Annotated in this window: 54 protein-coding genes (2 of these 54 cut by a window edge); 28 read left to right on the forward strand and 26 right to left on the reverse strand. The window is 71.6% G+C overall.

The window, feature by feature from the left end; genetic code table 11:
* On the reverse strand, window positions 1-810 hold the 5' portion of the coding sequence (locus tag ACFYL6_RS13580; protein ID WP_387170931.1) for a patatin-like phospholipase family protein. Its footprint begins 66 nt before the window's first position; only the first 810 of its 876 coding nucleotides appear in the window; the start codon lies at window positions 808-810; its stop codon lies beyond the left edge, outside the window.
* 84 nt (window positions 811-894) lie between these two features.
* Window positions 895-1,539 carry a class I SAM-dependent DNA methyltransferase gene (locus tag ACFYL6_RS13585; RefSeq protein WP_387170933.1) on the reverse strand — a complete coding sequence of 215 codons (645 nt, stop codon included), beginning with the start codon at window positions 1,537-1,539 and terminating at the stop codon, window positions 895-897.
* 89 nt (window positions 1,540-1,628) lie between these two features.
* Between ACFYL6_RS13585 and ACFYL6_RS13590 the strand changes: the two genes are divergently transcribed.
* Entirely contained in the window at window positions 1,629-2,180 is a 552-nt protein-coding gene (locus ACFYL6_RS13590; protein ID WP_387170935.1) for a DUF4240 domain-containing protein, read from the forward strand.
* A 30-nt stretch (window positions 2,181-2,210) separates the two neighbouring features.
* Here the strand turns inward: ACFYL6_RS13590 and ACFYL6_RS13595 are convergent, their stop codons facing one another.
* Entirely contained in the window at window positions 2,211-2,828 is a 618-nt protein-coding gene (locus ACFYL6_RS13595; RefSeq protein ID WP_387170937.1) for a pyridoxamine 5'-phosphate oxidase family protein, read from the reverse strand.
* Between the two features lie 166 nt (window positions 2,829-2,994).
* On the opposite strand from ACFYL6_RS13595, the gene ACFYL6_RS13600 reads away from it, so the two are divergent.
* Genes ACFYL6_RS13600 through ACFYL6_RS13610 form a run of 3 tightly spaced genes read left to right on the forward strand, consistent with a single transcriptional unit; the run spans window position 2,995 to window position 5,163 of the window.
* Window positions 2,995-3,498, forward strand: coding sequence for a DUF2231 domain-containing protein (locus ACFYL6_RS13600; RefSeq protein ID WP_387170939.1), 504 nt, complete (start codon window positions 2,995-2,997; stop codon window positions 3,496-3,498).
* Complete coding sequence (locus ACFYL6_RS13605; protein ID WP_387170941.1) at window positions 3,498-4,049, forward strand: Hsp20/alpha crystallin family protein; 552 nt, start codon at window positions 3,498-3,500, stop codon at window positions 4,047-4,049. Before ACFYL6_RS13600 ends, ACFYL6_RS13605 begins: the two co-directional genes overlap by 1 nt.
* 7 nt (window positions 4,050-4,056) lie before the next feature.
* Window positions 4,057-5,163, forward strand: a complete 1,107-nt coding sequence (locus tag ACFYL6_RS13610; RefSeq protein WP_387170943.1) for a glycosyltransferase family 9 protein — start codon at window positions 4,057-4,059, stop codon at window positions 5,161-5,163.
* A gap of 1 nt (window position 5,164) precedes the next feature.
* Here the strand turns inward: ACFYL6_RS13610 and ACFYL6_RS13615 are convergent, their stop codons facing one another.
* Together ACFYL6_RS13615 and rfaE2 are read right to left on the reverse strand one after the other, a co-directional pair.
* On the reverse strand, window positions 5,165-6,043 hold the full coding sequence (locus ACFYL6_RS13615; RefSeq protein ID WP_387170945.1) for a glycosyltransferase family 2 protein: 879 nt from the start codon (window positions 6,041-6,043) through the stop codon (window positions 5,165-5,167).
* Window positions 6,040-7,875: a D-glycero-beta-D-manno-heptose 1-phosphate adenylyltransferase gene (gene rfaE2 / locus ACFYL6_RS13620; RefSeq protein ID WP_387170947.1), complete on the reverse strand. Its 1,836-nt coding sequence runs from the start codon at window positions 7,873-7,875 to the stop codon at window positions 6,040-6,042. Before rfaE2 ends, ACFYL6_RS13615 begins: the two co-directional genes overlap by 4 nt.
* A gap of 180 nt (window positions 7,876-8,055) precedes the next feature.
* On the opposite strand from rfaE2, the gene ACFYL6_RS13625 reads away from it, so the two are divergent.
* Together ACFYL6_RS13625 and ACFYL6_RS13630 are read left to right on the forward strand one after the other, a co-directional pair.
* Entirely contained in the window at window positions 8,056-8,595 is a 540-nt protein-coding gene (locus ACFYL6_RS13625; RefSeq protein ID WP_387170949.1) for a type 1 glutamine amidotransferase domain-containing protein, read from the forward strand.
* Between the two features lie 173 nt (window positions 8,596-8,768).
* A complete protein-coding gene (locus ACFYL6_RS13630; protein WP_387170951.1) occupies window positions 8,769-10,445 on the forward strand; it encodes an MDR family MFS transporter in 1,677 nt (558 codons plus the stop codon).
* Window positions 10,446-10,491: 46 nt separating this feature from the next.
* On the opposite strand, the gene ACFYL6_RS13635 is transcribed toward ACFYL6_RS13630, so the two are convergent.
* A complete protein-coding gene (locus ACFYL6_RS13635) occupies window positions 10,492-11,124 on the reverse strand; it encodes a TetR/AcrR family transcriptional regulator (RefSeq protein ID WP_387170953.1) in 633 nt (210 codons plus the stop codon).
* Window positions 11,125-11,249: 125 nt separating this feature from the next.
* On the opposite strand from ACFYL6_RS13635, the gene ACFYL6_RS13640 reads away from it, so the two are divergent.
* Window positions 11,250-12,284: an aldo/keto reductase gene (locus ACFYL6_RS13640; protein WP_387170955.1), complete on the forward strand. Its 1,035-nt coding sequence runs from the start codon at window positions 11,250-11,252 to the stop codon at window positions 12,282-12,284.
* Between the two features lie 35 nt (window positions 12,285-12,319).
* On the opposite strand, the gene ACFYL6_RS13645 is transcribed toward ACFYL6_RS13640, so the two are convergent.
* Window positions 12,320-12,811 (reverse strand): NUDIX domain-containing protein, encoded by a 492-nt coding sequence (locus tag ACFYL6_RS13645; protein ID WP_030334282.1) that lies wholly within the window; start codon window positions 12,809-12,811, stop codon window positions 12,320-12,322.
* Window positions 12,812-12,882: 71 nt separating this feature from the next.
* Between ACFYL6_RS13645 and ACFYL6_RS13650 the strand changes: the two genes are divergently transcribed.
* Window positions 12,883-14,517: a fatty acid--CoA ligase gene (locus ACFYL6_RS13650; protein ID WP_387171187.1), complete on the forward strand. Its 1,635-nt coding sequence runs from the start codon at window positions 12,883-12,885 to the stop codon at window positions 14,515-14,517.
* Between the two features lie 188 nt (window positions 14,518-14,705).
* Here the strand turns inward: ACFYL6_RS13650 and ACFYL6_RS13655 are convergent, their stop codons facing one another.
* The 6 genes from ACFYL6_RS13655 to ACFYL6_RS13680 form a co-directional block, all read right to left on the reverse strand.
* The gene (locus tag ACFYL6_RS13655; protein WP_387170957.1) at window positions 14,706-15,716 is read right to left on the reverse strand and encodes an NADPH:quinone reductase; all 1,011 of its coding nucleotides are present in this window, start codon (window positions 15,714-15,716) and stop codon (window positions 14,706-14,708) included.
* A gap of 28 nt (window positions 15,717-15,744) precedes the next feature.
* Window positions 15,745-16,398 (reverse strand): HAD family hydrolase, encoded by a 654-nt coding sequence (locus ACFYL6_RS13660; RefSeq protein WP_387170959.1) that lies wholly within the window; start codon window positions 16,396-16,398, stop codon window positions 15,745-15,747.
* 32 nt (window positions 16,399-16,430) lie between these two features.
* Window positions 16,431-17,258, reverse strand: a complete 828-nt coding sequence (locus ACFYL6_RS13665; RefSeq protein WP_387171188.1) for a hypothetical protein — start codon at window positions 17,256-17,258, stop codon at window positions 16,431-16,433.
* Window positions 17,259-17,447: 189 nt separating this feature from the next.
* Window positions 17,448-18,119: an FKBP-type peptidyl-prolyl cis-trans isomerase gene (locus ACFYL6_RS13670; protein WP_387170961.1), complete on the reverse strand. Its 672-nt coding sequence runs from the start codon at window positions 18,117-18,119 to the stop codon at window positions 17,448-17,450.
* 146 nt (window positions 18,120-18,265) lie between these two features.
* Window positions 18,266-18,904 carry a DUF4241 domain-containing protein gene (locus tag ACFYL6_RS13675; protein ID WP_387170963.1) on the reverse strand — a complete coding sequence of 213 codons (639 nt, stop codon included), beginning with the start codon at window positions 18,902-18,904 and terminating at the stop codon, window positions 18,266-18,268.
* Between the two features lie 73 nt (window positions 18,905-18,977).
* A complete protein-coding gene (locus ACFYL6_RS13680; RefSeq protein WP_387170965.1) occupies window positions 18,978-20,006 on the reverse strand; it encodes a Ku protein in 1,029 nt (342 codons plus the stop codon).
* An 85-nt stretch (window positions 20,007-20,091) separates the two neighbouring features.
* Between ACFYL6_RS13680 and ligD (ACFYL6_RS13685) the strand changes: the two genes are divergently transcribed.
* On the forward strand, window positions 20,092-21,033 hold the full coding sequence (gene ligD, locus ACFYL6_RS13685; protein ID WP_387170967.1) for a non-homologous end-joining DNA ligase: 942 nt from the start codon (window positions 20,092-20,094) through the stop codon (window positions 21,031-21,033).
* A complete protein-coding gene (gene ligD, locus ACFYL6_RS13690) occupies window positions 21,023-21,937 on the forward strand; it encodes a non-homologous end-joining DNA ligase (protein WP_387170969.1) in 915 nt (304 codons plus the stop codon). Before ligD (ACFYL6_RS13685) ends, ligD (ACFYL6_RS13690) begins: the two co-directional genes overlap by 11 nt.
* An 84-nt stretch (window positions 21,938-22,021) precedes the next feature.
* Here the strand turns inward: ligD (ACFYL6_RS13690) and ACFYL6_RS13695 are convergent, their stop codons facing one another.
* Entirely contained in the window at window positions 22,022-24,319 is a 2,298-nt protein-coding gene (locus ACFYL6_RS13695; RefSeq protein WP_387170971.1) for an esterase-like activity of phytase family protein, read from the reverse strand.
* 54 nt (window positions 24,320-24,373) lie between these two features.
* Window positions 24,374-25,426, reverse strand: a complete 1,053-nt coding sequence (locus ACFYL6_RS13700; protein ID WP_387170973.1) for a hypothetical protein — start codon at window positions 25,424-25,426, stop codon at window positions 24,374-24,376.
* 141 nt (window positions 25,427-25,567) lie between these two features.
* On the opposite strand from ACFYL6_RS13700, the gene ACFYL6_RS13705 reads away from it, so the two are divergent.
* The 4 genes from ACFYL6_RS13705 to ACFYL6_RS13720 all read left to right on the forward strand — a co-directional run bounded on the left by ACFYL6_RS13705 (window position 25,568) and on the right by ACFYL6_RS13720 (window position 33,624).
* Window positions 25,568-26,320: a TIGR03089 family protein gene (locus ACFYL6_RS13705; RefSeq protein ID WP_387170975.1), complete on the forward strand. Its 753-nt coding sequence runs from the start codon at window positions 25,568-25,570 to the stop codon at window positions 26,318-26,320.
* Window positions 26,321-26,479: 159 nt separating this feature from the next.
* Entirely contained in the window at window positions 26,480-27,442 is a 963-nt protein-coding gene (locus tag ACFYL6_RS13710; RefSeq protein ID WP_387170977.1) for a zinc metalloprotease, read from the forward strand.
* A gap of 296 nt (window positions 27,443-27,738) precedes the next feature.
* Window positions 27,739-32,724, forward strand: a complete 4,986-nt coding sequence (locus ACFYL6_RS13715; RefSeq protein WP_387170978.1) for a carbohydrate-binding protein — start codon at window positions 27,739-27,741, stop codon at window positions 32,722-32,724.
* Between the two features lie 177 nt (window positions 32,725-32,901).
* Window positions 32,902-33,624 (forward strand): hypothetical protein, encoded by a 723-nt coding sequence (locus ACFYL6_RS13720; protein WP_387170980.1) that lies wholly within the window; start codon window positions 32,902-32,904, stop codon window positions 33,622-33,624.
* A gap of 97 nt (window positions 33,625-33,721) precedes the next feature.
* On the opposite strand, the gene ACFYL6_RS13725 is transcribed toward ACFYL6_RS13720, so the two are convergent.
* Window positions 33,722-34,093, reverse strand: coding sequence for a DUF4267 domain-containing protein (locus ACFYL6_RS13725; protein ID WP_387170982.1), 372 nt, complete (start codon window positions 34,091-34,093; stop codon window positions 33,722-33,724).
* Window positions 34,094-34,181: 88 nt separating this feature from the next.
* On the opposite strand from ACFYL6_RS13725, the gene ACFYL6_RS13730 reads away from it, so the two are divergent.
* A complete protein-coding gene (locus tag ACFYL6_RS13730; protein WP_387170983.1) occupies window positions 34,182-34,754 on the forward strand; it encodes a TetR/AcrR family transcriptional regulator in 573 nt (190 codons plus the stop codon).
* Between the two features lie 19 nt (window positions 34,755-34,773).
* Here the strand turns inward: ACFYL6_RS13730 and ACFYL6_RS13735 are convergent, their stop codons facing one another.
* Together ACFYL6_RS13735 and ACFYL6_RS13740 are read right to left on the reverse strand one after the other, a co-directional pair.
* Complete coding sequence (locus tag ACFYL6_RS13735; RefSeq protein WP_387170985.1) at window positions 34,774-35,040, reverse strand: hypothetical protein; 267 nt, start codon at window positions 35,038-35,040, stop codon at window positions 34,774-34,776.
* A 447-nt stretch (window positions 35,041-35,487) separates the two neighbouring features.
* A complete protein-coding gene (locus tag ACFYL6_RS13740; protein WP_387170986.1) occupies window positions 35,488-37,167 on the reverse strand; it encodes a DNA repair helicase XPB in 1,680 nt (559 codons plus the stop codon).
* 172 nt (window positions 37,168-37,339) lie between these two features.
* Here ACFYL6_RS13740 and ACFYL6_RS13745 point away from each other — a divergent pair, with 172 nt between their 5' ends.
* Both ACFYL6_RS13745 and ACFYL6_RS13750 read left to right on the forward strand, forming a co-directional pair.
* Window positions 37,340-38,221 (forward strand): L,D-transpeptidase family protein, encoded by an 882-nt coding sequence (locus ACFYL6_RS13745; protein WP_387170988.1) that lies wholly within the window; start codon window positions 37,340-37,342, stop codon window positions 38,219-38,221.
* 98 nt (window positions 38,222-38,319) lie between these two features.
* Entirely contained in the window at window positions 38,320-38,556 is a 237-nt protein-coding gene (locus ACFYL6_RS13750; RefSeq protein ID WP_387170990.1) for a hypothetical protein, read from the forward strand.
* Between the two features lie 30 nt (window positions 38,557-38,586).
* Here ACFYL6_RS13750 and ACFYL6_RS13755 read toward each other — a convergent pair whose 3' ends face one another.
* Window positions 38,587-41,070: a helicase-associated domain-containing protein gene (locus ACFYL6_RS13755; protein ID WP_387170992.1), complete on the reverse strand. Its 2,484-nt coding sequence runs from the start codon at window positions 41,068-41,070 to the stop codon at window positions 38,587-38,589.
* 83 nt (window positions 41,071-41,153) lie between these two features.
* On the opposite strand from ACFYL6_RS13755, the gene ACFYL6_RS13760 reads away from it, so the two are divergent.
* Window positions 41,154-41,777, forward strand: a complete 624-nt coding sequence (locus tag ACFYL6_RS13760) for an HAD family hydrolase (protein ID WP_387170994.1) — start codon at window positions 41,154-41,156, stop codon at window positions 41,775-41,777.
* A gap of 27 nt (window positions 41,778-41,804) precedes the next feature.
* Complete coding sequence (locus ACFYL6_RS13765) at window positions 41,805-42,191, forward strand: cold-shock protein (protein ID WP_074316242.1); 387 nt, start codon at window positions 41,805-41,807, stop codon at window positions 42,189-42,191.
* On the opposite strand, the gene ACFYL6_RS13770 is transcribed toward ACFYL6_RS13765, so the two are convergent.
* A complete protein-coding gene (locus tag ACFYL6_RS13770) occupies window positions 42,152-43,000 on the reverse strand; it encodes a 1,4-dihydroxy-6-naphthoate synthase (protein WP_112677681.1) in 849 nt (282 codons plus the stop codon). The genes ACFYL6_RS13765 and ACFYL6_RS13770 overlap by 40 nt on opposite strands.
* A 437-nt stretch (window positions 43,001-43,437) precedes the next feature.
* Between ACFYL6_RS13770 and ACFYL6_RS13775 the strand changes: the two genes are divergently transcribed.
* Complete coding sequence (locus ACFYL6_RS13775; RefSeq protein ID WP_387170996.1) at window positions 43,438-44,280, forward strand: helix-turn-helix domain-containing protein; 843 nt, start codon at window positions 43,438-43,440, stop codon at window positions 44,278-44,280.
* Here ACFYL6_RS13775 and ACFYL6_RS13780 read toward each other — a convergent pair whose 3' ends face one another.
* Both ACFYL6_RS13780 and ACFYL6_RS13785 read right to left on the reverse strand, forming a co-directional pair.
* Window positions 44,281-44,931 carry a futalosine hydrolase gene (locus ACFYL6_RS13780; RefSeq protein ID WP_387170998.1) on the reverse strand — a complete coding sequence of 217 codons (651 nt, stop codon included), beginning with the start codon at window positions 44,929-44,931 and terminating at the stop codon, window positions 44,281-44,283. It abuts the gene before it with no gap.
* Window positions 44,928-46,529 carry an MFS transporter gene (locus ACFYL6_RS13785; RefSeq protein WP_387171000.1) on the reverse strand — a complete coding sequence of 534 codons (1,602 nt, stop codon included), beginning with the start codon at window positions 46,527-46,529 and terminating at the stop codon, window positions 44,928-44,930. Before ACFYL6_RS13785 ends, ACFYL6_RS13780 begins: the two co-directional genes overlap by 4 nt.
* Between ACFYL6_RS13785 and ACFYL6_RS13790 the strand changes: the two genes are divergently transcribed.
* Window positions 46,528-47,457: a DUF3027 domain-containing protein gene (locus ACFYL6_RS13790; protein WP_387171002.1), complete on the forward strand. Its 930-nt coding sequence runs from the start codon at window positions 46,528-46,530 to the stop codon at window positions 47,455-47,457. The genes ACFYL6_RS13785 and ACFYL6_RS13790 overlap by 2 nt on opposite strands.
* A gap of 36 nt (window positions 47,458-47,493) precedes the next feature.
* On the opposite strand, the gene ACFYL6_RS13795 is transcribed toward ACFYL6_RS13790, so the two are convergent.
* Window positions 47,494-47,739, reverse strand: coding sequence for a DUF2530 domain-containing protein (locus tag ACFYL6_RS13795; RefSeq protein WP_387171003.1), 246 nt, complete (start codon window positions 47,737-47,739; stop codon window positions 47,494-47,496).
* 88 nt (window positions 47,740-47,827) lie between these two features.
* Here ACFYL6_RS13795 and ACFYL6_RS13800 point away from each other — a divergent pair, with 88 nt between their 5' ends.
* From ACFYL6_RS13800 to thpR, 5 genes are all read left to right on the forward strand, one after another.
* Window positions 47,828-49,306, forward strand: coding sequence for an NCS2 family permease (locus tag ACFYL6_RS13800; protein WP_387171005.1), 1,479 nt, complete (start codon window positions 47,828-47,830; stop codon window positions 49,304-49,306).
* Window positions 49,307-49,422: 116 nt separating this feature from the next.
* Window positions 49,423-49,872, forward strand: a complete 450-nt coding sequence (locus ACFYL6_RS13805) for a MarR family winged helix-turn-helix transcriptional regulator (protein ID WP_030486369.1) — start codon at window positions 49,423-49,425, stop codon at window positions 49,870-49,872.
* 72 nt (window positions 49,873-49,944) lie between these two features.
* Complete coding sequence (locus ACFYL6_RS13810; protein WP_387171007.1) at window positions 49,945-51,225, forward strand: MFS transporter; 1,281 nt, start codon at window positions 49,945-49,947, stop codon at window positions 51,223-51,225.
* Between the two features lie 99 nt (window positions 51,226-51,324).
* Window positions 51,325-51,834 carry a hypothetical protein gene (locus tag ACFYL6_RS13815; RefSeq protein WP_238659641.1) on the forward strand — a complete coding sequence of 170 codons (510 nt, stop codon included), beginning with the start codon at window positions 51,325-51,327 and terminating at the stop codon, window positions 51,832-51,834.
* Between the two features lie 13 nt (window positions 51,835-51,847).
* Window positions 51,848-52,426, forward strand: coding sequence for an RNA 2',3'-cyclic phosphodiesterase (thpR, locus tag ACFYL6_RS13820; RefSeq protein ID WP_387171009.1), 579 nt, complete (start codon window positions 51,848-51,850; stop codon window positions 52,424-52,426).
* On the opposite strand, the gene ACFYL6_RS13825 is transcribed toward thpR, so the two are convergent.
* Window positions 52,396-53,163, reverse strand: a complete 768-nt coding sequence (locus tag ACFYL6_RS13825) for a helix-turn-helix domain-containing protein (RefSeq protein WP_387171011.1) — start codon at window positions 53,161-53,163, stop codon at window positions 52,396-52,398. The genes thpR and ACFYL6_RS13825 overlap by 31 nt on opposite strands.
* Window positions 53,164-53,401: 238 nt before the next feature.
* Between ACFYL6_RS13825 and ACFYL6_RS13830 the strand changes: the two genes are divergently transcribed.
* Entirely contained in the window at window positions 53,402-54,067 is a 666-nt protein-coding gene (locus tag ACFYL6_RS13830) for a DUF4097 family beta strand repeat-containing protein (RefSeq protein ID WP_387171013.1), read from the forward strand.
* A gap of 15 nt (window positions 54,068-54,082) precedes the next feature.
* Complete coding sequence (locus tag ACFYL6_RS13835; RefSeq protein ID WP_387171015.1) at window positions 54,083-54,913, forward strand: alpha/beta fold hydrolase; 831 nt, start codon at window positions 54,083-54,085, stop codon at window positions 54,911-54,913.
* A 55-nt stretch (window positions 54,914-54,968) separates the two neighbouring features.
* Here the strand turns inward: ACFYL6_RS13835 and sepH are convergent, their stop codons facing one another.
* Window positions 54,969-56,048: a septation protein SepH gene (sepH, locus tag ACFYL6_RS13840; RefSeq protein WP_387171017.1), complete on the reverse strand. Its 1,080-nt coding sequence runs from the start codon at window positions 56,046-56,048 to the stop codon at window positions 54,969-54,971.
* Between the two features lie 185 nt (window positions 56,049-56,233).
* A protein-coding gene (gene serC, locus ACFYL6_RS13845) for a phosphoserine transaminase (protein ID WP_387171019.1) crosses the window boundary here: on the reverse strand, window positions 56,234-56,244 show its final stretch. It continues 1,117 nt past the right edge of the window; only the last 11 of its 1,128 coding nucleotides appear in the window; its start codon lies beyond the right edge, outside the window — the gene reads right to left on this strand; the stop codon is at window positions 56,234-56,236.

Here is a 56,244-nt window from a genome sequence, read left to right on the forward strand (position 1 = left end):
TCGGCCCTGGTCGCGGGCCGCGGCCACGAGCGCGGGCACGACGGACTGGTCCATCACGCTGGTCCCCTGCGCTCGCTTGGAGGCCGCGTCCCGGAGCAGCAGCTCCACCCGGCGACCCGTTCCCAGCGCTGCTCGCTGCTTGTCGATGCGCGCCCACGGTCCGATCGCGGCAGTGCTCGGCGCGAGGGCGATGACCGGGCCGTTTCCGGGGGCGAGGTCGAGGTTGAGGGTCGAGCGCATGCCGCCATCCATGTAGTGGCGGCCGTCGATGGCGACCGGGGCGGCGGAGATCGGCATGGCGCAGCTCGCGGCGACGGCGTCCACCAGCGGGACGCCGTCGTGCCGGGTGATGGTGCGACTGGCGCCCGTCCCGGTGTCGACGACCACGATGCGCAGGTCGACATCGTCCTGCCAAACGTGGTTGGGCAGTCGTGCCTCGGCTATCCGGCGCTGCCGGGACGGGTCGTCGATGCGTGCGGAGAGGGCGAGTCGACCGAGGCGGCGAGCGGCCTGCTCGGGGCTGCGCGCGAACAGTTGTGCCCGGGCGAGCCGAAGCAGATCGAGAAGGCCCAGTGCGGGTGAGGTCTCGTGGGCGACGCCGCCGCGCTGGCGCTCGAAGAGTTCCGGCAGTGGGGTGCCACTGGCGAGCTGGGCTCCCACGACGGCACCGGCGCTGGTGCCGATGAGGACGGCCTCCGGGGTCACGGTCACGCCCTCGTCCGCAAGCCCGGCCAGGATGCCGACCTCCCAGGCGATGCCCGCCACTCCGCCGCCACCGAGCACCCAGACGGGCCGCGCGTCGTCCGTCATCAGTCGCCTCATTCGGGGTGGAATACTGCTAACGCTGTACGCAGTTAAGGCTAACAGCGGTGCCGGAGGATTGACAACGGGTGATCAGGGCTCGCGTCGTCCGACGATGATCCCGCCGAGCCGGCTCTCCGCCGAGGTGACGGTGGTCTGCGATTCGACTGTGAACCCGTTCTGACGCAGCCAGGCTGCCATCTGGGCTGGCTGCCGACGATGGACGTGCACGTTCATCGGATGGCCGCCGTAGCCCTCCGTCTTGAGGGTCGTCTCGTCGCCCACGTGAAAGCCGAGCAGCAGAGGGCCACCGGGGCGCACCACCCGCCGGAAGTGCGCGAACACCGCGCCGATCTGGTCGTCCGGGATGTGGATGAGGGAGTACCAGGCGACCAGGCCGGCGACCGAGCCGTCCGCCAGATCGAGGTCGGTCATCGAGCCGACCTCGAACCTCAGCTCGGGGTGATCACGGCGGGCCACGTCGATCATTCCGGGCGAGAGGTCGATCCCGAAGGCGTCGACGCCGAGCGTGTGCAGGTGGGCGGTGATGCGCCCCGTCCCGCAGCCGACGTCCGCCACCGGCCCGTCGCCGGCGCCCCGCAGGCGCTCGGCGAACGATGCCAGAGCGGCTCGTTCGTGCGGCGCCTCCGCCAGGAGGTCACGTACCAGGCGCGCGTAGCTGACCGCGACCGTGTCGTAGGAGGTGCGGGTCGCTGCCAGCCAGTCGTCATCGTCCACGTGGCAACGCTAGAACAGCGCCCCGGCGACCGGCCGATGTGGAGAGAGGGGGCGGTGGGAGTGTCGGTGCTGGTCGATATGGTCCGGCGGTGACCGTGACCACCGATGCCCCCGGGACGTTGCCCACCCCCGCCGACGAGGCCCGGCTGTGGGCACTCATCGAGGCGGCCTGGGCCGAGTTGGGCGCCGAGCCCCTGGCGCTGCGGCAGGCCCTCATCGAGCGCGACCCCGCCGATGACGGCGGCGACGATGACGGCCCGTCCTATGCGATCGACGCCTGGCTTGACGCCTTCCTGGGCCAGCTCGGGCAGTTGACCGCCGAGTTGACCGGGCAGGAGTTGACCGATCTCGACCGGGTGGTGGAGCGCAAGCTGCACGACATCGATCGGGAGGACATCCACGAGGTGACCGACGGCTCGGACGACGGCTTCCTCTACGCCCGAGGTTTCATCGTCGCCCTCGGCCGGGAGTACTACGAGGCGGTCCGCGCCGACCCTGCGATGGCGCTGCTGGACGCCGACTGCGAAGGCATGTGCTACCTCTTCGCGCACCTGCACAACGACCGGTTCGGTTCGTGGCCGGAGACCGGCTCGGGGATCTCCCGGGAGTCGTTCGGCAACCCGGCCGGCTGGTCGGCCTGACCGGCAGGGGCCGCGCGGCGAGGATCGGGATCAGACGTAGATCTTCGTGGCGTACTCCGGGCCGTAGTGCCGTTCCAGGTCTTCGAGGCTCTCCGTCGGCGCCTCGACCTCCTTGATCAGGCGTGCCCGGGACGGCAGTGCCTCGGGCTGCCAGGTCTCCGGCCGCCACAGCGCGGACCGCAGAAACGCCTTCGCGCAGTGGTAGAAGATCTGCTCGATCTCCACCACCACGGCGAGCACCGGCCGGTGCCCCTTGACCACCATGTCGTCGAACCAGGGCGCGTCGCTGACCAGGCGGGCCCGTCCGTTGATCCGTAGCGTGTCGGTCCGCCCGGGGATCAGGAAGAGCAGCCCGATGTGCGGGTTGTCGAGGATGTTGCGGTAGCCGTCGGCGCGCCTGTTGCCGGGCCGCTCGGGCAGCGCGATGGTCGTGTCGTCCAGCACCAGGGCGAACCCGGCCGGGTCGCCCTTGGGTGAGACATCGCAGCTGCCGTCCGCGCCGGCCGTGGCCATCAGGCAGAACGGCGAGGCGCCGAGCCACTCGCGGTCCCGCTCGTGCAGGCGGGTGCGTTCCTTGTTGGCGGCCCGCGCGTTCGGTACGCCAAGCAACTCGCGCAACTCCTCGTGCGAGGTGATCTCCACCGTCACGTTGATCCTCCCTCAGGCGTTGAGCCGGTGGCGGGCACCACCGTCGTCAGCCTAGGCCGCCGTGACCAGCGCGAGGTTTGTGCCTGGTTGCCGGGGGTACGGCCTCACCCGACGCGCTCGCCGCACGAGACCGTTCCGCAGGACGCCGACCAGTGGAGGCCGGAAGATGGAGAGCCGACTCAAGGTGCTGGGTCATCCAGTCCATCCGATGCTGGTCATGTTCCCGGTCGCGCTGCTGGCCACGGCGGTGCTGTTCGACGTGGTGGACACCGTGGGTGGTCCCGACTTCCTCGGCGAGGTCGCGTACTGGAACATCACCGTCGGTCTGATCGGTGGCCTGCTCGCCGCGGCGGCCGGCTCGTTCGACCTGCTGGCGATCCCGACCGGCACCCGCGCCAAGCGGGTGGGTCTGCTGCACGCGGGCGCCAACGTCGCGGTGATCCTGCTCTTCGCCGCCGTGTGGGCCGTGCGGCTCAACGCGGATTCCCGGGCCGCCGGCGGGGCGCTGGTCGCCATCGAGGTGGTCGCGCTGGCGATTCTCGGCATCAGCGCCTGGCTCGGTGGTGAGCTGGTCGACCGGCTCGGTGTGGGCGTCGACCGCGATGCCGGCCTGGACGCGCCCAGCTCACTACGGCCGCCGGCGGCCACCCAGCGGATCGGAGAGGTGTGATGAGCGAGCAGCAGTTTGGCGGCTTCGGCCGGGGCTGGCGGGGCGGCCGACAGCAGGGCTGGGACCCGATGGGGGAGTTGCAGTCGCTGCGCGCCGAGCTGAGCCGCCTGGTCGGCGGTCGCGCCGGGGCGTCGGACGTCGAGTTGACCGAGACCTCGGACGGCTGGGAGGTCGTCGTCCGGCTGCCCGGGGTGGCGCCGGAGGAGGTGGCGGTCGAGCTGGACGACCGCGAGTTGTGCGTGCGGGCCCGCTCGGAGGCGGAGGTCAACGCCGACCAGGGCATCCCTGGCGGCTTCGAGACGCGCGGCTTCGAGTACCGCGTCAACCTGCCGTCGCGGGTCGACCCGGACGCCATCGACGCGGTGATGGACCACGGCCTGCTCCGGGTCCGCCTGCCTCGGGCGACCCGGCCCACGCCGCGCACCATCACCGTGGGCCGCACCGGGCCGCGCTCCGGCGACCTCGCCGCGGGTACGCCGATGCCTGCCGATCCCGCCGCGGACCGGGAGCTGCACCGCCCGGACACCGTCGGCGAGATCGACCGGCCGTAGCGGCCGGGTGGTCACCCCGTCCCTGCTCGGCCCGACCGCCGAGCGCCTTTCCGACGTACGGCGCATCGCCGTGCTGCGCGCCAACGCGCTCGGCGATTTCATCTTTGCCCTGCCGGCGCTGGACGCGCTGCGTAGCGCGTACCCCTCGGCGGAGATCGTGTTGCTCGGTGCGCCGTGGCACGCGAAGCTCTGGCGCGACCGGCCCGGCCCGGTGGACCGGGTGCTGGTGGTGCCGCCGGCACCCGGCATCCGTAAGCCGGACCCGGGCGAGGCGGAGTCGTCGATGGACGACTTCGTGGCCGCTGCCGCCGGTGCCAAACTCGACCTGGCGGTGCAGATCCACGGTGGGGGTGCCAACTCCAACCCGCTGATCAGTCGGCTCGGTGCCCGGTTGACCGTCGGCCTGCGCACCGAGGACGCGCCGCCGCTGGACCGGTGGCTCCGCTACGTCTACTACCAGCACGAGGTGATCCGCTACCTGGAGGTGGTGGCGCTGGCGGGAGCGCCAGCCACCACCATCACGCCGACGCTCATGGTGACCGACGCCGACCGGGCCGAGGCCGCCCGGGTGCTCGGCCCGGCCGACCGGCCCCGGGTGGCGCTGCATCCGGGCGCCACGGACACCCGCCGCCGCTGGTCCGCCGAACACTTCGCCGAGGTGGCCCGAGCGCTGCACGAGGACGGCTACGAGGTGCTGGTCACCGGCACGCCCTCCGAGCAGGAGGTGGTGGACCGGGTCGTCGCCGCCGCGCAGGTGCCGGTGCGACCACAGGTGGGCACGCTCAGCCTGGGCGGGCTGGTGGGCTGCTACGCCGACTGCGCGTTGGTCGTCTCGAACGACACCGGTCCGCTGCACCTGGCCGCCGCCGTGGGTGCGCCCACGGTGGGGATCTTCTGGGTCGGCAACCTGATCAACGGGGCCAGCCCGCTGCGCGGCCGACACCGGCCGATCGCCTCCTGGACTGTGCACTGCCCGGTCTGCGGGGTGGACTGCACACCGGGCATCTATCCGCACCGGCCCGGCGACGGTGAGTGCCCGCACCGGGATTCCTTCGTCGACGACGTTCCGGTGATCGAGGTGCTGGAAGCCGCCCGGGAGTTGCTCACCCCGTAGGTCAGGCCGGCTGCGGGGTGTCCTCCTCGGCGAGGACGACCTCCCAGGCCTCCACGTCCCGTTCGGTGACAGTGGTGGGGGACTCCAGGTGGTACGCGCCGCTGGGCAGGACTCCCGCGCCGCCGTGGCGGGACATCACGGCGAGCTGCGCGGCCACGTCCTCGCCCTGGTGCTTCTCCTGCACCCGACGCCAGAAGTCGAAGCCACCGGCGTCGACGAGCTTGGCCCGGTCGTAGAGCACGCACCCGCCGATCCAGGAGACCTTGTACGCCCGCCACGCGCCCGGCGGCAGCGCCAGCTGCTCGGTGATGTGCAGCAGGTTCGCGGCGGAGTGGATCCGGGCCCGGTTCCACTCCGGGGTGTCGGGTCGGATCCGCTCCGGTGTGGGCGGGCCGACCCACTCCTCGTAGTGGCCGTGCGACTCCGGCCGCACGTCTTCGGTGTACGAGAGCCCGTGCACGCCGTTGCCGACGAACCCGCAGCCCAGCTCCCCGATCGCGGTGACCAGTCGGTGCAGGGCACCCGGTTCCAGCCAGATGTCGTCGTCGAGGCTGAGGACGTACCGGGCGGCCGAGGCGGCGAGCAGGTACGCCCGGTGTTCGGCCAACCCCCGCCGGGGCAGCCGGCGGGTCAGCAGCACCGGGTGACCCCTGTGACGCAGCGCCCGGACCATGGTGGCCGCGGCGGGATGCGTGTACGCCGGATCCCCGTCGGACTGATCGCTGACGACCACACCGAAGCCGGGTACGCCGTCCTGGGCGGCGAGCCCGCCCAGGGTGACGGCCAGCTCGGCGGGCCGGTTCCGGGTTGGAATCAGCACGTCGACCAGCCGGTCGGCGCGGAACTCCTCCGGGGATCCGGGGTCGAGGGGGCGGTTCACGACGCCTGGGTACGGGAGCTGAGCGACGGGTCGGGCTCCCGGTCGTTGGTGTGTGGCGACGGGTCCTGGCTGTGCGACCGGATCCGCTCGATGATCGCGGAAGTGGACCGGTCCGGCACGTACCCCAGGGTGCGCACCTGGCCGCCCAGCCGGCGCACCAGCGGCGCCTCCGGCACCAGCTCCGGCGGATAGTCGCCGCCCTTGACGTACACGTCCGGTCGGACCGCCTCGATCAGCGCCGCGGGTGAGTCCTCCTCGAAGACCACCACGTGGTCCACGCAGGCCAGCGCGGCCAACAGAGCGCCCCGGTCCTCGACCGGGTTGACCGGCCGGTCCGGGCCCTTCAGCCGTCGTACGCTGCCGTCCGAGTTGACCGCCACGATGAGCAGGTCGCCCAACGCGCGGGCCTGCTCCAGGTAGCGCACGTGCCCGCGGTGCAGCACGTCGAAGCAGCCGTTGGTGAAGACCACCGACCGTCCCGCCTCGCGGTACTCGGCGACGATCGCGTCCAACTCGTCGCCGTCGACAAGCGCGGGGTGGCTCGTGGTGTCGGTCGGCTGGTCCAGCGCGGCGAGCAGGTCGTCCCGTCGGCACACGCAGGTGCCGGTGTCCGAGACGGTGATGGTGGCCGCCAGTTGGGCGAGCTGGGCCGCGGTGGGCAGGGGCGCGTCGGCGGCCAGGGCCAACGTCATCGCCGCCAGGTACGCGTCGCCGGCACCCACGGCGTGGCTCGCCGGCACCGGGGTGCTGTGGCTGCGTCGTGGCTCCCCGTCGGCGCCGCCGACCACCGCGCCCTCGGTGTCCAGGGTCACCGCGACCACATCGGCTCCGGTGTGCGCGCGCAGTTCGGCCAGGCGCGACTCGGCCAGGACGGCCCGGTCGACGCCCTCTCCGGCCCGGGTGTTCACGGTGACGCCGGTGCCGGTGACGCTGAGCCCGTCACCGGTGAGGGCCACCCGTCCCTCCCCCGGGGTGGGCTCGCCGACCGGTCCCGGGCGGTCGGCCCGGGTCAACTCGGCGGCCGTGTCGTCGGCGTGTGCCCCGCCCGGGGCCGCGCCCACGGTCATCTCGGAGGGCCCGTCGGCCGGGTTGCCGTCCGGGTGTTCCAGGTGCAGTTCGGTCCCACCGGTCGGTCGGGTCGTACCGCCCGCGCGGGCCAACAGTCGGGTCGCCTCGGCGAAGCTGGGCGTGACCACTGTCGGCGCGAGGCCCCGCCAGTCGGCCAGGTCGTGGGCGTCCAGCGCGACAGTGGCGTACCGCTGGCGGTTCTCCACCAGCCACGCGCGGACCGGCGCGGACAGCGCGCCCAGGCCGTAGTCGCACACCACCAGGGTCGGCGCCTCCCCACCGGCGGCGGCGCGCAACTCCTCGGTGGCGCAGCTCAGGGCGGTGAGCAACCGGGCCACACCATCGTGGTCCAGGGCGTCCTCCGGGTCGCCGGAGTCCTCCCGCAGCAGGATCTGGTTGCCGGCCAACATCCGCCGCTTCACCGGGGTGGGCCGCCCGGGCTGGTTGACCGTGCGGTCCCAGACGCTCGCGCGGTCCAGGCAGTCGTGCAGTTCGTCCCCGGCGACGTCGGCGCCGACCGGTGCCACCAGCACCGCCCGGCCGCCGAGGGCGGCGACGTTGACGGCGGTGTTCGCGGCCCCACCGGCGGCGGAGATCCGCCGGCGCAGGGTGAGGACCGGGGCGGGCGCCTCCCGGCAGAGCCGGTCCGAGTCGGCGAACCGCCATTCGTCCAACATGGCGTCGCCGACGATCAGGACGGGGCGTCCGAGCCAGCTCTCCACGACGGTGGCGAGCCGGCGCTGTTCCGCTGCTGCTCCTGCCATGCCTCCCCGGGTCCCCAGCGGCCTGGCGGACAAACCTGGGTGGCGGCCGGTCCCGCCGCCGGTCAAGCCGCCTTCGGTGGCGCCTGACCGGTCCGAACCGGTCCGGACCTGTCCGACCTGTTTCGGTCGGTCGAGGGCGGGAAGGGGATTGAGGTACCCCCGGAAAGGAGATGTACCGAGATGGCAGCGACATTGCAGGGCAAGCGGATCGCCTTCCTGGCCGCCGACGGCGTCGAGGAGGTCGAGTACGTCCAGCCGCGCGAGGCGGTCGAGAACGCCGGCGCGACGGCCGAACTGGTCTCGCTGAAGCCCGGTTCCATCCAGTCCTTCAACCACCTGGACCACTCCAAGACCTACGACGTGGACGTGACAGTCGACAAGGCCGACGCCGCCGGCTACGACGCGCTGGTGCTGCCCGGAGGGGTGGCGAACCCGGACTTCCTGCGGGGCGACGCGGACGCGGTGCGGTTCGTGAAGGCGTTCTTCGACGCGGGCAAGCCCGTCGGGGTGATCTGTCACGGCCCGTGGACGCTCATCGAGGCGGACGTGGTGCGCGGTCGGCGGATCACGTCCTGGCCCACCCTGCGTACCGACCTGACCAACGCCGGAGCCACCTGGGTGGACGAGGAGTGCGTCACGGATGGCAACCTGACCAGCAGCCGCAAACCCGACGACCTCCCCGCCTTCTGCGCAGCAATCACCAAAACCTTCACTGCCTAACCGCCCCCACCCCTCTTCCCCTGTTGATCAAGAGGTTTGCGTCATGAAACGCCGCGCGCGTTGACGCAAACCTCTTGATCAACGCCGCGGGGCGGGAGCGCGAGAGGGGCGGGTGGGAGTTGGTTTTTTGGCGGGTTGGCGCATGTTCTGCGGCTCGCGGGATAGAAGGGCACATGACCACCGAAGCCTCAGATGCGCCGGTGCTGAACCGTCAGCAGATCCGGCTGCTCATGTTCGGCCTGATGACCGGCATGCTGCTGGCCGCACTCGACCAGACCATCGTCGGCACGGCGCTGCCGACCATCGTGGGCGAGTTGGGCGGGATCAACCACTACTCCTGGGTGGTCACCGCGTACCTGCTCGCCTCGACCGCGTCGACGCCGCTCTACGGCAAGATGGCCGACCTGTACGGGCGTCGGCCGGTCTTCCTCTTCTCGATCGGCACGTTCCTGCTCGGGTCGTTGCTGGCCGGGCTGTCGCAGAACATGACCCAGCTGATCGTCACCCGGGGTATCCAGGGTCTCGGTGCCGGTGGTCTGCTGACGCTCGCGTTCACCATCATCTCGGACGTGGTGTCACCCCGGGAGCGTGGTCGCTACCAGGGCCTGTTCGGCGCGGTCTTCGGGATCTCGTCTGTCGCCGGGCCGCTGGTGGGCGGTTACTTCGCGGAGACCGACTGGCGGTGGATCTTCTACATCAACGTGCCGCTGGCGATCCTGGCCATCGTCGTCTGCTACCACGTGATGCGGCTGATCCCGTTCGAACGTCGGGACCACTCGATCGACTGGCTCGGCGCCGGCCTGCTGGTGGCCGGGGTGAGTGCCCTGCTGCTCGCGCTGAGCTGGGGCGGCAACGAGTACGCCTGGGGTTCCGGCGTGATCATCACGCTCTTCGTGGTCGGTGCGGTGCTGGGGGTGCTCTTCGTCCTCCAGGAGGCCCGGGTGGCCGAGCCGATCCTGCCGTTGCGGCTGTTCAAGAGCGCCACCTTCGCGCTGGCCAACTCGGCCCTGCTCGTCATCGGTCTGGTGATGTTCGGTTCGATCATCTTCATCCCGCTGTACCTGCAGATCGTGAAGGGCGCCTCGCCGACCCGCAGCGGTCTGCTGATGCTGCCGATGATGGCCGGCATCATCATCACCTCCATCCTGACCGGCCGCGCGATGACCCGGATCGGCCGCTACAAGTGGTTCCCGGTGGCCGGTTCGGTGACCCTCCTGGTCGGCATGTTCCTCTTCACCCAGTTGGAGGTGACCACCTCGCTCTGGCTCGCGTTCGGGTTCATGGTGGTGATCGGCGTCGGGCTGGGCCTGTGTATGCAGTCGCTGATCCTGGCGGTGCAGAACGCGGTCTCCGTACGCGACCTGGGGGCCGGCACCTCCTCGGCGACCTTCTTCCGGTCGCTGGGTGGTTCGTTCGGGGTGGCGATCCTCGGCACGGTGCTCTCGTCCCGGCTGACCAGCGGGCTCGCCGACCGGTTGCCCGGCGCGATCGCGCAGCTTCCGCCGCAGGAGCAGGCCGCCGTGGCGGCGAGTGGCGGCACCAACATCTCGATCAACGACCCGGCCACCATCCTGGCCCTGCCGGGGCCGGTACGCGCGGCCATCCAGGGCGCCTTCGTCGACGCGCTGGACATGGTGTTCCTGACCGCCGGCCTGATCGCGATCGTGGCGGTGGTGGTCACCCTGACGCTGCCCAACACGCAGCTGCGGGGCGCCGGCCCCAAGGGCGCCACCGGTGGCGCCGACCCGCTCGGCGGCGAGGCCCCGGCACCGGGCGGCAAGCCGTTGACACGCGAGTCGAAGGAGGAGGCCGCCGCGGACATGGAGGCCAAGTCCCAGACGATGATCTGAGCGCCTCGACACCGACCGCCCCGGACCGCTCCGGGGCGGTCGGTGGTCAGGCGGGGCGGCGGTAGACGCCGTACCACCAGGTCGCGGCCAACTCCCGGGCCGCCGCCGCGTCGGTCTCGGGGTCGGCCGAGGTCGTGCTGACGTGGTCGGCCAGGAAGCGGTCGCCGCCGACCACGATCAGCCGGCTGGCCGTCGTCACGTCCACGTCGGCGGGGGTACGCCCGGCCTGCTGCTCGGCGCGGAGCACGTCCACGGTGCGGGCCACGAACTGCTCCAGCCCGGCCGCCCAGTACTCCCGGACCGCCTCGTCGTACGCGGCGACCTCGCTGACCGCGGCCAGCACCGGGGCGTACGTCCGGTATATCCGGATCACGTCGGCGAAGATCTCGGTCAGCCGGGCGAGCGGGTCGCCCGGCTCGCCCGGGTCCCATTCGCCGGTGCGGTCGAACGAACTTTCCCGCATGGTGCCGGCGAGGCGCATGAGCAGCTCGCTCTTGTCCCGGAAGTGGGTGTAGAAGGTCGACCGGGCTACGCCGGCCTCGGCGGCGATCCGCTGCACGCCGAGGTCGGTGAAGCGGGTCCCCTCCTTGAGGAGCCGCTCGGTGGCCGCCAGCACCCGCGCTTCGACGGCCGCACGTCCGTCGGGGTTGCGCGGGCGGCGGCGGGTGATCGAGGGCATAGCCGGAATCCTAGGTGGCCGGGGGTCGGGTCGGCGACGTACGCTCGTTGCCGGACACAGTGTCCGACATAGTGACCACGGAGTGCCTGACCTCGGCCTCCGACCCACCACGAGGAGCAACACACGTGAAGTACCGACTGCTGGGCACCACCGGGGTGTACGTCTCGGAGATCTCGCTCGGCGCGATGACCTTCGGCGGCAGCGGGCACCCGCTCTGGGGCACCCTCGGTGGGCTGGCGCTGCCCGAGGTGCAGCGGCTGGTGGACACCGCGCTGGACGCGGGCGTCAACTTCGTCGACACCGCCGACGGCTACAGCGACGGCGAGAGCGAGGAACTGCTCGGCAAGGCGCTCGGCAAGCGGCGTCGGGACGTCGTACTGGCGACGAAGGTGCACTCCCGGACGGGCCCCGGCCCGAACGACGTCGGCACCTCCCGGCTGCACATCATGCAGAACCTGGAGGACAGCCTGCGCCGGCTGGGCACCGATCACATCGACCTGTACCAGATCCACAACTTCGACCACATCACTCCCATGGAGGAGATGCTGCGCGCGCTCGACGACGCGGTCCGGCAGGGCAAGGTCCGCTACGTCGGCGCCGCCAACTTCGCCGCCTGGCAGATATCCAAGGCGCTGGGCATCTCCGCCCGGGAGAAGCTGGCCGGGTTCGTCTCGGTGCAGGAGTACTACTCGCTGCTGGGCCGGGACGTGGAGCGCGACGTGGTGCCGATGGCGCTCAACGAGGGCGTCGGGCTGACCGTGTGGAGCCCGCTCGCCGGTGGTTTCCTCTCCGGCAAGGTCAGCCGGGACGGCGCCGTCGCCGACAGCGGCGCGCGCAGCGCCCAGCCCGGTTACGCCAGCTTCACCCCGTTCGACCCGGAGCACGCCTTCGGGGTGGTCGACGTGCTCAAGGGCGTCGCCGAGCGGCACGGGGTCAGCCCGGCCCGGGTGGCTGTCGCCTGGCTGCTGTCCCGGCCGGCGGTGACCAGCGTGATCGTCGGCGCCCGCAAGGAGGAGCAGTTGGTCGACAACATCGCCGCCTCGGACCTCACCCTGACCGTGGAGGATCTCACCGAGCTGGACGAGGCCACCAAGCTGCCGGTCGCGTACCCGAACTGGATCCAGGAAGGGTTCTTCGCCGGGCTCCGCCTTCCGCAGTGAGGCACGGCCCCGGGGTCGGTGACCCCGGGGCCGCCCTACTTGAGGATGAGCCGGTTGGTCTGCTCGAAGACGTCCAGGTCGGCCAGGGTCTCGATGACCGAGGTGGAGAGCGGGGCGGGGAACCGGTCGCGGGCGAAGAACCCGGCGTCGGTGGTCTCGTCGGTGACCCGAGCCAGTTGGCCGTCCCACTCCTCGACCTTGAACGCCGTCGTGAACACCTGGTACGTGTGGCCGTACATGTTGGTGCTCGTGCGGTCCGGGCCGGTGTAGAGGGCGAACGCGCAGACCCGCAGCGCGCGTAGCCCGGTCTCCTCACGGACCTCGCGTACCGCGCAGTCGGCGATCGACTCGCCCAACTCCATCGCCCCGGCCGGCATGGCCCACTGGCCGTTGTCCGAGCGTTTGATCAGCAGGATGCGTCCGGCGTCGTCGTTGACCACGGCTCGGGCGCCGACGAACATCAGCGTCCGGTCCCCGGCGAGCGCGCGCAACTGCCCCACGTATGAGTCGGCCCAGGAGATGCTCACCTGCGACAACTTACGGGGGTTCCCAACGTGTGACCGCCGACACTAGCTTGTTACCCATGCGTAGCACGATGATGGACGCCCCTCTGCAGATCTCCCGGATCCTCGACCACGGTGCAGGGGTGCACGGCACGGCCGAGGTGGTCACCTGGACGGGCGCCGAACCCCGCCGGATGACGTACGCCGAGGTGGGCCGTGCCGCCGCCCGCCTGGCCCACGCGCTGCGCGACGAGTGTGGGGTGACCGGCGACGAGCGGGTCGCCACCTTCATGTGGAACAACAACGAGCACCTGGTCGCCTACTTCGCGGTGCCGAGCATGGGTGCGGTGCTGCACACGCTCAACATCCGGCTCTTTCCCGACCAGGTCGTCTACATCGCCAACCACGCCGAGGACCGGGTGGTGCTCGTCGACAGCACGCTGCTCCCGCTGCTGGCCCGGGTGATCGGTGAGCTGACCACGGTGCGGCACGTCGTGGTGGTCGGCGGCGGCGACCCGGCGCCGCTGGTGGCGGCCGCCGGTGACCGGATCACGGTGCACCACTGGGACGCTTTGCTCGCCGACCGGCCCGACACGTACGACTGGCCGGAGGTGGACGAGCGGGACGCCGCCGCGCTCTGCTACACCTCGGGCACCACCGGCAACCCGAAGGGCGTCGCCTACTCGCACCGGTCGATCTACCTGCACTCGTTGCAGGTCTGCATGCCGGAGGGTTTCGGTCTCGGGCCGACCGACCGCGAGTTGGCCATCGTGCCGATGTTCCACGCCATGTCGTGGGGTCTGCCGTACGCGGCCTTCCTCTCCGGCGCGTCGCTGATCATGCCGGACCGGTTCCTCCAGGCGGCGCCGATCGCCGAGATGATCGCCGCCGAGCGGCCCACCCTGGCCGGCGCGGTGCCGACCATCTGGACCGATCTGCTGGCCTACCTGGACACCCACGACGTGGACACCTCCTCGCTCGGTGAGGTGATCGTCGGCGGCTCGGCGTGCCCGCCGGCACTGATGCACGCGTTCGACGAGCGGCACGGGATCAACGTCATCCACGCCTGGGGGATGACCGAGATGTCCCCGCTGGGGTCGGTCTCGCGTCCGCCCGCCGGTGCGACCGGCGAGCAGGCGTGGCGCTACCGCTACACCCAGGGTCGGGTGCCGGCGGGCGTGCAGGCGCGGATCGTCGGCCCGTCGGGCGACCCGATGCCCGCCGATGGCACGGCCGTGGGCGAGCTGGAGGTCCGGGGGCCGTGGGTGACCGCCCGGTACGTCGGTGACGACGCCCCGGACGAGGAGAAGTTCCGCGACGGGTGGCTGCGTACCGGCGACGTGGGCACCCTCTCGCCGGACGGGTACATCACGCTTACCGACCGCGCCAAGGACGTGATCAAGTCCGGGGGTGAGTGGATCTCGTCGGTGGAGCTGGAGAACGCGCTGATGGCCCACCCGGCGGTCCTGGAGGCGTGCGTGGTCGGTGTCCCGGACGAGCGCTGGGACGAACGTCCGCTGGCCACCGTGGTGGTCCGGGAGGGCGCTTCGGTGACCGCCGAGGAGTTGCGGGACTTCCTGGCCGGGTCGGTGGCGCGCTGGCAGTTGCCCGAGCGCTGGGCCTTCATCGACACGGTGCCGAAGACGAGCGTGGGCAAGTTCGACAAGAAGGTCGTCCGTTCGCGGTACGCCGGGGGTGAGCTGACTGTCCGGGAGCTGACAGCCCCGTAACGTTTTCCCCGGCACTGTCGCCTGTTGGGGCGGGAGTACTCCTGAAACAACCCTCCCCAGAGGGCGGCCCCGGCGTTCGCACCGCGCCGGGGCCGCCCGCTTCACGCGGGGTGACCCGCACCGTCATTGTTGCGAAAGTTGTTCGCTTCTGTCCTGCTGACGGGGAAATCGGGTGGTCCGCGACCCGATCAGGCGTCGCTGGTGGTGATGAGCACCTTGCCCACCGTCGCATCCTCGACCGCCTGGTGCGCCGCAGCCGCCTCGGCCAGGGGGTAGTAGTGCAACGGCAGGCCGGCGTCCGCGCCGACCCGGATGCCACCCTGGCTGGCCGCCGCCGCCACGTCCTTCACGCCCTGCGCCTTGGCCGCCTTCGGCTCCGTGTAGACCAGCACGAACTGCCAGCGGGCGTTCGGCGCCATCATCGCCCGGATCGGGATGCTCACCTCGTCCCCGCCGTTGTCGGCGTACATGCAGACCGCGCCGCCGTGCCGCAGCACCTGTACGTCGATCGCGGCGTTGCGGGCGGGGGAGACCTCCACGATCGTGTGGACCCCGTCGGGGGCGATCTTGTGGACCTCCTCGACCACGTCCTGCTCCCGATAGTTGATCACCAAGGAGGCACCGGCCGACGCGGCGAGCTGCGCCTTCTCCGCGCTGCTCACCGTGGCGATCACCGTTGCGTCGGCCCACCGGGCGAGCTGGATCGCAGCGTTGCCGACAGCGCCCGCGCCGCCCTGCACCAGCACCGTGTGATCCGCCAGCGCCCCGGCCCGCAGCGTGTCCGGCATGAACTCGCCGGCGGTGAGACAGCGGTGCGCGGTGAGGAACGGGATGCCCAGGGCGGCGCCCAGCTCGAACGGAGCCGGGCCGAGGCGTACTGCCTGCCGGACCGGCACCAGCGTGTACTCCGCCGTCGTGCCCCACTGTCGCTGCCAGGCGGCCTCCCACACCCACACCCGCTCACCGATCAGGTCGGGATCGACGCCCTCGCCGACCGCCTCGACCACCCCCGCGCCGTCCTGCCCGGGGATCTGCCACCCGTTCGGCGGGGAGTTGCGGCGGGACTTCCAGTCGGTCGGGTTGACCCCCGCGACCGCCATCCGCACCAGGACCTCGCCCGCGCCCGGCTCCGGCACCGGCCGGTCGACCAGATCGAGCACCGAAGGGTCGCCGTTGCGCTCGTACACGATGGCCTTCATCCGTGGTCTCTACCCGGCTCGACCCGGGTCAACCCAGCTCGTCCACCAGCTCCGGGGTCAGCTCACCGATCGCGTTCAGCGTCGCCACGGCCAGGCCGGCGGCGTCCGGATCGAGCGGGTACGAGCCGTGCGGCACCGCCACCACCCGCATCCCCGCCGCCGCGGCGGAGCGCACCCCGTTGGACGAGTCCTCCACGGCCACACAGCGGGTCGGGTCGACGCCGAGGCGCTGCGCCACGCTCAGGTACACGTCCGGTGCGGGCTTGCCCCGCTCGGTCTGCTCGGTGGAGAGGGTCGCGCCGAACGCGTCGGTCAGGCCGGTCGCCGCCAGCGCCGCCTCGATCAGCCGGGTCGGCGACGAACTGGCCAACCCGAGCGGCCACCGCGCGGCCAGCCGGCGGACGACCTGGTCGGCGCCGTCGATGAGGGGTACGTGGTCCCGGTAGCGGCGGGTCATCTCCTCGACCACCTCGACGGCGACCTGCTCGGCGGTGCGGCCGACGCCCAGCTCACCGCTGAGGTAGTGGGCCCACTCGCCGGTGCTCATGCCCATCAGTCGGCGTTGCGTGTCCGGCTGCCACGTCCCGCCGTGCGCCGCCACGTACGCCCGGCGGACCTCCTCCCACACCGGCTCGGAATCCACGATCACGCCGTCCAGGTCGAAGACCACCGCATCAGTCACGGGCCCATCCTGCCCGACCGGCGGGCGGCCGGTCAGCCGGGCAGCGCGGGCAGGCCGAGCGGGCTGCCCTCGGGGAGCAGGGTGTGGCCGGACCGGGCGATCGGCTCCAGCAGTTCCCGGAGCCGGTCCGTGTCGTGGGGGCCGAGCGCCTGCCACGGGTGCGCGGCGGCCCGGTCGGTGGCGTCCTCGATGGCCTGGAACTCGGCCCGGGCGTGGTCGGTGGCCGCGCCGTCCCCGGTCAGCCAGCCCCGCTCGGTGAGCCGCTCGCGGGCGGCGTGCCACTGCTCCTCGGACCAGCCCCGGCCCAGCAGGTACTGCGGCGACGAACCGTCCAGCGCGACCCGCCCGGTCAGCGTCTCCACCGGGTCCAGCCCGGCGGCCACCAGTGCGGCCACGTGCCCGTCCCCCCGGTGTTCGCGCAGCGTGGTGGCGGCCTGCCAGAGCCGCGCCAGCGGGTACTCGCCGGCCGGGAGCGCCGCGTTTGCCGCGCCGAGCACCCGGCCGGCGGTCTGCGCCGCCGCGGCGGCCCGTTCCAGCAGGTCGGCGGCCTCCACCAGATGCGACTCCGGTAGCTCGTAGGTCAGCTCGGCGAGCGCCTGCACGGCACCGGTCAGGCGGGCCCGCAGCGCCTCCTGCGGGGTGGCCAACCGCCACACCGCCGGCAGCGCGCGGGCCACCATCGGCGGCGCGAAGTTGAAGAAGGCCGCGATCACCGGGGCCGCCTCGGTGGCTCCCAGCGGTGCGGCCCGGCCGGCGAAGTAACCGCGCCAGTAGCCGCGCAGCCCGACCGCCTCGTACGCGGCCCGGGCCCGGGGGTGGAGGTAGGTGACGCTGTGCACCGGCTCGAAGTACGCCCACATCGACCGGGCGGTCCGCCCGGGCTCGTCCAGCGCCGTCACATGCACCTCCGCGTCCCGGTTCCGGATGCTCACCCCGGGCGGCGAACCGCCCGGGGTGACGCCGAACCTACTGCCGCTGGGTGACGGGCCGGAAGCCCCATGTGAACAACTCCATCGCGGCCCGGCGACAACCGGGACGACCCGGACAGGTCACTGGGCGGCGAGGACGTCCACCACGAAGCGCAGCGGACCGGTCGGACGTCCACCGGCGGCGGCCTCGTCATTGCCGTACGCCAGCTCGCCCGGGATGTCCAGCTGCACCCGGCTGCCCACGGTCACGCCGACCAGACCCTGGTCCCAGCCGGGGATGACCTGACCGACGCCGATCGGGAAGGTGGCCGGCTGCCCGGACTTCCAGGAGGAGTCGAACTCCTTGCCGTCCTTGTAGAACACGCCCACGTAGTTGGTGGTGATGTTCTGGCCCTTCTTCACGGCCGGGCCCTTGCCCTGGATCACCGGGGTGACCGTGAGCTTCTTGAGGTCACCCTTGCCCGGCGTCACCGTCGGCTTGGTGCCCAGGGCCGGGTCGGCGCCCTCGGGCAGCTGCGGAGCGGGGGGTGCGCCGGCCTCGTCGGGGGCCGGGGCGGAGGCGGACGGGGTCGCGTCGGCCTGGGTCTTGGGCTTGTCGTCGCCCCCGCCGATCGTCACGAAGACGCCGATCAGCACCGCGACCACGGCGACGGCGGCGAGGCCGCTGGCCCACGCGTTGCGCTTGCGCCTCGCGTCGGCGGCCTTCTTCTCCGCCAACTGGGCGGCCAGGCGGCGCCCCGACTTGGTTGCCGGGCTCTGGTCCGGGCCCGTCTGCTGCGTCCGCTCGCTCACGTCGTCGACTCCCTGCTGCGAAGTGTGGCCGGCACCCGGTGCCGGGGGGAAAGCCGACGCACACGGTACCCGCACCGCGGCCTACCGTGCCCGCCGCGGACGCCTCGGATCGCCCAGCGCGACAGTTCCGGGTCTTTCCCGGGCGGTTATTCCGGGACGACCATGAAGTCGGTCACGAACGAGGTGACCCGGCCATCGGCGGCACGGCCGATCCAGGTGCCGTAGCAGCCGTCGCCCCAACCCGTGGACACGGTGACGACGTTGGCGCCGCTGGCCTCGTCCAACACCGCGGTGATCAGCCCCGGGACCGGGGACGAGGGCAGCTCGGTCGGGATGAAGACCTCCTCGACCCGGTCGGAGTCCCAGCCCTCCAGGACGGCGAGCGCGGTCGGGTCGGCGAGGGTGCCGACACCGGCGTCCACCCCGTAGCCGAAGTAGTCGTCCGCGCCGAGGGTGGCGACGTCCTGGTCACCCGCGACGGCCGGCTCCCAGCGGAGCGTCGGCTCGGTCGAGACGACCAGCTCCAGCGCGGCGACCCGTCGGTCCACCTCGGCGTCCTCGCGGAGCACCACCGCCACCCAGGCGCGGGCGGGATGCCGCCCCGGCGGCACGGTCACCGTGAACGGCTCCGCCTCCGGGCAGACCAGCGGGTCACACCCGACCACGCGGCCGGTCGGCAGCACGATGTCGCCCACCGGGTGAACCTCGATCAGGTACCCGCCGTGCTGGTCGGTGAAGCGGGCGCCGGGCGTCAGCAGCCGGTCCAGATCAGGGGTGTACGGCATGGGGGCTCCTCCGGTCGCCAGCGGCCGGCGGAGCCTACCCGGCCCGGCGGACACCGCCGCCGCTGCCGTACGGTCAGGCGCTCTTGCGGGGTGCGGTCTTGCGCGCGGCGGTCTTCTTCGCCGGCTCCGCCTTCTTCGCGGCGGTCTTCTTGGCAGCGGTCTTCTTCGCCGGCTCGGCCGCCTTCTTCTCGGCCGTCTTCTTCGCCGCGGTCTTCTTCGCGGGGGCCTTGGCCGCCTTCTTCTCGGCTGCCTTCTGCGCGGACCGGGCCGACGAGATGGGTGTCGGCTCGCCACCACCGCCACCACCACGGGCCGGTTGCTCGCCGCGAGCAGTCTTGGCGCGCTCCACCGAGGCCTTCAACGCCGCCATCAGGTCGACCGCCGCGGCCGGGGCCTGCTCGACCTCCTCCGGCTGGACGACCTCCCGACCCTCCACCTTGGCGTCGATGACCTCCTGCAACGCCGCCCGGTAGTCGTCGGTGAAGACGTCCGGTTCGAATTCGCCGGTCATCGAGTCGATGAGTGAGCTGGCCATGGCCAGCTCCGGCGGGCGCACCTTGAGGTCCTCGTCGAGGAAACCGAAGTCCGGGGTACGGATCTCGTCCGGCCAGAGCATGGTGTTGAGCAGCAGCACACCCTCGCGGACGCGCAGCGTGGCCAACTGCTCCCGCTGGCGCAGCGCGACCTTGACGATGGCCACCCGCTCCGAGTCGATCAGCGCGTCGCGCAGCAGCACGTACGGCTTGGTCGCCGCGCCGTCCGGCTCGAGAAAGTACGCCTTGTTGTAGAGGATTGGGTCGACCTGCTCGGCCGGCACGAACTCCAGCACGTCGATGGCGCGGGAGCTGGTCAGCGGCAGGTCGGCGAAGTCCTCGTCGGTGAGGATCACCATTTCGCCGCCGCCGATGTCGTAGCCCTTGGCGATGTCGTCGTAGGTGACCTCCTCGCCGCAGACCGAGCAGGTGCGCTTGTAGCGGATCCGCCCGCCGTCCTCGCGGTGGACCTGGTGGAACCGAATGTCCTTCTCCTCGGTCGCGGAGTAGAGCTTCACTCCGATCGAGACGAGCCCGAACGACACGGCTCCCTTCCAGATGGCACGCATCCTGCGCTCCCTTCCCCGGTATCGACCATGCTCGCATCCGAAAGAACCGGACGCGAGGTGTTCGGCCTGGTACTACAGTCGGGTCGTGCCCGGAGCGCCGCTCAAGCCGATGCTCGCGATGACCGGGCCGCTCCCGGCGGGCGACGGCTGGGCTTACGAGTTCAAATGGGACGGCATCCGGGCGCTCGCTGACATCTCCGGTCGTGCTCAGCACCTGTACGCCCGATCCGGCGTGGAGGTCACCGCCGCGTACCCGGAGTTGGCCACCCTGCCCGAGCAGGTCGACGACGCGCTGCTCGACGGCGAGGTGGTGCTGCTCGGCGAGGGCGGCCAGCCGTCCTTCACCGCGTTGGCCGAGCGGATGCACGTCCGGGATCGGGCCAAGGCGGCCCGGCTGGCCGCGGTCATGCCGGTGACGTACATGATCTTCGACCTGCTCCGGCTCAACGGTGACGACCTGACCGGCTGGCCCTACGAGCGGCGCCGGGAGGCGCTGGAGGCCCTCGCGCTCGGTGGCCCCCGGTGGGCGGTGCCGCCGATGTTCGCCGATGGGCCGGCCACCTACGAGGCGGCCGGGGAGCACGGCCTGGAGGGTGTGATGGCCAAGCGGGTCGGGGCCGTCTACCGCCCGGGGGTGCGCTCGCCGGACTGGGTGAAGGTCAAGCTGGAGGTGACCGGCGACTTCGTCGTCGGCGGTTGGCGACCGGGAGCGCGCCGGATCGGCGGTCTGCTGGTCGGGGTGCCCGGGCCGGACGGCCGGCTGATCTACCGGGGCCGGGTCGGCGGCGGGATAGGCGCCGCCATCGAGCGGGAGCTCCTCGCCGAGCTGGAGCCGCTGCGGTCCGGCGCGTCACCGTTCGCGCCCGGGGTGCCGCGCGAGGATGCCCGGGGGGCCATCTGGGTAGAACCACGGGTGGTGGTGGAGGTGAAGTACGGCCAGCGCACCCCCGACGGTCGGCTGCGCTTCCCCCGGGTGCTGCGGTTGCGCCCGGACAAACCTCCGGAGGAGGTCGACGATGCCGGCTGAACGGCTACGGGTGGACGTCGAGGGTCGCGCGCTGGAGCTGTCCAATCTGGACAAGGTGCTCTACCCGGCGGCCGGGTTCACCAAGGGTGAGGTGATCGACTACTACACCCGGATCTCCCCGGTGCTGCTGCCGCACCTGCGGGACCGACCGGTCACCCGGATCCGCTATCCCAACGGGGTGGACGACAAGTCGTTCTTCGAGAAGAACACGCCGGCGGCGACCCCGGACTGGGTGCGGGTGGAGAACCTGCCCGCGCCCGGGTCGACGAAGGGCCGGGAAACCATCGACTACGTGGTCGCCGACGATCTGCCCACCCTGGTCTGGCTGGCCAACCTGGCCGCGTTGGAGCTGCACACACCGCAGTGGAAGGTGGGCGAGCACCCGGACATGATGGTCGTCGACCTGGACCCGGGCCCGCCGGCCGGGCTCGCCGAGTGTTGCCCGGTGGCGGTCCTGATGCGCGACCGCCTCGCCGACGACGGCATCGAGTCGTACCCGAAGACGTCCGGCAAGAAGGGCATGCAGCTCTGCTGCCCGATCGCGGGCACCCAGTCGTCCGACCTCGTCTCCGACTACGCCCGGCGGATCGCCCAGGAGCTGGAGAAGGCCCACCCGAAGCTGATCGTGTCGAAGATGGCGAAGAACCTCCGACCGGGCAAGGTCTTCATCGACTGGAGCCAGAACAACGCGGCGAAGACCACCGTGGCGCCGTACTCGCTGCGGGCCCAGTCGGTGCCGTCGGTGTCGACGCCGCTGACCTGGGACGAGGTCGAGGCCGGCGCACGCGGCCGGAAGCCGGCCGTCCGCCAGTTCACCGCCGCCGAGGTCCTGGCCCGGGTCGAGAGGTACGACGACCTGCTCGGCCCCCTGCTCGACGGTGGCCCGGAGCTGCCCACTCGCTGACGGGCACCGACATCGTCCGGAAGACGCGAAACGGCGCGGCCCGACGTCCACGCGGGTGGACGCCGGGCCGAGTCGGCTGTCGGATCAGCGGTGCCCGAAGACCGTGCGGCTGGAGCCGAGGCGCAGCAGCACCGTCTCGCCGGTGGCGTCCTGGACCCCGTCGTTGTCGGTGATCGCGTACACCTCGCCATTGCCGGCGACGGTCAGACCCTCCAGCTTCTCCTGCGTCCACCCGTTGGTGGCGCGCAGCGCGGGCAGCACGTCGACGGCGAGCGTCTTCGGCAGCACGGTCAGCGGACCGCTCGCCGCCGCACCGGGTAGCGGCACCGTGTAGACCCGCTTGACCGTGGCGGTCGGGCCGTTCAGCTTGTCCCGTTCGATGACCGCTAGCCGGTCGCCGACCACACTGATCTCGGAGAGGCCCATCCAGTCGCCGGGCACGGTGGTGGCCCCCAACTGGTAGCCGAACCAACTCCAGGTGCCCGCCGCGACGTCGTACCGGCCGAGCCGGACGATGCCGGCCGGGTCGGTGCTCAACTCCCGCTGCACGGCCACCCAGACGATCTCCCGACCCTGCCGGTCGGTGGTCGCGGTGACCCCCTCCAGGCCCTGCTTGCCGAGACCGGCGGCGACCTCGGCGGGCAGCGCGACGGTCTGCCGGGTCACCCCGGCGGCGTCGAGCCGGACCAGCTTGTTCTCCGCGCCCTTGGCGCCCTCCACGGCCAGCCAGAAGCCGCCCTGCGGGCGGGCGAAGATGCCCTCCGCGTCGTACCCGACCGGAGCGCCGGCCGCGTCCCGCACCGGCAGCGCGTCGGTGATCACGGCCGGCGTCCGCTTCGCGTCGATGCTGAGGATGCGGGTCTGGCTGTACGCCGCGTCGGTGACGCTGTAGAGCTGGTCCCGCTTGCCCGGAGCGGCGCTCAGCGCGCCGAGCGCGCCCCAACCGATCGGGGCGCCGGAACGGTCGGTGCCGGAGACGATGCTCGGGAACGCCGGGGTCGCCTTGCCGAGCTGGAAGAGCGACACCGAGGCCCGAACGTTGACAGCGGCGTCGTCCTCCTCGCTGGAGACCGCGAGCAGCCCGCGCGACGGGATGGGCAGCAGCCCTTCCGGCCCGTTGGTGGTCGGCAGGACCTGCTGGAAGACCGGCCGGGTGGGGTTGCCCAGGTCGTAGACGGCGACGAAGTTGCTCCGCTCCGAGCCGACGAAGGCGTACCGGCGGCCGTCGTACTCGGCGACGGCCACGCCCTCCGGCTCGGTGCCCTTCTTGCCGGCCCGGTCCTCGTTGTGCAGCCCGTACGTGACGGCGAGCCGTTCGAAGGTGTTGCCGGCGTCCCAGGCGACCTGGCCGTTGCGGCTGTCGAAGACCGACCAGCCACGGGTGCCGCCGTGCCAGTCGCCCTCGTTGGCCGTGGCGAGATAGCGGTCGTCGACCCAGGCCACCGCGTCCGGCTCACGCGGAACGTCGGTGATGCTGCCGGTCAGGTCGATGACACCGTCCTTCTTGGTGTCGATGCCGCTGATGGTGGCGGTGCCGGCGCTGAACACCGTGGTGATCCGGCCAGTCGGCAGGTCGACCAGGGCGACGCCGTTGTTCTCCTGAAGCGTCACGGCCAGCTGGTTGCGGTTGTTGATCGAGACGTACTCCGGCTCGGGGTCGGTCGGCGCGGCGAGTCCGGCCTGCGTCAGCGCGGGCAGCGCGCTGCCGTCGGTCCCGGTCAGCGCGACCGGTCGCAGCCGCCAACCGGCCGGGGTCTTCCCGGTGAGGTCGACGATCTGCACGAAACCGGCGGGCGCCTGGGGCAGGTCGCCCTCCTCGCCGCCGGGCGGGGTGGCCTCCTCGTCGCGCTCGTTCTCGATGGCGATCGCCGCGTACCGCTTGTCCTTGCTGATCGCGATCGAGTCGGGCTGACCGCCGAGATCGAAGCTGGCCACCCGCTGACGACTGGCCAGCTCGATCACGTCGAGGCGGCCGGACGGCTCGGTGTAGCTGGCGCTGGTGTTCACCACCACCAGCACGTACCTGCCGACCACGGCTACCGAGGTCGGCTCGTCCTCGGCGTCGCCGAGCTGGGCCAGGGAGAGGGTGCCGAGGCCGCGCGGCCGGTCGGCACGGGAGATGTCCAGGAAGCCGATGCGCCGGGCCAGCGCGTCGGTGTGGATCAGGGTGCGGCCGTCCTCGCTGACCGCCGAGATCTCGGCGACCGTCGCGGTCGTCGGATCCTCACCGGCTGGACGGTTCTGGAACACCGGGTACGTGGCGACCCGGTCGAAGGCGAGCGACGGGTGGTGCGCGCCGGCCGACGCGGGGGTGGCCCCGGTCAGGCTGGCGGCGGCGACACCGGCTGCGGTGAGCGCGGTGAAGGCTCTTCTGAGTGTCAAGGACTTCCTCCGTTAGGTCGTACCCGCACGGAGGCTGACACCTGTCGGGGAGCGTCAGCTTGCGCCGACATGAACAGTCGGCGAAGCACGGCGCAGCCGCCACCAGGCACCGCCGACCAGGGCGACCGTGACGACGGTGACCGCGACGTCGCCGGCCAGGGCGGCCGCCGGGCTCGCCGGGGAGTACGGCGGCACCAGGTACGCGAACGCCGCGGCGGTCACCAGGCCCGCGGTGCCAGCCGCGAGTACGTGTCGCTGCCCCCAACCGGCGCGCGACGACCAGTACGCGATCAGGGCTCCGGCGGCAACGGCCAGCGTCAGTGCGATCGTCACTCCCACCCAGCCGGGCGTCAGGTCGCCGCCGAGTCGGACGAGGACTACCAGCAGACCGACCCAGAGTGGATGGGGTACCCGACGGGACCGGCGCGGCTGGGCGCGACGCCAGCGGGGCAGCAGGGCGACCGCGACGAGGGCGACGACCACCACCGCGGCGAAGGCCAGTTGGAGCGGGCTGGCCAGGAAATCCTTCCGGCCGCTGCTGTCGGAGAAGATCAACAGACTGCCGAGCAGGTAGATCACGCCGACCACGGCGAGACCGGGCCGGCCCAGCCACGGCCGCAGCCGGCGGTCCGCGCCGAGAAACGACTCGATCAGCACGATCGGGGCGCAGATGGTCAGCACGATGTGGTTGCCCACGTAGTCGAACGCCTGCCGGAGGCTGAACTCCAACCCCGGCACCAGCGACGCCTCGGCGGCGGCCCGGGTGTCGGCGTACTGCGTGTCGTCGAGGTAGTCGGGGTTGAACAGCGACTGGTCGACCAGCCCGGCCTGGAGTACGCCGAACGCGGCGGCGAGCAGCACGATCGTCGGCCAGCCCGCGCCGAGGTGCCGGGCGGTCTCCCGGATGAGGATCGCCGCGCCGCCGTACATCGGGCCCAGGAAGATCAGCACCGGGAGGAAGTCGTCGATGGCGAAGCCACCCCACGAGCACTCGGCCGCCCAGGGCGCGAGCAGCAACAACGCGATCACCGGCAGGAGCCGCCGGCGCAGTGGCAGGCGGTCGGCGGCGGGATGGTCGCCGGTGACGGGGTCGGGTCCGGTCGGCATGGGCGCTCCTCGACGGCGTTTCGGGGTTCACCTGCACCGTGCGCGGGCCACCCGGTCACCCGATACGGCCATCGGCCGACAACCGGTGCGACCAAAGTCGTTGAGTACTGTGGTGCCGACGTCGACCCGGGGAGCGTGGAGATGCAGCCAACCGACACTGCCGACCTGGCGGCCCGCCCCGTCGAGGCCGAGCGTCCGCTGCTCAGCTACCGCGACGAGGCGACCGGCGAGCGCGTCGACCTGACCGCACAGCAGGTCGGCTCGTGGGCGGCGCGTAGCGCGAGCCTGTTGCGGGACGGTTGCGGTCTCGGCCCCGGCAGCCGCGTAGCGGTGTTGCTGCCGCCGCACTGGCGTACCGCCGCGGTGTTGTTGGGCGCTTGGGCCTCCGGCCTGGCGGTGTCGTTCCGACCGCGCGCCACCGCGGGCCTGGCGGTGCTCGAACCCGGCGGCGACCGGCCGTTCGACGCGGTCTTCGTGACGCCGGAGCGGCAGGACGACTGGCTGGAGGACGTGCCGGACGCGCCGCACCGCTATCTCGTCGGCACCGGGCCGGGGCGGCTGGCCGACGTGCCGTTGGGCTGGTTGGACTGGTCCGCCGAGGTGCTTCGGCACGGCGACGGCGCGCCCGACCACACCGCCATCAACCCGTCGGACCCGGCCACCGCGGACGGCACCACCTACGGTCAGTGGGGTGCGCTCGCCCAGGAGTTCGCCACGATGCTGGACCTACGCGCCGGCGACCGACTGCTTGTCGACGCCGCCGAGACCGAGCAACCGCTGAAGTGGTTGCTCGCGCCGCTCTCGGCCGGCGCGTCCGTGGTGATCAGCGCCAACCTCGACCCGGCGCGGCGGGACGCGGTCGTCACCGCCGAACGGATCACCCGCGTCCTCTGAAATCCGCCGTGGCGGCTCAAACAGCGCTGGCCGAACCAGTTCCGTTACATCGGCATCTGCCCTGCTCAGAGGGTCTTTCGTCGATGCCGTCGGCATGTTCTCATACCCGAACAGCGACGTCGTCGACCCGCACCGCCTCCCTCATCGAAAGGTGCACCGATGCGCAGAAGATCGACCTTCCGACTGGCGGTCCTCACTGCCACCGCCGCGATGTTCCTGGCGTCCGGCGGTGCCTCCGGGGCGCTCGCCACGGCCGCGCCCGCGACCGCCTCCCCGGGCGTCACCGCGTGTGAGCCGGGCGCCGACGCGCACAGCGCCGCCCGGGTAGCCGAGGGTGCCACCGCCCAGGAGCCGGAGCTCTACTCCACGAACGAAGCCAACGCCTACGGCGTGATCAAGGACGCGCCGCGCCTGCCGAACGGCAGCGTCACCGTGCCGACGGTCTTCCACATGATCTCCGATCATCCGCTCACCGCGGCCGAGACGACCCGGTGGAACACCCTGATCGCCGCGCAGATGACGGTGCTCAACGACTCGTTCGCGGGCCGTACGGCGGGAGACGCCTCCAACACTCCGTTCCGGTTCTCGCTCGTCGACACGACGTGGACGGTGAACAGCGCCTGGTACACGGTCGTGCCGGGCAAGAACGAGCGGGACATGAAGAAGGCGCTGTACACCGGCGACTCGGAGACCCTGAACGTGTACGCGGCCAACATCGGCGACGGGCTGCTCGGCTGGGCGTACTTCCCGAAGGGCTACAACAACGGGCGCGACTACATCGACGGCGTGGTGATGCTCGACGAGTCGATGCCGGGCGGCACGGCCGGCAAGTACGCCCTGGGTGACACGCTGACGCACGAGGTCGGGCACTGGCTGATGCTGGAGCACACCTTCGCGCACGGCTGCTCCGCGTCCGGTGACTTCGTGGCGGACACCCCGCGCGAGGCGGCCCCGCAGTTCAACTGCCCGGTGGGTGCGGACTCCTGCACCGCGCCCGGGCTGGACCCGATCCACAACTTCATGGACTACACGCAGGACTCCTGCATGAACATGTTCACCACGGGCCAGGCGGACCGGATGAGCGACGCCTGGGTGGCGTTCCGCGCCGGCGGCGCCGGATAGCTCCGCTGGTAGGCGTCGGGGCCGGCGAGTCGCTCAATGCGACTCGTCGGCCCCTTGTCTTGCCGATGATCAACTAACTGTTCACCCGTACAGCGTCCGGCTCTCACCCGGTTTGGCTGGCGAGTTCGCACAGAGCCGGCAGGGTCATCCAACGGCCGCGCACGCCGGCGTGCCACAGCACCTGTGGGCCGGAGCGTTGGCATGCCCTCAACCGCTCGTCGGCCCTGCGGTGTCGTGGCGGGTTTCTTCGCGTCGGTGGCGTCCACCCTGACCCGTCACGAAGGAGAAACCCCGCCATGACGCACGAAACACGTGCGCGTAGGAAGCGAACACGCGGAGTCCTGTCCGCGGTCGCGCTGATCCTCATCGCCGGGCCGGCAACGGCCCTCAACCCCACCCTCGCGGGCGCGCAAGCGACTCCGACCAGCGGTAACACCCCGCTGATCAACCTGAGCAGCGGGCAGAACGTCGAGGGCAAGCTCCCCGTCGTCGTCGAGCCGGTCACCGAGAACGACTCGGTGACCACCCTCGCTGTCGACGGCGACAGGATCGACGCGGAGAAGACCGCCGGCACCGCCCACTTCGGCTTCGAGATGGGCGGCAACGGCACCGAGGCCCGCTACCGCAACTACGTCACCGTCAACGCCCACACGGCCGAGGCGGACCGGGTCTACCTTCCGGACCTCGCCGGTGGGCAGGTCGGCACCCTCGACTTCCCGGGCGACTGGCTGCGCCCCGGGGCCAACACCATCACCGTCCACGCCGGAGCGAACTGGGTCGACACCACCACCAAGACCGCCGTCGGCTATGAGGAGCTGCCCAACGGTGAGGGTGGCCGCTGCCCCAACTACGACGACTACGCGCTGAGCAGCATCAGCCTCAGTTTGCTCGGCGTGGTCGCCGACGGTGAGCAGAACCTGTTCAGCTACAGCTTCGGAGACGGCACCTGCGGCAGCTCGGCGAAGCTGCTCAACCAGGATCTGACGTTCGTCGTCTCCGGTGAGCCGGGCAGCACGTCCGGCCTGCGCACCGACCTCGACACCACCAAGCTCGCCAACGGTACGCACACCGTCAGCGCGACCACCCAGTCGGGCGCGAAGACGTCCGTGACGGTGGACGTCAACAACGCTCCGGCCGGCGCGGCGGTGGTCACCCCCGGTGACGGTGCCCGCGTACGCGGCACCCGACCGGTGATCGCCGCGCTGCCCACCGGCGGCAAGGACCACGTCGAGTCGTTGGCCATCGACGACAAGCCCGCCGAGAACGCGGAGGCGCTGGCCGCTGGCACCGCCACCCTCGGCCTCTCGGTCGCGGCCGGCAACTCGATCGAGGCGCGCTACCACAACTACGCGCTGGTCAACGGCCACCGGGTCGACCTCGGCGGTGACTACGGCGCGACCGGCGCGGAGGACGTCAGGCTGGCGTTCCCCACCCGGTTCCTGCACCTCGGCGACAACGTCGTCGAGATCCGGACCGGCGACTACAACGGCACCCTCAACGGGGCTACCTGCGCGAACCACGACGACTTCACGCTCACCCGGGCGGCGACGAGCCTCACCCTGAGCACGGCGGGCACGGTGACCGCTGGTACCACGTACCTCGTCACCACCAGCGGCACGACCGTGACGAAGGCGGAGACGACCGCCGCCACGCTGCCGTTGGGCGACGGCACCTGCGCCGCCAACAAGGACGCCGAACTCCACTTCACCATCGCGGACGCGCCGACGACGCGGACGGTCGACACCCTCGGCAGCGGGGGCGACGCGCACCTGAAGGTGTTCGTCGGCGGCAACGGCAGCGACAACGGGTACGACAACAAGGTGCTGGTCAACGGCATCCCGGTGGAGATCGGCATGTGGGAGAAGGAGGTCGCCGACCTCACCTTCCCGAACGAGTGGCTGGTGCCGGGCGTCAACGCCGTGGAGTTCGTCGCCGGCAACGACCACGGCAGCGCCAAGCCGGGCGGCTGCGACAACTTCGACGACTTCACCCTGCGGGACTTCCAACTGCTGCCGACCGGCGCGAAGGCGACCCAGCTGACCCGGTCGACAGCGCAGACGACTGTCACCATCGGCTCGGCGGGCTACCCCGCCGGCTCCCAGGTGACCACGTACATCGGGGACGGCACCTGCGGCAGCAGCTACAACGCGGTGCTGAACAAGATGGTCCTGTTCGACGTCACGGCGGCGGACGGCTCGGCGCTGCCGGCGCTGGGCAAGCGCGCCGACGTGGACACGACGTTGATCGCGGACGGCACCCACACCATCAAGGCGGTCGTCGGGGACAAGACCTCGACGCGGCGCTTCACCACCGACAACACCGCCCCGGAGGTCGAGAACAGCGTCCCGGCGGCCGGGCAGCGGCTCACCTCGACCGTGGCGCTCAACGTCAAGATCAAGGATGCCACCGGGGTGGTCGGTACGCCGGTCATCACGCTCGACGGCACGGCTGTCAAGCAGGGTGACCAGATCGGCCACGGCCTGCCGGCCGGGGAGCACACCATCGCGGTCACGGCGACCGACGCGCTCGGCAACACCGCCACCCGCGAGGTGCGGTTCAGCAGCGCCAGCATCCCGGACGTCCCGACCGAGCTGAACTCGACAGTCAAGAGCACCGACCCGCTCTCGGCCGAGTTGTCCGCGCGGATTCCCGGTGCCGAGGGGGTCGGGCTGACCGCCACCTTCACCAAGGCGGACGTGGTCCTGCCGACCGGCGGCTACCAGGGTGAGGCGGCCGACGTGCCGACCACGCTCGACGTCCAGCACGATCGGAACGTGGATGTCGCCTCGCTGCGTCCGCTCGACGGCGCGACGATCGACACCCCGTCCAGCCGTGGGGTGATCTTCCAGCGCTACGACCTGCCGCTCGGGGCGACCAAGCAGGTGCCGACCCTGCGCTGGTCGGGCACGATCGACCCGGCCCGGATCGTGGCGCTGCGGGCGTGGAACCCGGCCACCGACAAATGGGTCGTGCTGACCTCCTCGCGTGGCCAGGTCGGACGCGAGACGGTGCTGACCGCGCCGGTGGAGGCCGGTTACCGCGACGGTGGTGTGGTGCACGTGCTGGTCACCGGCGAGGACCCGTTCGCCGACGACCTGTCCCCGCGCGACTCGACGGCGCAGAACGACAAGGACCGCTTCGAGGACCCAGCCTCGTACGACTTCTCGCTGGCGCACTTCACCGACACCCAGTACATCACCGAGGGTGCGGCCGGCGGCACCTACGACGACTTCGACGGCAAGGCCGAGCCCACGGACGTCGAGACGGTCGAGGAGCAGGCGATCTGGTCGGCCGCGTACCGCGACCAGATGCAGTGGATCGCCGACAACGCGGCCAGCCGCAAGATCGCGTACGCCGCGCACACCGGCGACGTCATCGAGAACGACTACTACGACCCGCTGGCCACCAACCCGGACGGTTCGCTGAAGCGGCCCGGTCTGCACGAGCAGGTCGAGAAGGAACTCGCCGCCGCCTCCGGCTTCCAGAAGATCCTCGACGACAACGGCGTCGTCAACCAGGTCATCGCGGGTAACCACGACGACCAGTTGGGTGCCGAGACGGGGCCCACGTCCCGGTTCAGCCGGACGTTCAGCGCCGACCGGTACTACGGGACGGCGAAGTCCTGGCCGAAGGGCACCGAGTACCACGCGTGGGACGAGGTGACCAAGGCCGACGGTTCCGTCGTGCCGGGCAAGGACAACCAGAACAACTACCTGCTCTTCTCCGCCGGTGGTCTGGACTTCGTCGCGGTCGGCCTGTCGTACGGCGTCACGCCGGCCGAGGCCAAGTGGGCTGACTCGATCTTCAAGCGGTACAAGGACCGCAACGGGATCCTGCTCTCCCACGACTACCTGAAGCCCTCGGCCAACCCGGACGGGCGGGGTGCGGACTTCTCCGCACCGGACGGCTCGCCGCTCTTCAAGCAGGTCGTCGAGGTCAACCCGAACGTCTTCCTGGTCCTCGCCGGTCACGAGCACGGCGTCGGCACCAACCTGAAGTCGAAGATCGGCGTCACCGTCAGCCACGACGTCGTCGAGCTGCTCGCGGACTACCAATTCTACACGGTCACCGCCGCCGAACTATGGCCGAAGCAGGTCGCCGCCGACGGCACCATCGACGTCAACGGCGACGGCACCCCGGACCACAAGGCCACCGACCGGTTGCAGTTCGGGGCGAGCTTCCTACGCCTGCTCCAGTTCGACGTGGACCGGGCCGAGATGCACATCGACACGTACTCGCCGTTCCTGAAGAACTTCGGGGCGACCGAGTACGACATCCGCCAGGACGGCAGCCAGCCCAAGCCGCGGTACAACGGCTCGGAGGACAACCTGACCCTGCCGGTGGACCTCAGCACCCGCAAGACGTCGTTCACCACCGACTCACTGGCCGCGTACGTGCCGTCCGGCACGATCGGCACCGACGAGGTGACCTCGAACGGTGTCGCCACCACGACCTGGGGCAAGCTCCTGCCGGGCACCTCGTACGGCTGGATCGTCTCGGCGAGGAGCGCCGACGGTGGCGAGGCGGTGGCCCAGCCGGCCGTCTTCGCGACCGCCAAGCAGGTCCCGACGATGACCGTCACCGCCGCCCCGACCACCTGGGGCACCGCGGCGACGGTGACCGTGCGGGTCGCGGCCGGCAGCACACCGGTCACCGGCGCGGTGGAGTTGCGCGAGGGTACGACGATTCGCGGCTCGGCCGCGGTCACCAACGGGACCGCGACGTTCACCCTCCCGGTGGGCCTCGCGGGTGGTCAGCACACGCTGACCGCGTCGTACCAGGGCAGTGACCTGCTCACGCCGGTGGAGGCCACCGCCGTGCTGACGGTGAACCTGCCCGCCGAGTGGAGTTCGTCGACGGTCTACAACGACGGCGACAAGGTGACCTACCAGGGTCGGGTCTTCCGGGCCTCCTGGTACACGAAGAACCAGAAGCCAGGCGCCGACCCCAACGGCGCATGGCAGGAGATCGCCATGACCGAGGACGGGACGGCGATCTGGACCGCGTCGCGGGTCTTCAACTCGGGCGACTTCGCGATGTACGACGGCAAGAAGTGGCGGGCCCAGTGGTACACCCGCAACCAGAAGCCGGGTGACCGCAACGGCTCCTGGGAGGAGATTGCCCCCACCCCGCCGGACAACAGCCCGGCGGCCTGGACCCTCACCAAGGTCTACAACGCCGGCGACCGGGTGTCCTTCAAGGGCCACGTGTACGAGGCGAAGTGGTGGACCCGTGGCCAGGAACCGGGTGACAAGTCCGGCCCCTGGAAACTGATCAAGTAGGCAGGTTCGCGTGATCGCCGGCCCGGGACCGCTGCTGGTCCCGGGCCGGTGCGCGTCTCGTCACCCGTCCGGTGGAGGGCACCGGTTCTGCCCACTCTCACGTTTTCCCTGCTCCTACGCTTCGCCGAAGACAGACGCGGCCGGGCACCGGCCACTTTCGACGTCGGCGGAGGGCAGATGGGGTTGCGGCGTACCCGTCGGACCGTTGTTGCGGCGGTGGCCGGCGGCCTGTTCGCCCTCGGTGTGGTCGCGCCCGGTCCGGCGGCGGCGCCGCTGCCCCGCGCGGCCCAGGCCGACGGCCCCACCGCCCCCGACGCGCGGGAGCCGCGCCCACCGCTGCTCCCCGCCGACTTCCAGGGCACCGGCCGGTACGTCGTACGTGACCTCGGCATCGACGTGCCGTTCAGCTGGCAGGGCCGGGGCGGCAACAGCCAGATGATCGCTGGTGGCCCGGACCACCCGATCTGGTTCACGAACCTGATCTACGAGAACACGCTCTACACGCTCACCTACAAGTGGCCGAACATCCCGCTGTTCCCGCCCCGCCCATGCAGCAAGATCCCGGGGTTCTTCAACCGGCAGATCTTCAACGACAAGCTGAAGACCTCCCGCTACGTGGGGCCGGAGATCCTGCAGGGTGACCAGGACCGGCACGTCGACCACTGGCGGGTCGGAGTCGTCGGCGGTTCCACCGTGCCGGGGGAGTTCTTCCGGTTCCCACTCGCGCTCGGCGACATCTACGTCGACCAGCGCGACCCGAGCCGCTGGTGGCAGGTGTTGCAGTTCGGCCTGCAGAACCTCTTCGACCCGGAGCTGGACGAGTGGTTCACGATGGACACCTTCGACCACCGCCCCGGCCAGGTCACCCTCCCCGACCGCTGCCCACCCCCCACGTCCTAACCCACCCGACCGTTGATCAAGAGGTTTGCGTCACCGATCGGCATGTCGATGACGCAAACCTCTTGATCACCGTGGGCAGGTCGGGGTGGGGGTGGGGTTAGAGGGCGAACAGCAGGGCGGCGTCCAGGAGGACTACTGCGGCGGTGGCGAGGTGGACGCCGAAGGCGACCGCCTTTGTTCCGCCGTTTCGCAGCACGATGACGGTGTCGCCCAGCGGGACGAGCGTGACGATCAGCATGAACCACGCGACCGCGTCGGCGGTGGTGAAGGCGATGAGGGCCAGGCCGAGCAGGCCATAGCTGAGATCGCGTACGCCCTTGACCGTGAGGTAGGCGGGATCTCCGTCGGGACGGGCCGGCACGCCGTACCCGGCAGCCGACGCGGTGGGCACCAGCAGGAACCGCGCGCCGATGAAGGCGACGAAGAGGCTGAGCACGACGGCGAGCCCGTAGGCGACAAAGGACAGCATGGTCCGCTCCAGTTCCTAGCGCTGCTAGATGTGAGAGCGACGCTAGCAGAGCGCCGACAGGATATCTAGCGGTGCTAGCATTACGGTCATGTCGACACAGGGGCGCCGGGAGCGCGAGCGGGCGGAACGGGAACAGGCGATCGTCGCCGCGGCACGCGACCTGGCCCTGGCGGAAGGTTGGGACGCGGTGACCACCCGCCGGCTCGCCGCCGAGATCGAGTACAGCCAGCCCGTCCTCTACAGCCACTTCAAGGGCAAGGACGCCATCATGGCGGCCGTCGCCGTCGAGGGCTTCGCCGAGTTGGCCGACGCCCTGGCCTCGGCCCGGGCCTCGGCCGCCAGCCCTCGGCAGGTGGTCGCCGACGTGGCGGCGGCATACGTCGCGTTCGCGGAGCAGCGTCCCGCGCTCTACGACGCGATGTTCACCCTCGCCGTGGACCTGCCGTTCGCCACTCAGGACGTCCCGACGGACCTGGCCCGCGGCTTCGCCGAACTGGCCGAGGCGGTGCGCCCGGTCGCCGGGGACGACGACCTGGAGACGGTCACCGAGACGTTCTGGAGCGGCCTGCACGGGCTGGTCACGCTGATGCGCAGCGGCCGGCTCCGCCGCCCCGGCCACGACCGCCGGCTGGCGGTGATGGTGGACCGCTTCTCCCGCTGAGCATTGCCACGCGCTGAGTTCACCGACCGCTGGGCCGGGGCGTGCGTCGAGCGCAGGGCGACAGGTGGTCGGTGGGCAGGGCGCACCGCGCGCCGCCGGGTAGTGGCCGATCACAGAAGACCCAGTGTCGTACGCCCTGCTGGTCCTCCGCCGAGACGGTCACCCCGCCCGGCTCGACCCGCGCGCTGAGCCGGACCAACACCCGAGCGGCGGTACGCGCGAAGATCCGTGCCCGCAGCAGGTCGGGCGCGGTGATCGGCAGGTGGATCACCCAACGGTCGCTCATCGGTGGCGGCACCGTTCGAGGCGCTGCCAGGGCTGCGGCTGCTCTGCCTGCCATGTCGTCGCAGGTGGCTCGTCGCGTCGGCTCGCCAGCCGTCGGATCAGGTTGCGCACGGTGACTGCCCTTCGTCGGATGGGATCGACGTGGAGGGGCGGTCTCCGCCGGTTGCGGTCGGCGGAGACCGCCCGGCCCGCGGCCGTTCGGGGGTACGGCAGCAGGGCCGCGCCGGGGAGCGCGGCGGATGGAGTCTCGACGGTCGGATCTCGGCGGCGATGCGAGACCAGTACGAGAGGCGCCAACCGACCGCAGCAGCACCGCATCACCGAGAGCGACGCGCCGCACGAGGCCGCCCACCGCGCTGATCGACTCGGTTTTCAGGAAACCGGGGCATCAAAGCGCCCCGGACACCGCGACTTCCTGAAAATCGAGTCGATCAACGGCCGCACGTGGTCAGTCGACCGTCGGGAGCTTCGGGCCGAGGACGTCGTCGGCGTCGACGATGGTGTACGCGTACCCCTGCTCGGCGAGGAAGCGTTGCCGGTGGGCCGCGTACTCCGTGTCGATCGTGTCCCGGGACACCACCGTGTAGAAGTGCGCCTGCCGGCCGTCGGCCTTCGGCCGGAGCACCCGGCCGAGCCGCTGCGCCTCCTCCTGGCGTGACCCGAACGTCCCCGACACCTGGATCGCCACCGCCGCCTCGGGCAGGTCGATGGAGAAGTTGCCGACCTTCGAGATCACCAGCGTGCGGATCTCCCCGGTGCGGAACGCGTCGAAGAGCCGTTCCCGCTCCTTGTTGGTGGTCGAGCCCTGGATGATCGGCGCGTCAAGGTACTCGCCGAGCTGGTGTAGCTGGTCGATGTACGCGCCGATCACCAGCACCTGGTCGTCCGGGTGCCGGTCGACGAGCGCCTTGACCACCGGCAGCTTGGTGCGGGCGGTCGCCGCCATCCGGTAGCGCTCCTCCGCCTCCGCCGTCGCGTACGACATCCGCTCCGCGTCGGTCAGGGTCACCCTGACCTCGGTGCACTCGGCGGGGGCGATCCAGCCCTGCGACTCGATGTCCTTCCACGGCGCGTCGTACCGCTTCGGACCGATGAGGCTGAACACGTCCCCCTCGCGGCCGTCCTCGCGTACCAGAGTCGCGGTGAGGCCCAGCCGGCGGCGGGCCTGGAGGTCCGCGGTGAACCGGAAGATCGGTGCGGGCAGCAGGTGCACCTCGTCGTAGACGACCAGGCCCCAGTCGCGGGCCCCGAAGAGGTCCAGGTGGGTGAATGCGCCGCCGCGCCGCGAGGTGAGCACCTGGTACGTCGCGATGGTGACCGGGCGGATCTCCTTGCGCTCGCCGGAGTACTCGCCGATCTCCTCCTCGGTCAGCGACGTACGGGCGATCAGCTCCCGCTTCCATTGCCGGCCGGCGACCGTGTTGGTGACCAGGATCAGGGTGGTCGCCTTCGCCTCGGCCATCGCCGCCGCGCCGACCAGGGTCTTGCCGGCGCCGCAGGGCAGCACCACCACCCCCGACCCGCCGGCCCAGAACGCCTCGACGGCCTCCCGCTGGTACGAGCGCAGCGTCCACGGCTTGCGCCCGTCCTTGCCGGCCTCGGCCAGCTCGATCGGGTGCGCCTCACCGTCGACGTAACCGGCCAGGTCCTCCGCCGGCCAGCCCAGCTTGAGCAGCGCCTGCTTGAGCCGACCGCGCTCGGACGGGTGCACCCGGATGGTGTCGTCGTCGACCTTGTCGCCGAGCATCCCGGCGAGCTTCTTGCTCTTGGCCACCTCGATCAGCACCAGCCGGTCCAGTGCGCGCAGCACCAGCCCGTACGCCGGGTCGTTGGCGAGCTGGAGCCGGCCGTACCGGTCCATCGTCTCGGCCACGTCCACCAGCAGCGCGTGCGGCACCGGGTAGCGGGAGTACTTGAGCAGCGAGTCCACGACGCCCTCGGCGTCGTGCCCCGCCGCGCGGGCGTTCCACAGACCCAGCGGGGTCAGGCGGTAGGTGTGCACGTGCTCCGGCGAGCGTTCCAGCTCCGCGAACGGCGCGATCGCCATCCGGCAGGCCTGCGCGTCGGGGTGGTCGATCTCCAGCAGCAGGGTCTTGTCCGACTGCACGATCAGTGGTCCACCGCTCACGCCAGCGTCCTCTCCTCGGTTGGCCGTCCGGCCGGAACGGGTCGCATACCCGCCGTTGGCCGACCATCCAGTGTTGCACGATGCGGGACGGCGGAAGAAAGTTGCTCACCAGCCGCAACCGTGACGGCACTCACGAACGTCTAGTAAAGGGACGACTGTCTGGGGAGGGCCCATGAAGCATGTCCGGATCACTTCCCGGCTGGTCGCCCTTGTGGTGGTCGTGCTGGTCGGCGCGGGTGCGTGCGCGTTCGATCCGCAGTCCGGCGGGAGTGGTGGCGGGGGAGCCGCCCCAGTCGGTGCGGCGGAACAGGCAACGGGGGCGAGCGACACGCCCGGGCCGGACCAGCACGGCCGGCCCACGCCGGCAGCGCCCACAGCCAAACCCTCCCGGAAACCCACGCCGAAGCCGACCCGCACGGCAGCACCCACGACGACCCCCAGCACCGGTACGCCGAAGGTCGCCGGCTGCCCCCAGGGTCAGCACCAGCGCGCGGTGGAGACCTACCTGGCCCGGTTGGGCGGGTTCGGGACGGTGAGCGTGGACGGTCGGCAGTCCGCCGCCGACTGCGCCGCGATCAAGAAGTTCCAGAAGAGGTACGGCATTCGCCCCGTCGAGGGTCGCGCCGGCCCGACCACCCTCGACGTGGCCCAGCGCCTCGCCACCACCGACACGACCCGCTGCAAGGCCGGCACGGGCACCACGTTCTGCGTGGACCTGACCCGGCAGACCGTCTGGGCGCTCCGCGGCGGCAAGGTGATCATGGCGCCGACGGTGACCCGCACCGGCATGTCCGGCTACCGCACCCCGGCCGGCACGTACACCGTCAACTACCGCAACCCCAAGGAGTGGTCCGACCCGTACGAGGTGTGGCTGCCGTACTGGCAGCACTTCACCCAGGGGATGGGCTTCCACGAGACCACCACCTACCTGCACGAGAAGTCGATCGGCTCGCACGGGTGCGTCAACCTGTTGCACGCCGACGCCGTCCGGATGTGGGAGCTCGGCAAGGTCGGCACCCGGGTCGTGCTGATCGGCCGACGCCCCGGCACCTGAGTGACACGCAGCGAATCGGGGTGATAACCCCCTGTCCGACCGGACTTTCGAGTGTCACCCTTGGGAGTCCAGGGCCGGACCGGGCGGGGAGGCTGGGCATGACGGTCGACCGTGACGTGATCGCAGAGCACGAGCACGCACCACCCGACGAGGTGTCCCGAGCGACCGTGATCGCGTACCTCGTCGCGGCGACGCTCCTCCTCGGGTGGTTCCTCTTCGGCTGGCTGGTGCTCCGGCAGGGCTTCGTCGACTCGGTCGGGGAGTCCGCCGGTGCCGGCTTCGCGCTGCTGCTGATCATCTCGGTGGTCGGCACCGTACGCCGCAGCCGCCGCTGACCGACAGCGCCCGCGCGGTGGCGCCATCGGTCAGTCCGCCACCACCGCCGCGGTGATCCGGTGCAGCGCGAACGTGTGCAGCATCTCGGTCCGTTCGTCCTCGGCCCGCAGGTAGCCGGCACCGATCGAGACCGGCTTGAGCAGGCGCGACGCGGTCGCCCCGTGCGCGTCGACGTAGCCCACCCAGACCAGCGCCTTGTCCCGGACCGCCTGTTGGAGCACCGCCAGGGCCTCGCTGTGGGTGTGTGCCGGCACCGGGCCACCGCCCAGCCCCGGCGCACCGCCGCGCACCACCGCCGGTGCCCGCCGGGCCGCCCGCGCCGCCGCCTCACCCCGCCGGATGTGCTCCACCACGCCGAGCAGCCGGGGCATGGGCAGCTTCGGGGCGGCCAGCGGATCGATCGTCCGGGTGGTCACGGACACCCGGGGCGGGGCCCGCCGGATTCGGGGCCGGGCCAGCACCGTGCTGCCGGTACCGTCCTCCTGCACGGGGGCGTACCCCGCGTCGCGTAGCGCACCCAGCAGCCGACCGACCTGGTACTGCGTGCACAGCACCGTCGGGGCGAGCCGCCGCAGCGCCAACGACTCCAGCCGCCGGTCGGCCAGCACCTCACTGATCAGCGTCTCGTCGTCGCTGCGCAGGTACGACCCGGCCAGGCCGACCCGCAGCCCGCCGTGCTTACGCGCCACGTCGTCGATCAAATAGGTGAGCCCCTGCGGCACCGGGGTACGCGACCGGCGCCGGAACACGTCGTGCAGGTCGTCGGCCGTGTAGCCGGAATCCAGTGCTCGCCGCACGCTCGCCGTGGTCACCCGGTGCACGCTGGCCCCGCCGGCCGACTCCAGCTCGGTCATCGCCTCCAGCTCGACGGCGAGCGCCGGCTCGGGTGGTCCGGGCACCACCACGGTCAGGTCGGCCTGCACCAGGAAGTGGTCGACCGGTGCGGGCAGCAGGGCGTCCAGCGCCCGCGCGGCACTGGACGGGTCGCCACTCTCGACGTCCGCGTGCACGCCCAGCGGGTCGTCACCCCGCTCGTCGGTCGACGTCAGGTCACCCAGCAGCAGTCGACCGTACGAGGTGAGCGCCCCCAGCCCCGTCACGCCCAGTTGAGCGGCCTCGGCCAGCACCTCCCGGTGGGCGGCGTCCCGGCCCCGGCTGCGGCGCGGGGCCCGCCAGTCCAGCAGGTCCTGCACCTCCTCCGGGGTGGGCGCGGTCGCCGGCTCCAGATCGGCGAGCACCCCGAGCACCGCCCGCCGGGTGGCCGGCACGCTGGCCCGCTCGGCCTCGGCGGAGAGCGCGGTGATCGGCCGGTCCCGGTCGTCACGGCGACCCACCAGTCCCACCTGCCGGGTCATGGTCAGCCACGCTCGGGCGAGCTGCTCCCAGCGTTGGGCCAGCGAGGCGGCCCGCCACACCTCGTACCCGCCGGTCGGCAGCACCTGCTGGTCCGCCCCGTACCGGCCGGTGGTCGCGCCGGGCATCTCCAGCTCACCGAGGAGCCCCGCCGCGTACGCGACCTCCAACAGCAGCGCGGTGGTCGGTTCGTCCAGCCCGGCGGTACGCGCCAACCGGCGCAGATCCCGCACCCCGATGCCGCCCGAACGAAGCACCGGCGCGGGCTCGTCGGCGAGCTGCTCCAGCAGCCCTTCGGTGTTCCGGACCACCTCCATGGTCTGCCCGGCCCCGGCCGAGTCGACCGCCTTCGGCTCGCGCGGCGCGGAGGCCACCGGCGGTGGGCTGGTGCGCAGCGGCCCGAGTGGGCCGCTGTCGCGGCGCAGCAGCAGGCCGACCTCGCGGGGCAGCTCCACGGTTCCGCTGGCCGTGGACGAGCCGGTCGTCACCGGGACCAGCAGCCGGTTGTCGACGAGCCACCGCACCGGGGACCCGGTCGGGGCGCCCCCGTTGGTCGGGTCGGAGAGGACCGGGTCCTCCGCGCCCAGCGGCGGCGCCTGCAACGCCCCGGGCGGCACGCTGCCCACCGGCGGGCCGGCCGCCAACCGGTCCAGGATCGCCCGGGCCGAGGGCGGGGCGGCGAGCACCGTCCGTCGGAGCTTCGCCGGGTCCGCGCAGAGCGCGGCGGTGCGCGGGTCCAGCTCCGCGGCCGGCCGGCCGAGCCCAGCGGGGTACGGGGCGACCTCGTCGACGGCGGGCACCACCTGGAGCGCATGCTCCGGGCCGTACAGCAGGAAGAGCGCACGTAGTCGGCCCACGGCGGCCCGGACGGCCGTCGGAGCCGGCAGTTGCGGCCCGGAGGTCGCCATCGCGAGCACGGTTTCGGTGGTCGTGGTGGCGTCGTCCGGATTCCGGGTGAGGCGGGCGGCGTCGAGGATCTGGAGGGTGAACTGGTCCAGACCGTCCAGCGCGCGGGCCACGGACACCCGGGACTGGGCCCGGATGGCCAGGGCGGAGACGTCGGACGGCACGGGCACGACGAGGTCGGGCCGCAGCTGGAGGAGCGCGGCCAGTGACTCGTCGGGCAGCGACCGCAGGTGGTCGGCGAGTGAGGTGGTCATCGTCTTTCCACGCTAGCCCGGCACCGGGCTTCCGCGCCCCTCGGACGTCCGGCCGACTGGGAGTAGCCGGTACGTTTCTCGACATGCCCGCACTGACCGTCGGATTCGACCTCGACATGACCCTGGTGGACTCCCGCCCCGGCATCGCCGCGGCCTACCGGGCGCTGACCGCGAGGACCGGTGTGCCGGTCGACGCCGAGCTGGCGGTGTCCCGGCTCGGCCCGCCGCTGCGTACCGAGATCGCGCACTGGTTCCCGCCGGAGCAGGTCGAGTCGGCCGTGCGGGTGTATCGCGAGCTGTACCCGGCGTACGCGATCACCCCGACGCTCCTACTGCCCGGCGCGCGGGAGGCCATCGACGCGATCCGTGCGCGGGGTGGCCGGGTGCTCGTCGTCACCTCCAAGATGGGCCGGCTGGCCCGGTTGCACCTGGACCACCTCGGTCTCACGGTCGACGAGTTGGCCGGTGACCTGTTCGCCGAGCAGAAGGCGACAGCTCTGCGGGAGCACGGCGCGACCCACTACGTCGGTGACCATGTCGCGGACATGGTGGCGGCGGCTGCGGCCGGGGTGCCCGGCATCGGCGTCGCGACCGGCCCGTGCTCCTCCGACGAGCTGCGCGCGGCCGGGGCGGAAGTGGTGCTGGACGGGCTCGTCGAATTCCCAGCGGCGCTCGACGGGATGATCCAGCTAGCCTTGGAGCAGTAGCGGCTCAAGTGAAGCAGGGGTTTTCAGGTGCCTACGGGTCGAGTGAAGTGGTACGACACGGCCAAGGGATACGGCTTCGTCACGAGTGACGAGGGCGGCGACGTGTTCCTGCCCAAGGGGGCGCTGCCGGCGGGTGTCACCGACCTCAAGGGTGGCCAGCGGGTCGACTTCAGCGTGGTGGACAGCCGCCGGGGCGCGCAGGCCATGGGAGTCAAGCTGCTGGACGCGCCGCCGTCGATGGCGGAGCTGCGCCGTCGGCCGGCCGAGGAGCTGCACGGCCTGGTCGAAGACATGATCAAGGTGCTGGAGGCGAAGGTCCAGCCGGACCTGCGCCGGGGTCGGTACCCGGACAAGAAGGCCGCGCAGAAGATCGCTCAGCTGGTCCACGCGGTGGCACGCGAGCTGGAGGTCTGAGGCACCAGGCCGGCGGTGGCGGCCCGGTCGAGCAGTGCCGCCACCGCGGCGAAGCCGGCCTCGCCCAGGTCTGCGGTGAACTCGTTGACGTAGAGGCCGATGTGCCGGTCCACCACGTCGAGTTCCATCTCCTGGGCGTGCGCCAACACGTACTCCCGGCTGGCCGCCGGGTCCGCCCAGGCCTGCCGGACCGACTCGCGGACCCAACCGGCCGCGGCCTCCGGGTCGACCGCCCCACGACGGGCCAGGATCGCGCCGAGGGGGATGGGCAGGCCGGTGTCGGCCTCCCACCACTCGCCGAGGTCGACCAGGGCGCTCAGGCCGTGCCGGTGGTAGGTGAACCGGGCCTCGTGGATGACCAGCCCAGCGTCGTAGCGCCCAGCCGCCACGCCCGGCATGATCTCGTGGAACGGGACCACTTCGATCCGGGCCGGCGGTCGCCCGGCCGACCAGAGCCGGAACAGCAGGTACGCGGTGGTCCGGTCGCCCGGCACCGCCACCGTGGCACCGGTCAGGTCGGTGCGGTCCGGCCCGCCGTCACGGTCGCCCCGGGTGAGCACCAGCGGGCCGCAACCGCGACCGAGCGCGCCCCCGCAGGGCAGCAGGTGGTAGTCGTCGAGCAGCCAGGGCAGCGCCGCGAAGCTCACCTTCACCAGGTCGAACGCGCCCCGCTCGGCCGCCGTGTTGGTGACGTCCACGTCGGCGTACGTCACCTCGACCGGCGGCGCGCCGGGCACCCGCCCGTGCACCAGCGCGTGGAAGACGAACGTGTCGTTGGGGCAGGGCGAGATCGCCAGGGAGAGCGCCACACCCCCACGGTAGCCCCGCCCCGCTCGGCCCCGTTGCAGCGGTCCCGCGCCTGTGACCTGCCGGGCACTCGGCGCCCTCTGCCGGCGGGCATGGTCGGGTACCAGGCCAGCGACGGGGGGTGGGGCTAACCACTGCCGCGCCCTGTAGAGCTGCCCCGTTGGCGGGGCGCCGTCGCCATGCCAGTGCCTGTCGGGCGGTGTCGTTGGTGGCGGCTGGCGGCTGGCGGCTGGCGGCTGGCGGGTGGCGGTGGCGGGTGGGCGGTGGCGGTCGAGCTTTGATCTTTGCCCGGCGTCTATCCGGCGCGCCCCGCCGACGGGGCAGCTCGACAGGCGCGAACAAAGAGGTATGCACAGCGACGGCGACTTTATCCACAGGGTTGTCCACAGGTGGGTTGGGTCCTGTTGACGAGTCGAGTTGAGCGGAAAACCATGGACCGGTGGCTGCCGACAAGGATGCGATCGACGTGGGGGCAACTCTGCGGGATCTTCGTCGACGCGCCGATCTGAGTCAGCGGGAATTGGCCGAGCAGTCCGGGGTCCCGAAGAGCACGGTGGCGCGGATCGAGGCGGGGCAGGGTGCCGGGCCGGCGTTCCGGACGGTGGAGCGGCTGGTCCGTGCGGCCGGCGGTGAGGTCTTCCTGAGCCTGCCCGGCGACCCCTCCCGCAGGGTAGGCGGCGAGTCACCGGATGCACCGGACGACGAGCCACGGGACGAGGCCGGTCGTCGATACCCGGCCCACCTTGACGTCCGGCGGGTCCTGACCCTCAAGGATTGGCCGGGTGCCTGGTGGGCGCACTCGTACACCTTGCCGCGGCGGTTGTGGCCGATACGCGTCCCGGAGCTGACCTACGACCTGGATCGAGCGCGGCGTGACGAGCGACGCTTGCGGAACCGGGCGCGCGCCGAGGTGCGGTATCGGCGCGCCGTTGAAGGGCTTCCGGCCACATCGTGGCGCTTTCTCGCCGAGGTGCCGGGCGTCGGGCCGGTCGGCGAGCTGAGGGCCCATGAGCGGAGCTTCGACCTGCTCCTCGGCGAGGATTGGGGCGACCGGCGTGAGCTGGTGTTGGAGGGCGTTCTCGTTGCTCCGGGCCTGCGGACTCTGGGCATCGGGCGTCAGTTGATCGGGCTGCTGGCCAGGGAGATGGCGGTGGCCGGCATCCGGACCACGCACGCGATAGCCGAGGCCGGGAACGTCGAGTTCCTTCTCGCCTGCGGGTTTGAGCTACAGGCGGGCCGGCCGTCGGCGCTCACGCTCGACGTGTCCACTCCGCGGCCGTAGTCAGCGCAGTGCCGGGGCTGCTGCGGTCAGTGCGGCGAGGGCTTCACGCAGCCGCCAGGCGTCCCGGTCACGGGGGCCGATCGGGTTGGAGATGGTGCGCAGCTCGGCGAAGGGCACCCCGGCCTGCGCCGCGGCGACCGCCACGCCGTACCCCTCCATGGCTTCGGCGACCGCTTCCGGATGCCTCCGGCGCAGCTCGTCGGTGCCGGCGGTGGTGCCGGTGACGGTGCTGACCGTGAGCACCGGGCCGACCGTGGCCGTCGGGAGGGCGGTCCGCAGTGCCGCCAGCAGGCCCGGGTCCGTCGGCACCCTGCTGCCGGCGCCGAGCAGCGCGGGCGGCATGCCCAACTCGTCGACGGGGATGAAGCCGTCGGGCGACTCCGCGCCCAGGTCGGCGGCGATGCTGGCGGTGCCGAGCACCGTGTCGCCGACCTCGGCCCGCCCGGTGAAGCCGCCGGCCACGCCGGCGCTGACCACCGCACGGTACGGGCGGCCGGCGGCCTCGGCCAGCGCCAGCAGACGGGCGGTGGCGGCACCGGCGACGGCTGGGCCCACACCGATCGGCGTGACGGTCACGGTGTGGTCGGTCAGCCCGGCGCGGACCGCGTCCGCCTCGGCTGGCACCGCCGTCACCACCAGCAGACCCGTCACGAGAGTGAGCCGGGGGACTCGCGGCGGGTGTCGTCGTCGGCCCCGCCACCCGGGCCGCCAACCGCCGACGACGGGCGGTAGATGTGGTAGCCCGGCGGGGCGAGGCTCGGGTCGTCGTACTGCGGTGAGCTGGTCTGGGCCGGTGCCGGTGAGGTGGGCGCGGGGTCCCCGGGCTCGTCCGCCGGCTCGTCCTCGGTCAGCTCGTCGTCGCCGAGCGGCCGGCCGGCCAGCTTCTCGCCGCGCAGTCGGGCGGCGGCCAGCACACCCCGGATCGCGGCCAGTACGCCCACCCCGGCGGCGACCGCGATGCCGATCCGACCATCGAACGGCACCAGCCCGAGCCCGCCGCCGGCGACGAAGGCGAGCATCAGCGCCGTCTCGGAGTGGGCGAAGGAACTGGCGCGCAACCGTTCCGGGATGCGCTCCTGGATCGAGGCGTCCACGGCCAGCTTCGCTATCCCGCTGACCAGCGCGGCGACCAGGCAGAGCAGGGCGACCATCACCAGCGAGAACTGGATGACGGCGAGCACCGCCACCCCGGCCACGATGATCATGCTGCTGGACTGGATGGCGGTCGGCCGGTGGATGCGCAGTCGGGTGCCGATGGCGGTGGCCAGGAAGGTGCCGACCGCGAGCGCGCCGCCGACCACGCCCAACGCCCACTCGGCGCCCAGGTCCCGGCCGAACACCACGGTGGTCAGGTCGCCCTTCTTGATCGCGAAGGCGAGGAAGAGCAGCAGGAAGCCGTAGAGCGCGCGGAGCGTCGCGGCGCCGATCAGGGTGGCGATCACCAGCCGGCCGGACGGTCGGCCCCGGCCCAGTGGCCGATCGCCACGGCGGCGGCCCAGCGCGCGCAGTGGCCGGGGGACCCGCTCCGGTGGTTCCGAGTCGGCCTTCGGTGGCAACCGCAGGGAGATCACCATGCCGACCAGGAAGATCACCGACGCGACCCGTAGCGGCCACTGCGGCCCGAACCAGAACGCGGCCAACCCGATCGGCGCCACCAACGCACCCGCGACCGTGCCGTAGACGCTGGCCCGGGCGCCCACCTGGGACAGGCCGAGGCCCTCCGGCAACAACCGGGGCACCGCCGCGGAGCGGGCCACACCGTACGCCCGGGAGAGCGCGAGCACTCCGAACGCGGCCGGATAGAGCCCGAAGCCGTGGATGTAGTCGGAGATCAACCAGGCCAGGAAGGCGCGGCCGAGCATCGTCGCGGCCAGGGCGTACCGCCGGCCGTGCCGGAAGTGGTCCAGCAGCGGGCCCACCACCGGGGCGAGCATCGCGAACGGCACCATGGTCACCAGCAGGTAGAGCGCGACCTTGCTGCGGGCCTCACCGAGCGGCACGTTGAAGAAGATCGTGCCGGCCAGGCCGATGGCGATCAGGGTGTCGCCGGCACAGGAGAGCGCGTGCAGGTCGAACAGGCGAACCATGCCGACCTCGCCGCCGGCGCCCCGGGCGCGGGCCCGACCGGCCCGGCGGGTCACCCAGCGGCCGCTGCCCACCGAACCACGCAGCAGCAGACGGATGGCGCGAATGCCGGTGCCGACGGTCCGCCCGAGGACGGATCGCCCGGAGCGGGAGTACGACGGCATGTGCACCATCCTCGCCCATCTGATCCGGGTACGCCGCACCACCGCTGGGAAAGGTTCCCCGGGAGTCCCTGTCACCCCTGCGAGGCGCATGGGGAACAATGGTCTGGTGACCAGGCCCGCCTCCACCCGCGCAGCCCGTCTCGACCAGGTCTGCGCCGCCGCCGTCGAGGTGGCCCGCGCCGGCATCACCGAGGTGGACGCCGACGATGTCGGCGCCCACCTGCAGGTCGTGGCCGAGGGTGATCGGCTGGTCACCCACTACTTCGAATGCGGCCTCGCCGGTTACAACGGCTGGCGGTGGGCGGTCACCGTCACCCGGGTGCCGCGCAGCAAGACGGTGACCATCTGCGAGACGGTGCTGCTCCCCGGCCCGGACGCGCTGCTCGCGCCCGGCTGGCTGCCCTGGCAGGAGCGGCTCAAGCCGGGCGACCTCGGTCCGGGCGACCTGCTCCCGACCTCGCCCGACGACGATCGACTGGTCCCCGGTTACCTGCTCTCCGACGACCCGGCGGTCGAGGAGACGGCGTGGGAGTTGGGTCTCGGGCGCGCCCGCGTGCTCTCCCGGGAGGGTCGCATCGACACGGCGCAGCGCTGGTACGAGGGTGACCACGGCCCCGCCGCGGCCATCTCGACCGCCGCGCCGGCCACCGCGCGCTGCGGCACCTGCGGCTTCTACCTGCCGCTGGCCGGCGCGATGCGGCAGGCCTTCGGCGCGTGCGGCAACTTCTACGCTCCCGACGACGGCCGGGTGGTGAGCGCCGATCACGGTTGCGGCGCCCACTCCGAGACGTTGATCGAGGCGGCCGAGACCGCGGTCGAAGAGCTTCCCACGGTGTACGACGACAGCGCGGTCGAGGCCATGTCGGTCAGCCGGGCCCCGGGATCGGTGGAGGCGGCTGAGCCGGCGGAGCCGTACGGGCACTCCTGATCGTCCGCGCCGGAGTGCTCCGGCGCGGTGGCCAGGTCACCTCGCGCGGCGGCGCCGTCGGTTGGCGTCGTGCCGCATCATCACGGCGAGGCCCGGAAAACCCCACAGGAAACCGGCGAGGCAGGTCCAGAGCCAGTTCTGGTGACCGTGGTCGGTCAGCCAACCCCGGAAGAAGATCAGCAGGACCAGCCCGACCACCGCCCACGCGGTCAACCCGGCGAGGGCGAACGGCACCATCGGCGGATCCAGTGGTGCGGGCCGCGGTGGCTGCTCGTTCGGCATTCGGCAAGCGTACGGGATCCACTTCCCCTGCCCGTTGACGATCTGGGACGATGCGCGCGACAACCGGAAGATCACCTGCGAGGACCTGATGGCAGTAGCGCCGCCCGAGAACGGCACACCTCCCAAACCCGCTCATCCGCGTAACGGTTTCGACCGGTTCTTCGAGATCTCCGCGCGTGGCTCGACGTTGAGCCGTGAGGTACGCGGTGGCCTGGCGACCTTCTTCACGATGGCGTACATCGTGGTGCTCAATCCGCTGATCCTGGGTGGCGCCGTCGACGGTGACGACAAGAGTCTCCCGATTCCCGCGCTGGCTGCCGGCACCGCGCTGGTCGCCGGCCTGATGACCATCCTGATGGGGGTGGTCGGCCGCTTCCCGCTGGCGCTCGCCGCCGGTCTGGGCGTCAACGCCCTGGTGGCGTACGAGATCGCACCCGAGATGACCTGGGCCGACGCGATGGGCCTGGTGGTGATCGAGGGTCTGATCCTCGCGGTGCTGGTGCTGACCGGTCTGCGGACCGCGGTGTTCCGCTCGGTGCCGACCCAGATGAAGACCGCTATCGGGGTCGGCATCGGCCTGTTCCTGACCATCATCGGCCTGGTGGACGCCGGCTTCGTCCGACGCATCCCGGACGCCGCCAACACCACCGTTCCGGTCGGCCTGGGCATCGGCGGCAAGCTGGTGAGCTGGCCGATGCTGGTCTTCGTGGTGGGCCTGCTGATCACGTTGGTGCTGGTGGTCCGTCGGGTGAAGGGCGCGATCCTGATCGGCATCCTCGCCTCGACGGTGCTGGCGGTGATCGTCGAGGCGATCGGCAACATCGGCCCGTCGTTCGTCAACGGTCAGCCCAACCCGAAGGGCTGGTCGCTGAACGTGCCGGAGCTGCCCAAGACGGTGGTCGACCTGCCGGACCTGTCGCTGCTCGGCAAGTTCAACGTGCTCGACTCGTGGGGCCGGGCCGGTTGGCTGGTCGTGCTGATGTTCATCTTCACGCTGCTGATCACGGACTTCTTCGACACCATGGGCACGATGGTCGCCGTCGGTCAGGAGGGCGACCTGCTCGACGAGCAGGGCACGCCGCCGAAGGCCAAGGAGATCCTGCTGGTCGACTCGATCGCGGCGGCGGCCGGCGGTGCGGCCAGCACCTCCAGCAACACGTCGTACATCGAGAGCGCCGCCGGTGTCGCGGAGGGTGCGCGCACCGGCGTGGCCAACCTGGTCACCGGCGCGCTCTTCCTGCTCGCGATGTTCCTGGCGCCGCTGGTCGTGATCGTGCCGTTCGAGGCGGCGTCGACGGCGCTGGTGGTGGTCGGTTTCCTGATGATGACCGCGGTGCGGACGATCGACTGGTCCGACTACGAGATCGCCATTCCGGCGTTCCTCACCATCGTGCTGATGCCGTTCACCTACTCGATCTCCAACGGGATCGGCGCCGGTCTGATCACCTTCGTGGTGGTCAAGCTGGCCCGGGGCAAGGCCCGGGAGATCCATCCGTTGCTGTACGGGGTGGCCGTCCTGTTCGTGCTGTACTTCCTGCGTGGGCCGATCGAGTCCCTGGTGCTCTGAGCCGCGTTCGGGCGGGGAGTCGATCAGGATTCCCCGCCCGTACCATCTGAATCCCCCCTCGTGAGCCTGGTCATAACGGATGTCGTTAGCCATGCTCATTAGTTAAGCTAACTACTGTGACGGAGCGGACGGTGACGGCGGAACGCGTGCCACCGGCGCAGCTGGCTCCCCAGCTGCGTGATGCGATCACCCGACTCAACCGGCGGGTCCGACAGGCCCGGCCGGTCGGCGACCTCACGGTCACCCAGGTCTCCGCGCTCACCAGCCTGCGGCTGGCGGGCGCGATGACGCCCCGGGAGCTGGCCGACGTGGAACGGGTGCAGCCGCCGACGATGACCAAGATCGTCGGGAAGTTGGAGGACCGCGGCCTCGTGCGGCGGACACCCCATCCGACCGACGGGCGGCAGGTCATCCTCGCGGCGACCGAAGGAGGGCAGGCCGTGCTCGACCAGTTCGAGCGGGCCCGCGACGAGTGGCTGGCCCACCGGCTGGCCGCACTCGACGAGGACGAACGGGAGACCCTGCAGAGGGCCGCCGAGATTCTTCAGCAGCTCGCTCGCGCCTGAGCCGTACCCGCGCCACCGGGTCCGTGCCGTCACCTGTCGATGACGCGTACGTCCGGAGGAGGCGCACCAAGAGTGCAGGCGAAGCTGAGCACGATGTTCCAGTCCCTACAGGTCCGCAACTACCGCCTTTTCGCGTCCGGGCAGCTGATCAAGTTGATCGGCGTCTGGATGATGTTCATCGCCCAGGACTGGCTCGTCCTCGAGCTCTCCAACAACTCGGCCACCGCGCTCGGCGTGGTCACCGCCTGCCAGTTCACGCCGGTGCTCCTGCTCACCCTGCTCTCCGGTCGGCTCGCCGACCGGTACGACAAGCGGGTGCTGCTCTTCGCCGCCAACGCCTTCTGGAGCCTGCTGGCGCTCGGCATGTCCCTGCTGGTCCTCACCGACCTGGTGCAGCTCTGGCACGTCTTCGCCTTCGCCGCGCTGCTCGGCACGGCCAACGCGGTGGAGACCCCGGTCCGGCAGGCGTTCGTCTCCGAGCTGGTCGGCACGTCGCTGCTGCCCAACGCGCTGTCGCTGAACGCCGCCGTGTTCAACTCCGCCCGGATCGTCGGCCCGGCCGTGGCCGGCCTGGCCATCGCCGCGTTCGACGTGGGCCCGGTCTTCCTCTTCACCGCCGTCAGCTCAATCGCGCCCCTGGTCAACGTGGTCCGGATGCGCACGACCGAGCTGCACCGCGAGGCACTGCTGCCGCGCGACGAGCGGGCGTCCGCCCGGGTCGTCGACGGTCTGCGGTACGTGTGGCGCCGCCCCGACCTGCTGCTACCGATGGCGATCATGTCGGTGATCGGCATGTCGCTGTTCAACTTCCAGCTCACCCTGGCCGCGTTGGCTAAGACGGTCTTCCACACCGGTGCCGCCTCCTTCGGCCTGTTCAGCACGGCACTGGCCGTCGGCGCGCTCGGCGGCGCGCTCAGCGGCACCGGTCGGCGTAGCCGTCCGTCGGTGTGGCTGGTGCTCGGCGCGGCGATCGCCTGCGCCAGCTTCGGCACCATGGTCGGCCTCTCCTCGGCGTACTGGCTGGTGGTGGTGCTGCTGGTGCCGACCGGCTTCAGCATGGTCTTCTTCGCCCAGGCCGCCAACCAGCGGATCCAGATGGGCGTCGACGCGGCCTTCCGGGGACGCGTGATGGCCCTGTGGGTGCTGGTGTTCCTGGGCACCAACCCGGTCGGCGCGCCGCTGATCGGCTGGGTCGCGGAGCACTTCGGTGCCGGTGCCAGCATTTGGATGGGCGGGCTCATCTCGCTGGCCGCCGCGCTGACCGCGCTCACCTGGCAGCTACGCCACTCCGGTGCCCGGCTGCGTTTCCGGGTGCTGCCGATGCCTCGTTTCTACGTCACCTCCACCGACTGATGAGGTTTGGGGCGTGGCCGGGCCGCGTCCGGTTGCGCGGATCGCGCGGATGCGGCCAAACCGGTGGCGGGGCGGCACGATGGGGCTTAGCGTCGATACGTGGGAGTCGGACGCGCGCTGATGCTGGCCCTGGCGTTCCTTGCCGTGGCCACCCTGCCGGCGGCATTCGCCCTGCTCTTCTGCTACGACGAGATCGTCGACCGGGTGGTCTGCGGCTGGTCCGAGTGGCGTGACCGCCGACGGGAGAAGCGCACGATCGCCCGTCTCGACCGGGCCGTCGAGGCCGACGCGCTGACCCGCGACATCGACCTCAGCGAGTTCGACCGCGTCGACCGCCGTCCGCTGGAGCAGCTCGCCGCCGACCTGCGCCGTCTCGGCGGTCAGCGGGTCGGCGGCAGCGGTCGCTCGATGGTCTGGCACAGCGCGCTGCTCCAGGCGTACGACGACCGGCTTCGCCTTGCCTGCCGCGCCCTCGGCATCGCCGAGCACCTCGCCGAGCTGGAGGGCGTCGACCAGGAGATCGAGCGGGTCCGGGTGGAGGGCGTGCTGCACGCCGCCGGGCTGGCCCTTCCGGCGGCCCGGGCCGGGCACCGGCAGCGACACCGCTGACCGGCAGTACGCCGTGCGACTCTTCGTCGCGGTCCGCCCGCCCGTCGATGCGATCAATCACCTCGGCGCACAGGTCGCCCGCCTGCGCGTCGCGGCGGCTACCGCCGCTGGCGTCAACGCCCGGCTCGCCGACCCGGCCGACCTGCACCTCACCCTCGCGTTCCTCGGTGCCGTCGAGTCTGCCCGGCTGGTCGAGGTGGAAAGTGCGCTCGGCCTGGCCGCCGAGCGGTTCCGGGACGGCCGGGACGCCGCACCCCGGTTGAGTCTCGGCGGCGGTGGCCGATTCGGCCGGGACCGGTCCACAGTGCTCTGGGTGGACCTGCGGGGGGAGGTCGAGGCGTTGCACGTGCTGGCCGGGCTGATCCGCTCCCGGCTGAGCCACGGCCGGCTGCCGTGCGACGAGAAGCCGTTCCGGCCGCACCTGACCGTCGCCCGGCCCGGCAACCGGATGGACCCGGCCGACGTCGAGGCCGACCGGGTCAGCCTGGACGGGTACGAAGGGCCATCGTGGCCGGCGTCGGAACTGCTGCTGGTGCGCAGCCACCTCGGCGGCCGACCGCGCTACGAGCGGATTGCCGCCTGGTCGCTGTGACCCGGCGGCACGTGGCCGGTCGCGGTGGAGGGCCCGCTGCGGAGAACCTCGCGGGCCTGTTCGGCGGCGCGGGTGATGCTCTCGCTGATGAAGTCGAGGAAGCGGGCGATGTTCTCCAGCCGGGCGGCGGCGGGGGTGTGCGCGCCGAGGAGGGCGACGCCCTGGCGTGCGGTCGCGACGAGATGGTCGTTTGCCCGAGCGCTGGCGATCGTCGCCTGGTAGAAGAGCTCGTCGTCGACGGCGTAGCGGTCGCGGCGGCGTTCGTCGCGTTGGCGGCGGACGAGGCTCTGGCTCTCCAGGAAGGTGATCGCCTTGGAGATCGACGCCGGGCTGACCTGGAGGCGCTGGGCGAGTTCAGACGCGGTGAGACTGCCCGAGTCGGTGAGGAACAGGTTGGTCAACACTCGGGCACCCATCTTGTTCAGACCGGAGGCCATGAGGACGGTGGTGAACGTCTCCTCGTAGTCGGCCACGGCCTGGGCGTCGCGTCCGTCCGGTCGGGGGGCGGCCTCGGCCCCCTGGGAAGAGGCGGGCTTGCGCCGGTGGGCGCGGCGCTCGGTGGCGCGGTGGGCCAGATCGGCGCGGTAGCCGGTGGGACCGCCGTTGCGCATCACCTCGCGGGTGACCGTCGAGGTGGGACGGTCGAGGCGTCGGGCGATCTCGGCGTAGGGGAGGCTGTCGGCCAGCCCCAGCGCGATCTGCTGGCGCTCCTGCTGGCTGAGCCTGCCTCCCGGCATCGCGATCTCCCTCGTGGTCCCGTAGGGCGGCGGCCCCGACTCCGCCACCATAGCGTTAACCCGCACGCCAATGCAACGGCGGCGAGGATTGCGTTGCATTAGATTCTGAGCCGTTGCAACAAAATCATGCGCCTGAACAGCTAGAACGGCGTTTTGCTGCAACAAGGATGTTGCAAAAACTGGAAAGCAACGTAGCGTTTCCCATATCAGAAACAAGCGCCACACCTGGGAGAGCACGATGCAGACCTTCGACACACCCGCCCCCATCTCCGCCGTCCTGGACATCCCCGCCGGACGCATCCAGCTCATCGCCGCGGACCGCGCCGACACCACCGTCGAGGTCCTCCCGGCCGACCCCGCCAAGAGCAGCGACACCAGAGCCGCCGAGCAGACCACAGTTACCTACGCCGACGGCGTCCTGCGAATCACGACCGCCCGTCCCATCAACAAGCTCTTCGGTCCCTCCGGCTCTCTGGAGGTCACCGTCCGGGTGCCCGCCGACTCCCATGTCGAGGCCAGGGCCGCCAGCGCCGAGCTTCGGGGCGTCGGCCGCCTCGGCGACGTCGCCGTCGACGGGGCGTACCGGGACATCAAGATTGACGAGGCCGCGAGTGTCCGCCTCACCGCGATCGACGGCGACGTCGAGGTCGGCCGGCTCAACGGCCCCGCCGAGATCAGCACCGCCCGGGGTGACATCAGGGTCGCCGAGGCCCTGCGCGGCAAGGTCGTCCTCCGTACCCAGTCCGGCAACATCTCGGTCGCGGCAGCGGCCGGCGTCTCGGCCGCCCTCGATGCCGGCACCGGCCACGGCCGCGTCAGCAACACCCTCAAGAACGACGGCACCTTCGAGCTCGACATCCACGCCAGCACCCTGCAGGGCGACATCAACGCCCGCAGCCTCTGAAAGGGACGGATCCAGATGACGAACAACAACATGTCCTCGACCAACTCGACCTGGACCGGCATGGTGTCGGTCGACGACACGGCCCTGGCCGTCACCGACACCGGCGGCCCCGGCATCCCCGTGGTCTACCTCAACGGCCAGTTCGCCACCCAGGGCTACTGGCGGCGGGTCATCGCCGAGCTGGGCACCGGATTCCGGCACATCACCTACGACGAGCGGGCTCGCGGCAGGAAGTCGAGGCGCTCAGCCGACTACACGTTCGAGGCGGCGGTTCGGGACGTCGACGCCGTTCTCGCCGCCCGAGGGGTGGACCAGGCGGTGCTGGTGGGCTGGTCCTACGGAGCGGTGGTCGCGGCGCACTGGGCCAACCGGAACCCGGAGCGGGCCCTGGGCGTGGTCCTGGTCGACGGCGCGTTCCCGCACGACTGGCTCGACGAGGCCATGGCGCAGCGGATCCGCAAGATGTTCCGACGGATGAACCTGTTCATGCCGCTGCTCCGCCCGACCGGCCTGACCCCTCGGATGAACGCCGACCAGATGGCGGACAGCAACATCGAGCTCGGCGAACTCTCCCGCGAGCGGGAACTCGGCCCGGTGCTGGACGCCATCACCGTCCCGGTGCGGTACGTGGTCGCCTCCGGAACGTCCCTCGGCAGTCGCGGGGACGAGCAGGAGCAGATCCGGGCCAGCCTCGACGCGGTGACCGCCCGCAACCCGAACATCACGATCGGCGCGAAGGTCGCCAGCAACCACGGTGCGATCCTCAAGAAGGACTTCCGCGCCGTCGCCGAGGCCGTCCGCGGGGTCGCCGCCCCTCATCCCGAAGGGGCTCGGGACGCCCGGTGAGGTTCGAACGCTCGCGTTGACGGGTGACCGCAGGGTCACCCGTCAACGCGAAGCGTCAGGAGGACTCGCGGGCGGCCGGGCCGCTGCCGAAGAGCACGTCGTCCCAGCTCGGCAGCCGCTTGCGCGGCTTGCCGTTGGCGTCGGTGGACTCGCCGCCGGCGGCCGCCGCGGCGCCCGTCCGACGGGGCCGCAGCACCGCCAGCGACGGCACGGCCGGCACCTCCTTGGGCGCGTCCGAATCGTCGTCGAAGGCCGAGCCCTGACCACCGCCGAGCAGCGCGGCTGCACCTCCACCGACCGGCCGCTGCCGGGGCGCGTCCGACCCGGCAAGGGCAGCCGGGGTACGCGGCTCCAGCCCGCGACCCGACGAGCCGCCGAGCGGGCGGTCCAGTGAGGCGAGCAGCGCGTCCCGGCCAGCCCGGATCGGATCGCGGCCAGGGCGCGGGTGCTCGGACGCGGCAGGCAACCCGTGCCCACCACGACTCGGCTCACCACGCGACGGACCGGGCAGGGCGTGCCCGGTCCGTTCCGGTGCCGGCTCCTGGCCGAGGATCGGCGTGGGCCGCTCGGCGCACAGGTACTGCGCCATGTCGTCGTGCGGCGTGACCACCTGCCGGGCCTTGTCCATGTCCCAGATGGCCTGCGCGGTGGCCTTGCCGGACGGCCAGGTGGCGATGATCCGCCAGGTGCCGTCGTCGCGCCGGTAGGCGTCCCAGGAGATCTTCTCGGTGTCGATGCCGTGCTGGCTCAGCCGACCGTTGACCACCTCGGCGAGCGGGGTGGGCTTCTCCGCGCCCTTGAGGCGGGTGCGACGGGCGTGTTGGGCGAGCATCGCCCGCTCCTGCAACACCGGGCCGGCATAGCGCAGCACCCGGTCGACCGGCACCCCGGCGATGCGGGCGACATCCTCGGCGGACTCACCGGAGCGGATGCGGGCCTGGATGTCCCGGGGGGACAGTGAGGGAATCGGATCGACGGTGCTCGGTGCCACCGCGAGCGGCGGGGCACCCGGCTCGGGGTGCATCACGCCGGCGATGCGTTCGTCGATCGGCAGGGCGAGCAGTCGCCCAACCTCGTCGGCGAGCACCAGGGCCTGGCCGTCCTCGGAGAGGGCGACGAAGCGTACTGGGCGCATAGCGTTGCCTCCGTCCCGCTTCGCTGACCGCACGCCACGAGTCGGCCACCCAGGCGTCTCGGACCACCGTACGCGCATCTGCCTCGGGGTGGGGGAAGCGACACCCCGCATGTCGTGACTGAGCTGCGGCGATGATCACGGTCGGTGTCCGTGGAGGCCCCAACGGACACCGACCGTGACGAACGTCAGAGTCGCT

It is taken from the genome of Micromonospora sp. NPDC007208 (assembly GCF_042869175.1).
Lineage (GTDB): Bacteria > Actinomycetota > Actinomycetes > Mycobacteriales > Micromonosporaceae > Micromonospora > Micromonospora foliorum.

Bases quoted from the DNA above. Each gene is read 5' to 3' on its own strand.
- ACFYL6_RS13600 (WP_387170939.1), top strand. From the start codon at position 2,995: ATGGAGAGCCGACTCAAGGTGCTGGGTCATCCAGTCCATCCGATGCTG.
- ACFYL6_RS13605 (WP_387170941.1), top strand. From the start codon at position 3,498: ATGAGCGAGCAGCAGTTTGGCGGCTTCGGCCGGGGCTGGCGGGGCGGC.
- rfaE2 (WP_387170947.1), bottom strand. From the start codon at position 7,875: ATGGCAGGAGCAGCAGCGGAACAGCGCCGGCTCGCCACCGTCGTGGAG.
- ACFYL6_RS13625 (WP_387170949.1), top strand. From the start codon at position 8,056: ATGGCAGCGACATTGCAGGGCAAGCGGATCGCCTTCCTGGCCGCCGAC.
- ACFYL6_RS13630 (WP_387170951.1), top strand. From the start codon at position 8,769: ATGACCACCGAAGCCTCAGATGCGCCGGTGCTGAACCGTCAGCAGATC.
- ACFYL6_RS13635 (WP_387170953.1), bottom strand. From the start codon at position 11,124: ATGCCCTCGATCACCCGCCGCCGCCCGCGCAACCCCGACGGACGTGCG.
- ACFYL6_RS13650 (WP_387171187.1), top strand. From the start codon at position 12,883: ATGGACGCCCCTCTGCAGATCTCCCGGATCCTCGACCACGGTGCAGGG.
- ACFYL6_RS13655 (WP_387170957.1), bottom strand. From the start codon at position 15,716: ATGAAGGCCATCGTGTACGAGCGCAACGGCGACCCTTCGGTGCTCGAT.
- ACFYL6_RS13665 (WP_387171188.1), bottom strand. From the start codon at position 17,258: ATGTGGGCGTACTTCGAGCCGGTGCACAGCGTCACCTACCTCCACCCC.
- ACFYL6_RS13675 (WP_387170963.1), bottom strand. From the start codon at position 18,904: ATGCCGTACACCCCTGATCTGGACCGGCTGCTGACGCCCGGCGCCCGC.
- ACFYL6_RS13680 (WP_387170965.1), bottom strand. From the start codon at position 20,006: ATGCGTGCCATCTGGAAGGGAGCCGTGTCGTTCGGGCTCGTCTCGATC.
- ligD (WP_387170969.1), top strand. From the start codon at position 21,023: ATGCCGGCTGAACGGCTACGGGTGGACGTCGAGGGTCGCGCGCTGGAG.
- ACFYL6_RS13700 (WP_387170973.1), bottom strand. From the start codon at position 25,426: ATGCCGACCGGACCCGACCCCGTCACCGGCGACCATCCCGCCGCCGAC.
- ACFYL6_RS13705 (WP_387170975.1), top strand. From the start codon at position 25,568: ATGCAGCCAACCGACACTGCCGACCTGGCGGCCCGCCCCGTCGAGGCC.
- ACFYL6_RS13710 (WP_387170977.1), top strand. From the start codon at position 26,480: ATGCGCAGAAGATCGACCTTCCGACTGGCGGTCCTCACTGCCACCGCC.
- ACFYL6_RS13715 (WP_387170978.1), top strand. From the start codon at position 27,739: ATGACGCACGAAACACGTGCGCGTAGGAAGCGAACACGCGGAGTCCTG.
- ACFYL6_RS13720 (WP_387170980.1), top strand. From the start codon at position 32,902: ATGGGGTTGCGGCGTACCCGTCGGACCGTTGTTGCGGCGGTGGCCGGC.
- ACFYL6_RS13725 (WP_387170982.1), bottom strand. From the start codon at position 34,093: ATGCTGTCCTTTGTCGCCTACGGGCTCGCCGTCGTGCTCAGCCTCTTC.
- ACFYL6_RS13730 (WP_387170983.1), top strand. From the start codon at position 34,182: ATGTCGACACAGGGGCGCCGGGAGCGCGAGCGGGCGGAACGGGAACAG.
- ACFYL6_RS13735 (WP_387170985.1), bottom strand. From the start codon at position 35,040: ATGAGCGACCGTTGGGTGATCCACCTGCCGATCACCGCGCCCGACCTG.
- ACFYL6_RS13745 (WP_387170988.1), top strand. From the start codon at position 37,340: ATGAAGCATGTCCGGATCACTTCCCGGCTGGTCGCCCTTGTGGTGGTC.
- ACFYL6_RS13750 (WP_387170990.1), top strand. From the start codon at position 38,320: ATGACGGTCGACCGTGACGTGATCGCAGAGCACGAGCACGCACCACCC.
- ACFYL6_RS13755 (WP_387170992.1), bottom strand. From the start codon at position 41,070: ATGACCACCTCACTCGCCGACCACCTGCGGTCGCTGCCCGACGAGTCA.
- ACFYL6_RS13760 (WP_387170994.1), top strand. From the start codon at position 41,154: ATGCCCGCACTGACCGTCGGATTCGACCTCGACATGACCCTGGTGGAC.
- ACFYL6_RS13790 (WP_387171002.1), top strand. From the start codon at position 46,528: ATGTGCACCATCCTCGCCCATCTGATCCGGGTACGCCGCACCACCGCT.
- ACFYL6_RS13785 (WP_387171000.1), bottom strand. From the start codon at position 46,529: ATGCCGTCGTACTCCCGCTCCGGGCGATCCGTCCTCGGGCGGACCGTC.
- ACFYL6_RS13795 (WP_387171003.1), bottom strand. From the start codon at position 47,739: ATGCCGAACGAGCAGCCACCGCGGCCCGCACCACTGGATCCGCCGATG.
- ACFYL6_RS13800 (WP_387171005.1), top strand. From the start codon at position 47,828: ATGGCAGTAGCGCCGCCCGAGAACGGCACACCTCCCAAACCCGCTCAT.
- ACFYL6_RS13825 (WP_387171011.1), bottom strand. From the start codon at position 53,163: ATGCCGGGAGGCAGGCTCAGCCAGCAGGAGCGCCAGCAGATCGCGCTG.
- ACFYL6_RS13830 (WP_387171013.1), top strand. From the start codon at position 53,402: ATGCAGACCTTCGACACACCCGCCCCCATCTCCGCCGTCCTGGACATC.
- ACFYL6_RS13835 (WP_387171015.1), top strand. From the start codon at position 54,083: ATGACGAACAACAACATGTCCTCGACCAACTCGACCTGGACCGGCATG.
- sepH (WP_387171017.1), bottom strand. From the start codon at position 56,048: ATGCGCCCAGTACGCTTCGTCGCCCTCTCCGAGGACGGCCAGGCCCTG.